Source organism: Pseudomonas sp. FW305-96 (assembly GCF_058783825.1).
On the sequence record NZ_JBYSYW010000004.1, the window covers coordinates 112,609 to 167,095 of the forward strand.

Here is a 54,487-nt window from a genome sequence, read left to right on the forward strand (position 1 = left end):
CCACACCGGCAGTTCCCAGGACAGCTTGTGCAGCAGAAACTCCGCGCTGCGCCCGCTGCGGTCGCCCTGCAAGGCGAAGAACGGCAATTGATGCACAGTGATGATCCGGCAGATCTGTTCGCGCAGCGCGAACGGCACGCCAGCGCGCCACAGCAGCAGGCGTGCATCCACCGCGCCCCGGCGCGAGTGGCCGGGTTGGCCGATACGCCCGTTCTGTGGGTCGATCACCGTGGTGTCGGGCTTGGCGATATCATGCAGCAAGGCGGCGAAGAACAGCACGAAGCGCTGCTCGGCGCTGGCGTCGCGGTAAGCGCTCTGCGCCAGCAACGCTTCGACCACCAGCCGGGTATGGACCCACACATCGCCCTCGGCGTGATAGGTCGGATCCTGCGGGGTGTCGGCCAGGCGTGCCAGGGCCGGGATAGCCGCCAGGCAGGCGGCGCAGTCCATGTCGTGCCCGGGGTCGGGCACCAGTTGTTGCAGTCGAATATCCATTTCAGGAAGGTCCACAGTCGCCGCGGCGTTCGCCGTGCCAGTCCAGGGACAGGCGCGGTGCGTAGAGATCGACGCCTGCGGCCAGTTGATTGGGTATGAACGGTTGGTTGGCATGGTGCTGGTCGGCGTCGAGGATGGCCTGGACAAAGTCCTGGCGCACCCACTTGAGCCGGCCCAGGGTCTGGCGCTCGTCTTCGAGCTTCAGGTACAGCCCCTCCATGCGGCTCGAGCGGTCGCATTGGCGCCAGGCGCGGGCCAGGTCGAGGCCTTCGCGGCGTACCACCTGCTCGAACACTTCGCGCCAACGCGCAGTCTTGGCCAGCGAGTCGCCGAGCAATGCCATCAGCTCGGCGTAGCGGCGCGGTGCCGGGCCTTCGTACAGCACCGGTACCGACAGCACCGGGCCGTCCGCGAGCAGATGTCGGCGCGCCGCGGTGGACAGGAACTGGCCTGTGGCGCGGTCCCACACGTCGAACTCGCAGAAGAAATGCGGCAGGTGGTCGTAGAACACCGAGTGCTTCTTGTGCAGCCACTCGCCATACAGCACGAAGCGGTCTTCAAGACGCTCCAGCAACCAGTGCTCGTGGGCCACGGCCCATTGCTTGAACAGGTTGAACTGGCGCTCGCGACCACCGCCGCTGAGGTAATGGCCACGCGATTGCAGGCGTAGCTCGCCGCCGTTGGTAAAGCTGATGCCGGCGTTGGCGCCGTCGAGTTTCTCTTCCACCACCAGCCATTGGCCAACCAACGAGCCATAGGCCACCTGGCCGGCATCGCTGTCGCCGTCCTGCAGACGCGATCCTTGCAGATGCGCTGTGCGGGGGTATTTGAGCAGTTCGAGGGAATGTGCGTCGGCACGAAAATCCATAGTCATGGGTTTCTCCTTGGAAACAGGGAAAAACCGACGACAGGATCAGGCAGGTACGAGAGTGAAGCGCCGCCGCGCGCAGGCACGGGCAGCCATCAGGCACGATGGACCGTCGTCGGTATCAGGCGTGTTTGATGGCGCAGGGCACTGGCTTCACCACTTTGGGGAACGGTTGCGGGGATTCGAGGGCGCATATTCAACAGCAGGTATCAGTCGTGGGTCAAGCCCTCAATAGCAGCAATGTGATAGCATCTGCGCGCCCCTGGAGGGGCAATTTTTTGATATCCCGCAAGGAATACGCTTCGTGAAAGACTTCGTCATCAGCGTCAACAACATCGTTCTCTACATCTCCCTGGCCGTTATCTGGCTGTTCGCGCTCATCACCCTGTTCACCGGCGGATTCCTGCCAGCCCTGGGTGTCTTCGTGGCCGGCAGCCTCGGATGGTGCATCGTCTCCGGCTTCTGGTTCGTCCAGTCCGCCACTTACGAAGAGCTGCGCAAGCTCAACGCCAGCAAGGACTGAAGCATCCGGGCGGCTAGGCACCTCGCCTCGCAGCGCATGGCCGCCCTCCTCCAAGCCTGGAACCGTTATCGGCCGATCAGTACCGCCTCAGCCTTTATTGCGCAGTGCCTCGACCAGTTGCGCCTTGGTCATGCTCGAACGCCCCTTGATATCTTTGCTTCGCGCCTCTTTCATGAGGCTTTCCTTGGTTTGCGTACCCAGTGACGCACCTGACTCACGCGCATGGCCCTGACGCGTTTGCGCCGCCCGCTTGGCCGAATCGGCGCGTGCTGTCTTCTTTTCGCTCGGCGATGTCTTGCTGCCCGACCCACCGGCCTTGTCACCGCCGCCGGACTGCTTGTTGACGGTAGCCCAGGCGCGAGCCTCGGCCTCGTCCTTGGACAGGCCCTTGTGCTCATAGCTTTGCTCGATGTGTTCGGCCTTGCGCTTCTGTTTCTCGGTGTACTTGCCTTTGTTTCCACGGGGCATGTCGTTCACTCCTGAGTGAGTTTGGCTGAACGGTTGAAATGATTGCCACGCCCGAAGTGCGATCGACAGGACGAATGGTCGGCCACCGCAGGTTCTATTCAACGTGATAGTCCGCACCTGCCACCGCCTTAACGAACGCACGATCGGCAAGCCGGCGCAGGTCGCGCCACTCGGTCCAGTCGATCAACCGCTGCCGATCCATCTCATCGGCCTGGCGCAACAGTTCGTCGTGGTAGGTGCTTGGACAATGCCGACGCAGGGCGTGGTTGTCGTAGGTGTCGAACCAGCGGTTGACTGCTGCCAGCCGGCATTGCGCCGGGGTCATCGGGTCGCTGAAGGCATTCATCGCGGGCCGCCCTGCTTTCTTTTACGGAAGATGGCTGCGCGCCGTACGAGGTTCCGTCCAGCCGCCTGGATGGTCACCACAACGCAATGCCACTGGTGATCTGCGCCTGAACTTTACCGCGCTCCCTGGCTTCCCCTGCATAGACCCGTCACCACAGCGCGCAGGAGATCCAACCCATGAGAGCTTTGATCTGTCGCGGTACCCGCGATGTCCGCATCGATAGGCTTCCGGACCCGGTCGACCTGGATAAGGACGGCCGTGTTTTTCGCGCTACAGCCACACGGAGGGTGCAGCCATGATCGATCCCGCCACCGGCATGAAGCCGGGAGAACGCTATGCCGTGGACAACCTCGAGCGGGTGCATCCGTTCACCGGCTTCTTCCTCGACGGCAAGTACTACCTGGGGCCGGAACTGCTGACCGCCGTGGGGTGGCTGGAGGGGCGGCGGTTCATCTATGACAACCTCGATGCCACGGGCGAGCCGGTGTTCGCGAACCGCATCGCCGGCGAGATCAAGGACCTGGTATTGACCCTGGCGGACGGCACCCCCCTGGCAGTGTCGCGCCTCAAGCATTGGCCCCCTGACGAGGGGGCCGGTGAAGTCGAACAGCCCGGACAGCGGCCATCGACACCTGAAGCCCCAGCCTTCGCAGCGGTGCAGGGGCGGCGTCTGCTGGCGGGTGTCGAGCGCCTGCAACGCCACCCCGCAGCCATCCTGGCAACCGCCTTGGCCCTGGGATTCGTGGCGGGCTGGGTGCTGGCGGCACTTGAACGCAAGCGCCAGTAGGCGGACCAGGCACGCGTGCGCCCTACCTTGGTCTGCGTCTGTCACTCACTGCCATGTGAGGCTTGAAGATCAGCGTAAAGCTGCCGGTCAGGCGCGCACGCAATTCATTGGGATGGTGTATCCGAAGTGGACAAGCCATGTAACGCGGTGGAGCGCTGGCAGGGTCAAGACGTTCCATAAACCCAGCCGTGAAAATCCGATCGACCTCTGGCCGCACCTCGACGTCCCATGAAAGGACGCTGCACATCCCCGAGGGCAACCAGGAGGCGAGCCACTCATGAATGACCGCATCATTGAACTGTTCACCGATACCACGCTATTCGGTATCTCCATCCTCAACCTGTTGCTGGCGTTGGGTGTCGCCACCCTGACCTTTGTCGCGGCGCGGGCGGCGATCAGCTTCGTGCAGCGGCGGGTGCGCCGCTGGTCCGAACACGACGGCGCGTTCAGCCAGGTGCTGGCCAAGGTGCTCGGCGGCACCAGCAATGCCCTGCTGCTGCTCGCCTCCCTGCTGGTGGGCCTGGGTATGCTCGACCTGCCTGAGCGCTGGCTGGCCCGGGTGGGCAGCCTGTGGTTCGTGGTGGCGGCGCTGCAGATCGGTCTATGGGCCAACCGCGCCATCGCCCTGGGCCTGCGCCGCTATTTCGCCCGGCACGGCAACGAGGGGCTGAACCAAGGCAGCGCGCTGGCCACCCTTTCGGCCTGGGGCGCGCGGGTACTGCTGTGGTCAGTGGTGGTGCTGGCCATGCTGTCCAACCTGGGGGTGAACATCACTGCCTTCGTCGCCAGCCTTGGCGTGGGTGGCATCGCCGTGGCGCTGGCGGTGCAGAACATCCTCGGCGACCTGTTCGCCTCGCTGTCGATCGCCGTGGACAAGCCCTTCGAGGTGGGCGACTTCATCGTCGTCGGCCCCCTGGCCGGCACGGTAGAGCATGTCGGGCTGAAGACCACGCGGATCCGCAGCCTGGGCGGCGAGCAGATTGTCATGGCCAATGCCAGCATGATCAGCAGCACCATCCAGAACTACAAGCGCTTGCAGGAGCGACGCATCGTCTTCGAGTTCGGCTTGTCCTATGACACCCCCACCGATGCCGTGAAGAAGGCACCCGGCATCATCGAGGAAGCGATCAAGGCACAGGGCCAGGCGCGCTTCGACCGCGCGCATCTGCGGGGCTTCGGCAAGGAGGCGCTGGAATTCGAGTGCGTGTATATCGTCAAGGACCCCGGCTACAACCTGTACATGGATATCCAGCAGGCCATCAATTTCCACCTGCTGGAGCGTTTCTCCAGGATCGGCGCCAAGTTTGCCGTGCCGGTGCGGGCGATCAAGGTCACCGCGTTACCCCAGGAAGACATGCTGCGCTTCAGAGAGGCCTGAATACCGTGGGCTGGAGATCAGCGCCATAGCGTCATCAGGGCGCCTTGTGCGCCGGCCACCGGATCTTGCGCTGGCCTGGACACGGCGGCAATGCGCGCCAGCGCCTGGTCGTATGCGCCGTCCTCGGGCCGTTGGATGGCGTACTTCTCCTGCCCCTGCGGATAAGCCCCCACCACCAGAAAGTCATCGCTGTGCTCGACACAGCAATGGCCGGTGCCGGCCGGCAGCACCAGGACATTGCCCGCTCTCACGGTCAACGTCTGGCCGCCCGCGCCGCCCAGTGTCACCCGCGCCTGCCCGCAGGCGACACCCAGCACCTCATGGGCATTGGGGTGGAAATGCTGGTAGTCGAAAATGCCGTCGCGCCACAGCGGCGTCCATTGGTGGGCGGCGAACAACGCCTCGAAGGCGCCCGCGTTGTCCTCGGCCGGTGCAAGGCGCAGGCGGTAGAGCAACACGGCGAAGCGGCTGTTCGGCGTCGCGCCGTCATCGGCGAAATGCAGCGTCTTCTGCGGCTGGGTGGTGCTGTCGAGGGCAAGCATGAGGGCCTCGCGATGAGGTTGGGCGATACCCTTGAGAATCCGCTGCCAGCGTCGAGGTTCCTGCCGGGCGACCAGGTGCATCCAGTGAAACTTTCCCCTTCGCGGCCCAGTCCAGACCCTATCCATCACTGACAGGGACACGACGATGACAACGACGGTAGGTGACTTCCTGGTCGAGCGTTTGTACCAGTGGGGCGTGCGGCGTATCTACGGTTATCCGGGCGACGGCATCAACGGTGTGTTCGGCGCGTTGAACCGGGCCAACGGCAAGATCGCGTTCATTCAGGCCCGCCATGAGGAAATGGCCGCGTTCATGGCCAGCGCCCACGCCAAGTTCACCGGTGAGCTGGGCGTATGTATCGCCACCTCGGGCCCCGGTGCCTCGCACCTGCTCACCGGGCTGTACGATGCACGCATGGACCACCAGCCGGTGCTGGCCATTGTCGGCCAGCAGGCACGGGCGGCGCTGGGCGGGCACTATCAGCAGGAGCTGGACTTGCTGTCGATGTTCAAGGATGTGGCCGGGGCGTTCGTGCAGCAGGCGTCCACCCCTGCCCAGGTACGCCACCTGCTCGACCGCGCGGTGCGCACGGCCGTGGGCGAGCGCCGGGTAACCGCGATCATCCTGCCCAATGACCTGCAGGACCTGCCCTATGAAGCGCCCGCCAGGGCCCATGGCACCGTGCACTCCGGCGTCGGCTACAGCAAGCCGAGGGTACTGCCCTACACGGCTGACCTGCAGCAGGCCGCCGACGTACTCAATGCTGGGCGCAAGGTGGCCATCCTGGTCGGTGCCGGCGCCCTGCAGGCGAGCGAACAGGTGGAGGCGGTGGCCGAAAAGCTTGGGGCGGGCGTGGCCAAGGCGCTGCTGGGCAAGGCCGTGCTGCCGGACACGCTGCCCTGGGTCACCGGTTCCATCGGCCTGCTTGGCACCGAGCCCAGCTACAAGCTGATGACTGAATGCGACACCTTGCTGATGATCGGATCCGGCTTTCCCTATTCCGAGTTCCTGCCCAAGGAAGGCCAGGCCCGCGGCGTGCAGATCGACCTGCAGCCCGACATGCTCGGCCTGCGCTACCCGATGGAGGTGAACCTGGTCGGTGACGCCGGCGAAACCCTGCAGGCGCTGCTGCCATTGCTCGAACACAAGCCCGACAGGCGCTGGCGCAAGAAGATCGAAGGCTGGCGCGCGCGCTGGGACAAGACCCTGGAAAAACGCGCCCTGGCCAAGGCCGACCCGATCAACCCGCAGCGGGTGGTGCACGAGCTCTCCCCGCGCCTGCCGGATGCGGCCATCATCACCAGCGACTCCGGTTCCTGCGCCAACTGGTTCGCGCGTGACCTGATGATCCGCCAAGGCATGCAGTGTTCGTTGTCCGGCGGCCTGGCATGCATGGGCGCCGCCGTACCCTATGCGATCGCCGCCAAGTTCGCCTACCCGCAACGCCCGGTGATTGCCCTGGTGGGCGACGGTGCGATGCAGATGAACAACCTGACCGAGCTGATTACCGTGGCCAAGTACTGGCAGCAATGGGAAAACCCCAAGTGGATCTGCGCGGTGTTCAACAACGAGGACCTCAACCAGGTCACCTGGGAGCAGCGGGTCATGGAAGGCGACCCGAAGTTCGAGGCCTCCCAGTCCATACCCGACGTGCCCTACCACCTGTTTGCCATTTCCATCGGCCTGCAGGGCATCTTCGTCGAGCGCGAGGAGGAAGTCGCCAGCGCCTGGGAACGGGCCTTGGCCGCTGACCGTCCGGTGCTGATCGAATTCAAGACCGACCCCAACGTGCCCCCGCTACCGCCGCACATCAAGCTGGAGCAGGCGAAGAAATTCGCCAGCACCCTGCTCAAGGGCGACCCTGACGAGGTTGGGGTGATCGTGCAGACGGCCAAGCAGGTGCTGGGCGCGGTGCTGCCTGGCAAGAGGTGATGCCAGCCTTCCGGGAATCCGCTGGAACTTCACGCCAGGCCCGAGGCCTGCCCTTTCAGACCTATCAAAAAAGGAGACACGACGATATCCCCGCCTTCAACGAGCAGTTGATCGCAGCGCTGGGGCGCTGACATTGGCCCATGGCCCCCTCGTCCCACGCCTGCATCGAGCCGGGGCCATGCTTTGGGTTGTTCACGCCAGCTGGATATACACCGAATAACTACCCAGCAGCACCCAGAACACCAGGAAGATCCACGGGGTACGCAGTGAAAAGAGCAATGACTTGCGATGCCCCGCACGTGAGGTTTCGGCCTCGCAGAACAGCGGCGACTCGTCATAGGCCAGCCCCATCAAGGGCTCGCTGCGCAACAAGTGGCTCTGCTTGAGCTGCCAGTGATCGATGATGTTGTAAGCCGCACGAATGCCTGGCCAGGCATTGAGCGAACTCAGTACCCCGAGCAAGGCAAGGAACGCAGGCACGATCAGGGTGAACATCTCGCCCCACCCCTGATTGAGGTTGCCCATGGATGAGACGAACGCGATGACCAGAAACGACTGGGCTGCCAGATAGGCGTCCGTGCGATTGGCCAGGATGCTGGTTTCGTACTGGATCTCACGCCGGTAGAAGTCCAGGCGCTCCTTGGGCGAGCCGAACATCCTGGCGTTATGTTCGGTGATTTCGTGTTCGGGGGTCGATGGGGTGATGATTCTAGGCACTCGGTTCTCCTGCGGTCAGGCTCCGGGCAAGAAGAATCGAGGAGCTCGCTGTGGTAGAACCGCTCATGCAGGGCAAAATTCAATTCTGTTTGGCGTTGACCAAATCGGCAACGCCGCCCTGCTTTCAGAGATCCAGGGCGCCCCTGAGCAAGGCGTTGAGCATCCCCGCCACATCATCCCCCTGCTCGTCCAGCACACGCAGCGGAATGCCCTGCAACACCGCTTGCGAACCCGCCACCCCGGTCAGGGCCATCGGGCAGGCAATCTCCATCTGCAATGCGCGCAGCCGCCTGGCCAGGCCGGCGTTCACCGGCCCTTGCACCGCGATCACCAGCGCTGCCGGCAGGGTTGCCGCGCACACCAGCGGAAGTTCCTCCAACGGCTGTCCGCAGCCGAGCACGTCGACGCGCTGTTGCTCGGCGCTCAGCAGCAGGCCGGTACACAGCAATGGTAGTTCGGCATGCCCCTCGGTACCGGCCAGCAGCACCCTTGGCGCATCGGCCTGGTTCATCTGCAGGCGCAGCAGCAGGCGGGCGCGCAGGAAGGTGTCGAGGAACAACCATTGGCTGCGTTCCCCGAAGGCCCTGCCTGCCGCCATTTCCTGCCACACCGGCAGCAGCACCTCACGCAGCACGGTAGCCTTGGGCAGGAGCGTGAACAGCTGGCCATGGACACCTTCCAGCGCCCGTGCATCGAATGCCATCGCCGCCCGTTTCACAGTGGCGCGCCAGTCGTGGAAGGCCGAGTCCTGCTGCACGGGCGCCTGGCGCTGGGCGGCGAGCATTTCGCCGACCTTGCTGATCGGCAGGCCGTTGGCAGTCCAGTGCAGGATGTCGCGGATGCGCTGCACGTCGCCGGGCGTGTACAGGCGATGGCCACCGTCGGTGCGCTGCGGGCGGATCAGCCCGTGGCGGCGCTCCCAGGCGCGCAAGGTCACCGGATTGATGCCGGTCAGGCTGACCACGTCGCGCATGGGCAATAAATCGGGTGAGATGGCTTCGGTCATCAGGAGGGATCGTCGGAAAGATGGCACATTCTAAACCCATACGCTCTTTCTGCGGCGAGCTCAGGTAGGCCATTATGTAGCGAATCGCGCCGGCGCTTTGTACCGTTGCGCCCGCCATACCGCTTAGGCTTTCCATGGGTGTCCCCAATGATCAACGCAAAACTCCTGCAACTGATGGTCGAGCACTCCAACGATGGCATCGTCGTCGCCGAGCAGGAGGGCCCAGAAAGCATCCTGATCTACGCCAATCCTGCCTTCGAGCGCCTCACCGGCTACTGCGCGGACGATATTCTCTACCAGGACTGCCGCTTTCTTCAGGGCCAGGATCGGCAACAGTCGGGCATCGCCGCGATCCGCGAGGCGATCCGCAAGGGCCAGCCCTGCCGCCAGGTGCTGCGCAACTATCGCCAGGACGGCAGCCTGTTCTGGAACGAATTGTCCATCACCCCGGTGCGTAACGAGGCGGACCAGCTGACTTATTACATCGGCATTCAACACGATGTCTCGGCGCAGATCGCCGCCGAGGAGCGGGTGCGCGAGCTGGAAACCGAGGTCGCCGACCTGCGTCGCCAACTGGCGGCGGCCGGTCTCTGAGCAAAATATCTGTACAAGAACGTTGACTTGTACAGATTTAAACGTAGGCTTCGTTTATACCTGTACAAAAATACCGGGTTGTACAGGATTTCCCGGAGCCGAGCATGTCAACGTACCTGCAGAATTTCGCCGAGCGCTTCGCCCAGCTCGATGGAGAGCACCTCGAAGCGCTGGAAAACCTGTACAGCGAGAACGTCACTTTCCGCGACCCGCTGCATCAGATTGATGGGCTAAGCGACCTGCGGGCCTATTTCGCCCAGCTGTACGCCAACGCCCATGACATCCGTTATGTCTTCTCTGGTGTCGACGAGGTGAAGACCGGGCAAGGGTACCTGCGTTGGACCCTGCAGTTTCGTCACCCCCGGCTGGCCGGCGGTCGCCCGGTTTCCCTGCAAGGCTGCAGCTACCTGCAATGGCATGATCGGGTGCATTTCCACCAGGATTTCTTCGACGCAGGCGCCCTGCTCTACGAGCATATTCCGCTGATGGGCGGGGCGATTCGCTGGCTCAAGGGGCGGTTGGCATGAGCCGCTGCTGGTTGACCGGTGCCAGCAGCGGCATCGGTGCGGCGCTCGCGCAGTGCCTGCTGGAGCAAGGCCATCAGGTAGCCCTGGGCGGTCGCCGGATCGAGCAACTGGTGCCTTTTGCCGAGCGCTTTCCCGGGCAGGTGCTGCTGGCCAACGGTGATCTGGACGATCCGGAGCAGGTCACGCAGATAGCAGCCCGCATTCGCCAGGCCTGGGGCGCACTGGACCTGGCAATTTTCAACGCCGGAACCTGCGAATACCTGGAGCCCGGCCGGTTCGATCCGGCGCTGGTCGAGCGCGTGATGCGCACCAACCTGCTGAGCCTCAGCCATTGCCTGGCGGCCGCCCTGCCCCTGCTGCGGGCCGGCGCACGTCCTCACCTGGTGGTGATGGGCAGCTCGGTAACCTGGCTGGCCTTGCCCCGGGCCGGTGCCTATGGCGCGTCCAAGGCCGCCGTGCGCTACCTGGTGGAGTCGCAGCGCATCGATCTGACGCAAGCCGGCATCGACGTCACGCTGGTCAACCCGGGCTTCGTCGACACGCCACTGACCCGGCGCAACGATTTCCCGATGCCGCAGCTGTGGTCGGCCCAGCGCGCCGCCCAGCACATCGCCAGACGGCTGCCGCGTCGCCCCCTGGAAATAAACTTCCCGCGCCTGTTCACCTGGGGATTGCGCCTGCTCGGAGCGCTGCCGGCGCGGGCGCGCCTGGCATTGGGCCGGCGCCTGGCACGTCAAGAAACGGACTGAGCAACCATGCGCATAGCCATCATCGGCAGCGGTATTGCGGGCCTGACCTGCGCCTACCTGCTGTCGCGCAAGCACGAAGTAACGGTATTCGAAGCCGCCGGCTGGGTCGGTGGCCACACCCACACTGTCGACGTGCTGTGGCGCGGTGAGCGCCATGCCATCGACACGGGGTTCATCGTCTTCAACGACTGGACCTATCCCCATTTCATCCGTTTGCTTGAACAGCTCGGAGTCGCTTCGCAGCCGACGCAGATGAGTTTCTCCGTGCATGATCCACTCTGCGGTCTGGAATACAACGGGCACGACCTGAACACGTTGTTTGCCCAGCGCCGCAACCTGCTGTCGCCGGGCTTCTGGGGCATGCTGCGCGATATCCTGCGCTTCAACCGGCAGGCTCTCGCCGACCTCGAGCACCAGCGTATCGACGCCACCACCACCTTGGGCGCTTATCTTCATGAACGCGGTTACGGCCCGCGTTTCATCGAGCATTACATCGTGCCCATGGGCTCGGCCATCTGGTCCATGTCCCGTGCCGATATGCTCGGCTTCCCGCTGGCGTTCTTCGTGCGCTTCTGTCGCAACCACGGTTTGCTGTCGGTGAACCAGCGCCCGCAGTGGCGTGTCGTCGCGGGCGGTTCGCGCAGTTATGTCGCCCCGCTGTGCCGCCCCTTCGCCGAACGCATCCGCCTTGACTGCAAGGTGCACCGGGTCGGCCGCGACGAAGGCGGTGTCACCCTGGTCAGCGACGCCGGCACCGAGCGCTTCGACAACGTGGTATTCGCCTGCCACAGCGACCAGGCCCTGGCGCTGCTGGAGGCGCCGAGCGTGCACGAGCGTGCCGTGCTGGGTGCCATCGGCTATGCCGACAACGACGTGGTGCTGCACACCGACACCCGCCTGCTGCCGCGCCGCCGCAACGCCTGGGCCAGCTGGAACTACCGCCTGAGCGGCCCCGAGCAGGCGCCGGCCGCGGTGACCTACAACATGAACATCCTGCAGGGCATCCAGGCACCGACGACCTTCTGCGTCAGCCTGAACCAGACCGCGCTGATCGACCCTGCGCAGATCCTCGCCCGCTTCAGCTACGCCCATCCGCAGTACAGCCTGGCGGCATCCGCCGCGCAGGCTCGGCAAACGCAACTGCAAGGCCAACAGCACAGCTATTTCTGCGGCGCCTACTGGGGCAATGGCTTCCACGAGGACGGCGTGGTCAGTGCGTTGCAGGTGGCCAGGCACTTCGGAGAGCAGCTGTGAACAGTGGCCTGTGCCTGGGCTGGCTCAGTCATCGGCGCCTGAGTCCGCGGCCCCATGCCTTCCGTTACCGGATCGGCCTGTTCTACCTGGATCTGGACGAACAAGCCTGGCTGATGGGCCTGTCTCGCTGGCTGGGGCGTTGGCGCCTGGCCCCGCTTTGCTGGCGGGAAACCGACTACCTGCCGAGCCTCACCCACCAAGGTCAGCCGCTGGCCCAGGCCGCGCGATTGCTGGTGAGCCAGGCCACGGGGCAAATGCCCGACGGGCCAGTGTGCCTGCTGACCCAGCTGCGTTGCTGGGGGCTGTCGTTCAATCCGGTGAGCTTCTATTTCTGCCATGACCGCGACGGACATCTGGCGGCGATCCTGCTGGAGGTGCGCAACACCCCGTGGCGGCAGCGTTTCCACTATGTGCTGCCGGTGCAAGGCGACCCGGCGAAAACCTTCGCCATGGCCAAGCGCTTTCATGTGTCGCCGTTCATGCCCTTGGACATGGACTATCGGGTGCGCTTTCACCTGGACCAGGCACAGATGCGCATCCACATGGAGAACTGGCAAGGCAGCCAGAAAGTGTTCGAGGCCGACCTGGCCCTGAAGCGCCGGCCGCTGAATCGCAAGGCTGTGCGCGACTACATCCTGGCCTTCCCCTGGATCAGCCTGCGCACCGTCTCGGCCATCTACTGGCAAGCCCTGCGCCTTTTCATCAAACGCACGCCCATCCACGACCACACCGCCAGCCGAGGCAACCTGGCACTCGGCCACTCCTGCGAGGACCCCGATCATGTCCAATCCGACCCTGAGCGTTAGCAAGTCCGCGGGCCTGGCGCCACTGCTCGGCGGCTTGGCGCGCAAGGCCGTGCTCGCCCAGCTGGGCAAGCTGCGTCATGGCCATCTGCGCCTACTCTGTCATGGTCGCCAGTGGACGTTCGGCGACCCCGGCAGCGCGCTGCAGGCCGAGGTGGAGATACTCGACGACACCGCCTGGAGCCTGATCGCCGGCAATGGCTCGATCGGCGCGGGCGAAGCCTATATCCATGGTTACTGGCGCAGCCCGGACCTGGCGTTGGTCACCCGCCTGTTCGTGGCCAACCTCGATGTGCTCGACGCCCTCGAGGGCGGCCTGGCACGCCTCGGCCGCCCTGCCCTGCGGCTGCTGCACCGGCTCAACCGCAACAACCGCCAAGGCGCCCGTCGCAACATCCTGGCCCATTACGACCTGGGCAATACCCTGTTCGAGCAACTGCTGGACCCGACCATGATGTATTCGGCCGCGCAGTTCGAGCACCCCGAACAATCCCTGGAGCAGGCTCAGCGGCGCAAGCTGGAGCGCATCTGCCAGAAGCTCGAGCTGAGCCCGCAGGATCACCTGCTGGAAATCGGCTGCGGCTGGGGCAGCCTGGCGATCCACGCCGCCACCCGCCACGGCTGCCGGGTGACCACCACGACCCTGTCGCACGCGCAGTACACCTATACCCTGCAACGGGTGAAGGACCTTGGGCTGGAGCAGCGGGTGACCGTGTTGTGCGACGACTACCGCGACTTGACGGGGACTTTCGACAAACTGGTCTCCATCGAGATGATCGAAGCGGTAGGCCACCGCTACTTGCCGGTGTACTTCCGTCAGTGCGCGTCACTGCTCAAGCCCGACGGGCTGATGTTGCTGCAGGCCATCACCATCCGTGACCAGCGCTACGCCCAGGCGCGGCGCTCGGTGGATTTCATCCAGCGCTACATCTTCCCCGGCGGCGCCCTGCCCTCGCTGAGCGTGCTGCTGGACACCGCCAGCCGTCGCACCGCGCTCAACCTCGTGCACCTGGAGGATTTCGGCGTCGACTACGCACTCACCCTGGTGCATTGGCGCGACAACCTGCGCCAGGCGCGCGGCACATTGGCGGCACTGGGCTACGACGAGACCTTTCAGCGCCTGTGGGAGTTCTACCTGTGCTACTGCCAAGGCGGCTTCGAGGAACGGGCCATCGGCGTGGCCCAGCTGCTGTGGGCGGCGCCCCAGGCGCGGCGGGCGCCGTTGCCCGGGCAATGACGATGCCCCGCGCCTGGCTGATCGCCAATGCGCTATGGCTGCAGGTAGGCTGGTGGGCCTGCGTGCTGGGCGCCAAGGTACCCTGGCTATTGCTCCTGGTGCCGCTGGGGCTGGCCGTGCACCTTAAACTGTGCCCGGCCCGCAGTACCGAAGTCGGCGCACTGTTACGCGTGACCTTGGCCGGTTGCATGCTGGACGGTCTGCTGGGGGCAATTGGGATTTTTCGTTTCGAGGCATGGCCACTGCCATTGTGGCTGGCGCTGCTGTGGCTGGTGCTGGCCAGCGGCTTGCGCCACAGCCTGGCCTGGGCGGGTTGGCCGTTTTGGCGCGGTGCGTCAGTCGGCGCGCTGGGTGGCCCGTTGGCGTACCTGAGCGGTGCCGGGCTGGCCGATATCGCCTTGCCCCTGGGGCCCGTGGTCACGGGCTTGCTGCTGGTGCCGGTCTGGGCCCTGGCCCTGCCCTTGCTGGTGCGACTCGCCGCGCGGCGCTGAGCGGCGGCAGCGTTCAGAACAGTAGCGCACCTGCGCCCAGCACCGCGCCCAGCGCTTGCGCCAGGTGAAAGGCCGGCCGCATGCCGCGCATACCTTGCTTGGAAGATGCTGCTTCTTCTTCATAGGTCCTGGCCGGCATCGAGCCGCGCCAGCAGCGCCTGGCCGCGTTGCCACACGCCCTCGCGACGGGCAGGCGCCATGCCGTCCAGGCTGCGATACACCAAGGCCAGACGAGGATTGCCTGAAAGCTGGGCGCGGTGGCGAATGAGAAAATGCCAGTACAACGCATTGAATGGGCAAGCGTCTTCACCGACCGCCTTGTCCACCCTGAAGCTGCAGGCCTTGCAGTGATCGGACATCCGCTGAATGTAGCGACCACTGGCGCAATAGGGCTTGGAACCCAGGTAACCGCCATCGGCGTGCATCACCATGCCCAGGGTGTTGGGCAGTTCTACCCAGTCGAACGCGTCGATGTAGACGGCCAGGTACCATTGGCAGATCGCGGCGGGCACGATTCCGGCCAGCAGGGCGAAGTTGCCGGTGACCATCAGCCGCTGGATGTGATGCGCGTAACCGAGGCGCAAGGTCTGTCCGATGGCCTGCGCCATGCAGCGCATGCGCGTCTGCCCGGTCCAGTAAAAGTCCGGCAGGTCGCGAGTGTTGCCCAGGCGGTTGAGCCTGGCGTACTCGGGCATGCGCAGCCAGTAGATACCGCGCACATACTCGCGCCAGCCAATCAACTGGCGGATGAAGCCCTCTGCGGCGTTGAGCGGCACCCGGCCCTGGCGCCAGGCGTCTTCCACGTCCTCGCACAGGCAGCGCACGTCCAGCAGCCCGATGTTCAGCGCCGCGCTGATGCGCGCATGGAACAGGTAGGGCTCGCCCTCAGCCATGGCGTCCTGATAGTCGCCAAACGCCGCCAGGCCGAAATCGAGAAAATGACGCCATAGCTGTTGAGCGTCGGCATGAGTCACGGGATAGTCGAAACCATCCAGTTCGCCGTAATGGTCGCTGAAACGCTGGCGAACCAAGGCCACCACGCCACGGGTAATGGCATCCTGTTCGAAATGCGCCGGAAACGGGCCTCGCAGACCGCGCGCCAACGGCTTGCGATTGTCGTCATCGAAATTCCATGCGCCCCCCGCCGGGCTGCCGTCGGGCTCCAGGAGCAGGCCGCAACGCTTGCGCATGCCGCGGTAGAAATGCTCCATGCGCAGCTGGGTGCGGCCCTGGGCCCAGCGTGCGAAAGCCTCTCGCGAGCACAGGAAACGGGTGTCGCGGTGCCACACCAACGGTAGCCCTGCCTCCCGTAACGTCTGTTCCAGGCGCCACTCACCGCACTCGGTCAGGTGGATCTCGCTGGCGCCCAGGGCCTGCTGCCAGCGACGCAGTTCGCCGGCAATGCTGGCACTGTTGCCGTCGGCGTCCAGTTCGACGTAGTGCACATGCCAGCCACGCGCCCTCAGCGCCTGGGCGAAATGACGCATTGCGCTGAAGATAAGCACGATCTTCTGCGGATGATGCGGCACGTAGCGCGCCTCGCCCTCCACTTCGGCCATCAGGATCGCATCGCGGGCAGGGTCCAGCGCGGCGAGACTCGCCAGCTCGAACGACAGCTGATCGCCCAGCACCAGGCCCAGGCGCATCGCCGGGGCTACCACTGCTCGTCCAGCGTCACCGGCACCCGCAGCGGCGCGACGGGGCCGTCGCCTTGCCCACACATTTCATCGTGTACCACGTGCTGGACCAGCATGCACGGCACCGGCGGCAGCCCGGCCAGCACCTGGCGCAACTGCGTGATGGAGCGAAAGCGGACGGCCTGCCCGTGATCGTCGCTCAGCGTGACCGGCCCTGCGTCGGCCATGGCCCGCAGCAGGTAGAAACCGCCTTCCAGCGACAGCAGCTCCAGCGCCCGGACCTTGCCGGCGCCGACCTGATCGAAAAGTGTATTGAGATTCATCGCGTGCCCTCCGGCAGGCGGCGGAAGAACAGGGTGACCTGGCCGATCTCCACGCCCAGCTTGCTCATGCGCGAGCGGTTGATCAGGGTGTCGTCGTCCATCAGGTACATCCAGTCGTCCAGGTCCACCTGCCAGTGCCGCCCGTCAACCGGCAGGTCCAGCTGGTAACGCCAGCGCAGCGCATTGCCAGCCACCTCGCCGCGGGCCTCGCCGATCACGTCGCCAGCGGTGCCACGCCAGCGACCGGGGCCATCGGGTACCAGCGTCCAGGTGCGCCGCTGTCGGGTACCGTCGCTGTAGAGAAACTGCTCGTCGAGGATCAACCGGTCGCCATCGCGGCGGCTGTCGATACGCACGTGAAAACGCTTCACCACCTCGCCGGAACGCTTCTGGAACATGCCCCAGGCCTGCACCGGACGCGAAAAGAAGGCCGCCAGGTCCAGCTTGGGTTGCTCGTCAGCATAGTGCTCGACGCCGACATTGCCACAGCTGCCCAGCAGCAGGCCCCCTACCAACAACAATGCTTTGTACATGTTCAGGGTCCTCGATCGTTGCCGGCCAGGCCGAGCAAGCGCTGGCGCAGTTGTGGATCCCGGGCGCGCGGATCCAGCCAGATGGCGAAGAACGCCCGGGCAAAGGCCACATCGGCCACTTCACGGCGCAGCCGGCCATCGACGTAGAAGCGGCAACCTGCTTGCGGGAGGTACACCCCCGTGATGCGCATACCGGGACGCACATCCACGAATGCCGCTTGCATTTCCCCGGTCCAGGCGTCGAGTTGCTGTGCCGTAACGCTGCCGGCGCCAAGGCGACGCATCTCCTCAATGCTGGCCTTGACCAGGGTGTCCCGGGACAACGACCGGTGGTAAGCAAGCTCCAGGGCGAACGGTCGACCCCAGTCCAGCAGCGGGCCCTCTGCCCACAAGCGGGCGCTGTACAGGCGCAGGCCGAACCAGGTGAACTCGCCTTCACCCAGTCGTTGAGCCGCCGGCAGCGTGGCTCGCCAATCCGCGCCGATCGAGGCGAGCGAGGTCAACAGCAGACAGAAGCAGGCTAATCGTAGAGCAAAGGCCATGATAAACCTGTACAGAAAACAAATTCTGTACAAGATTAGATTTTTGTACAGATAAATTCCAATGCTGTATAGAAATTAGGGCAGCTCGATCCATGCCAGGGGAGCACCTCGAATGAGCCTCATCACCAACCTCCACAGCCCCGCAAACGTGCTGGTCTGCGGCGCCAGCCAAGGCATCGGGCTTGCCCTGTGCGAACAACTGCTGGCACGCGAAGACGTGGGCCTGCTGATCGCCGTGTCGCGCCAGGCAAATTGCAGCACGCCGCTCGATGCTCTGGCCCTGACCCATGGCCGCAGGTTGATGCGCATCGACTGCGATGCTCGGAATGAACAGGCGTTGCAAGCACTGGCAGCGCAGGTCCGGGTCAGCTGTGCGCAACTGAACCTGGTCTTAAGTACCCTTGGCCTGCTCCACGCCCCCCCGGCACGCGCCGAGAAGTCGCTGGCGCAACTGGACATGGCAGGGTTGCAGGCCAGCTTCGTCACCAACTGCTTTGCCCCTGTCCTGCTGCTCAAGCACCTGCTGCCATTGCTGCGCCAGCAACCGGTCACCTTCGCCGCCCTGTCGGCCCGGGTCGGCTCGATCGGAGACAACCACCTCGGCGGGTGGTACAGCTATCGCGCGAGCAAGGCTGCGCTCAACCAGCTGTTGCGCACGGCCAGCATCGAACTCAAGCGGCTCAATCCCGCTTCAACAGTCCTTGCCCTGCACCCCGGGACTACCGATACCCCGCTATCGCGCCCCTTCCAGGGCAATGTGCCAATCGACAAACTGTTCTCGCCAGCGTTTGCCGCCCGTTGCATCCTCGAACTCGTCGGCCGGCATGGACCGTTACAGACCGGTACCTTCTGGGCCTGGGATGGCAGGCCAATTCCCTGGTGACTCGCAGGCTTTTCAGCGGTGGATCGGGTCAAGGAAGATCAGTTGCAACGGATCCGCCAACAACGCGTCAGCCTGCTCGGCAAAACGAAGAAAGTGTTCGGTGGCCAGGTGGGTGTCCAGAGCCTGTCGAGGGTCGAACGCTTCACGCATGTAAAACGTCCTGGGCTAATCGTTGCGCTAGAACAACATGTAGTTTCGGTTGCCGCCCTCGGCCCGGGTCGGTTCGCCAGGCCTCTTTAAAGTGCCGGCGGCTGGCCTGGCTTGGCCTTGCGTATGGCAGCGGTATATCCGGACCGGACAATCTTTTACAAACAAGTTCTTGAGGGTAGCGGCCAGTTAACCTCCAATACTCTAATCGGGGAGTTAGCAGTACTTCAGTACCCTCGAAACCATTGAGATCCAGAGAGCCTTTGTGAAAATATCACTCGCCACAATAACAAAGCATAACTATGAAGCCGCTTGCGAATTGGAAGTCACAGACGAGCAAGAAGACTATGTGGCCAGCAATACCTGGTCACTGGTGGAGGCTGCGTACAACCCTGAATACTCCGTACGGGCCATTTACGCCAACGATGAGCCTGTTGGCTTTTTCATGTGGGTTCAGGCGTCACCCCATAAAATATCCATCTGGCGGTTTATGGTTGACAAGAAGCACCAACAAAAATCCATCGGTAGGATAGCACTAGGCCTGGCACTTCAAGAAATCAAGCGAGCCCCTGGCCTGGAAGAAATTGAAATCTGCTACAACCCTGGTAATCCCGTGGCGAAAAGATTTTATTCCAGCTTTGGCTTCGAAGAGGTCGGCATGGCCCCAGACGGCGAAGACATGCTGGCGCTCATCAGGCTTTAATCTACCGAGACGCCGTTGTTTATCGAAAAGCGGTTCAAGCCTGCCCCGCTTCCTGCTGCCCTTGGAGGCGATAGCGAGAAAGCGAAACACCGGTTTGCCGCTTGAAGTAGCGGCACAGGTAGGAGGCATCGACAAAGTTCAGCTCGTCGGCGATCTGGCCGATCGCCAGATTGCTGTAGGAAAGCAGCGCCTTGATTTCCTGGGTCACCTGGCGATCTATCAGGCCTTTGGCGGTGTCGTTGAAAAACGCTTTGGTCAGCTGTGACAGGTAGAACGGCGTGATGCTCAGCGCGTCGGCATAGAACTTCACATCCCGGTGCCTGGTGCAGTGCTTGCCGATCAAGTCCCAAAATTGCCAACTGAGCATTTCCTTGCGGCTGAACGCCCTGCTGCCTTTGTATGTAGCTGGAAGCTGCTCGGCAATTTTCAGGAAAAGATTCTGCAGTTGGTTGCGCAGCATGACGTGCCGGTAAGTCGGGCAGCACTTCACGATATCCCGCATCTGCGCCAGCCATCCTTCTATCAACGGCCTGTCGTCACTGTCCGGGACGCAATGTGGATGTTCATGCAAGAAGATGAACAGGGGGTTGGGCAGTTGGTAGGCGACCTCCGCAGCGAAACCCTTTGGCATCAGGCAAAAAAATACCTTGAATCCGCGTGAGCGACGTTTGAGCAAGGCAATGGTGTCTTCGGCCAGCAGCAGCACATCACCGCGCCGGACCACATGTTCCTTGAAGTTGAGCGTGAAGCGGGCGCTCCCGGACAGGCAGACCAGCAGCGTCAGATAGGTGTGGCCGAAGGAGAGTGGCACTCCCAGCCCTTCGGTCAGGGTGGTATCACCCATGCGCGGTGGGTCGTCAGCAGTAAAAAGTTGCGGAATATGCTGCATAGCCTCTAGATGCCAGGACCTGAAACGGGATGAATCTTATCACCCATTGGCCATCTAGTTTCGAAAAGTACCGAAATCACCGAGGTACTGATGTATACCGAACCTGTCTTCCTCCCTACCCTGTTCCCCACCTGATCAGCCAACTGAGGACATGAGATGAGCCTGGAAACAACCCGACTGCTGCTGCGCCCTTGGCGAGACACCGACGCTGCGGATCTGTACGAATTCGCCAAGGACCAGCGAGTCGGTCCCATCGCCGGCTGGCCCCGGCACACCAGTGTGGAAAACAGTGCCGAGATCATTCGCACGGTCTTCAATCACCCTGAGGTCTATGCCGTCGAGTTGAGGGAAAATCGCCGTGCGGTAGGGTGCGTCGGTATCCTTATCGGTGGCGATAGCAACTTCGAAATCAGTGCGCAGGAAGGCGAAATCGCCTACTGGATCGGAGTACCGTACTGGGGCCAGGGCCTGATTCCCGAAGCTGTGCGGGAAGTGATGCGACACGCCTTCGAAACCCTGAAGCTCAAAGCGCTGTGGTGTGGTTACTTTGCCAACAACAGTCAGTCCTTTGTCGCGCAGTCGAAGTGTGGTTTCCGCCATCACCATACTGAAGAGAACAAGTACAACCCGTTCCTCCAGGACTACCGGACAGAACACATCAGCCGCATTACCTATGAGCAGTGGCTCGAGCATACGAAAGAAGGCACTTTTCGAGCAGGTTAATCAAACAGGCTACGGATCTCTGATACCAACGCCTGCGTTGCCTCTTCAAGGGTTCCTTCGTTACGACATAAAACCCACCCTTGATCGGCAACCACTTGCTCGAACGCTTGGGTGCACGCGACATGCTCTTCCAGTGCGTGCATCACAGTACTGCTCAAGCCGCGTGACCGCGCCGCTGCCCTCCTCCACGAAATCTCAGGGTCGGTGACAACGCCCACATGCAGGTCCGGCACCCGCACGTTGCGTTCGATGTTCAACCGCAGGATCTCGGCAAACGGCACCAGCCGGCGAAACGCCGCATCGGACGGGTACCAGCGATCGATCAGGATGATGCTGTCCGTCGGCTGCTTGGCCAGCACGTGCCGGGAAATCCAGGCACGGCTGTCCGCCAGGCGCTCACAAACCTTCATCTCCAGGTCCCGGCAGGGTTTCCTGACGAACTGGTTGACCAGGACCATGGTTTCGCCCCGGTAGGGATCGCTGTTCTTCTCGCTGATGCGGATCACCTTCCTGTTTTCCGCCCTCAGCGCTTGCGTGACGGCTTCCAGGAGCGTGGTCTTGCCGGTGCCCTTGGGGCCATCCAGGGAAATGAACAGCGAACGACTCATGCTTCACACAACGGTTGAATTCCTTCACGAACAGTCAATGAACCGGGCTCGGTCACATCAGGCAGTAGAACTCACTGACCTCTGCGACGATTTCCCGGGCGGCATTGTACAGCCTCGCCTCGGGTGTCAGGGCCATGGAGCGGGCTTCCAGGACATAGCGCTGACCAGCCTGGAAATGGGCGTATTCGAGGGTGAGGTAGCATTGGCGGACGGTGGTGCCACCCAGCATGCTCGTGCCTCCCCCACCGTTCGTTTCATAGTCGAAGCGCACGATCAGTTCGTGGCTGCCGGGGCTGACCTGGAAGAAACGGCCTTCATCCAGGCGTTGCTTGTCCAGGCGTTCGGCCAGCAGGACGCGGTCATTGGGGAATGGCAGCGACAGGTCGACCCAGGCCATCTGCGGGTTGGCGGCTGGCAGTGGGGTTTGGCAGCCTGGGATGACGGTGATCAGTAACAGCAGTAGCAGCCGGCGCATGGTGAGGTTCCTTGGGGAACTGGGTTAAGGATAGCGCTGGGGCGTTGGGTTGTTAATCACCGCGTGGGAACGTGCTGGTGCTCGTCACCTGGGAGGAGATAAAACTCAGGCCCGCCAGGTTGAACCCGGACAGGCCTGAGGAAGGGAAACTGTCGGCCGGCGGGCGGCCGTTGAAGCTACAGACTCTCGTCGAGGAACTTGACCACCGTGCCCATGCACGCCACCCGTTCTTCCACATGCGGCATGTGGCTGGAGTTCTCGAACAACGCCCAGCGGATACCGGGGATCAGGTCCAGGTACGGCTTGACCACCAGCGGCGTCGCCTCGTCGTAGCGCCCGGAGATCAGCAGGCTCGGCACGTTGATCCGCGGCAGGCGGTCGACGATGGTCCAGTCCTTGGTGCTGCCGATGATGTGAAATTCGTTGGGCCCGGTCATCGCGTGGTACACGGTCGGGTCGGCCTCCACCTGGGCGAAGGTGCGTGCCACCTCTTCCGGCCAGGGCTTGAGCCGGCACACGTGGCGGTCGTAGAACACCTGGGTGGCGGCGATGTAGTCGGCCGCGGTGTAGTCGCCCACGGCTTCGTGGCGCAACAGGGTTTCCTGGACGTCCTTGGGCAGTTCCTCGCGCAAGCGGTTGGCCTCGCGCACCCAGGTGCGCATGTCGGCCGGCGAGTTGGCGATCACCAGGCAGCGCAAGCCCCTGGGCTGACGCACCGCGTGTTCGCTGGCGAGCATGCCGCCCCAGGACTGGCCCAGCAGCGCGTAGCGCTCGCTGATGCCCAGGTGCTTGAGCAGGTTGTCGAGCTCATCCAGGAACAGCTTCACCGTCCAGAACGACGGCGGCATCTGCGGCAGGTGGGTCGAACGGCCGTTGCCCAGTTGGTCGTAGTGGATGACCGGGTAGCCACCAGCGGCGACATCTTTATAGGCATCGACATAGTCGTAGGTGCAGCCCGGGCCGCCGTGCAGGATGACCAGCGGGGTGCGGCCACAAGCCAGGTCGCCGGTGACGCGGTACCAGGTCTGGTAGTCGCCAAAGGGGGCAAAACCTTCACGCGATGGGGTGAGTTCCATTTCATCCGGCTCCATGTGAATCATGGAACACACGATAACCCTATGCGCAACGCGGCATAACTAGAGAGTTCGCTAGGTTTTCGGTTTTTTTTGCCCCTTTCACGGGTCGAGCAGGCGGTAATGCACCGCCCGGGCGACCGCCTGGACGCGGTTCTTGGCCCCGAGCTTGTGCATGGCCGAGGTCAGGTGCAGGGAAATTGTCGCCAGCGAGCGGTTGAGCTTGTCGGCGATCTCCCCCGCCGTCAGGCCCTCGGCGGCCCAGCGCAGGCACTCGGCCTCGCGACGGGTCAGGCGGATGGCGCGGGTGGCGGATTCCTTGGCCAACAAGGGATAGGCGGCTTCCTGCAGGGCATGGGCGATCAGGCTGAAATCGGCAAGGTGTTCCCGGGCGTCGTCCAGGTCGCGCTGGCTGGCCTGGGGGCGCAGGCCGGTCAGGGTCGCCAGGCCGCCGCGCGGCAGGTGGATGGGTACGGTTACCCCGCAGGTCAGTTGCGCATCGTGCAAGTAGCCGACCACCGGGGCATGGCGCCTGTCGATCAAGCGCTGCAGGACGGTCTCGCCCTTGGGCAGGTACGACCAGACGAAGGGGGCGATGGAGGACACGGCCACCTGCTGCACCGGGTCGATCTGGTAGAAGCCTTCGGAGCACCACAGGTCCTGCCAGTCCTTCGGGGTCTGGCGCAGCCTGACCACGGACGGGGTGATCAGCTCGCCGGTGTGGTCCAACGGTACCGGGCTGTAGTCATACACCAGGGCGTCGAAGCCCAGTTGCGCCGCCAGGTCGGCGACGCTGTCCATCTGTTCGTCCAGGCTGCTGCCTGACGCCAGACGCGAATTAAGTTCAGCCACCTTGGCCTGCATACCTGACACTCCCTGTGTTCCTTGTGGATTTCCAACTTGAAGTCCGGCACGTAGAATGCCACGGCTTGGCGCGGGACTGCCATACAAAACCTATAGGAAACACTAGCTTGTAGGCGACGAATTCTCCTGCGCTAGTTATAGCCCCAAGCCATGGCCAACAGGAGAGTAGCGATGTGGCGTGAGATGCAACCTGACCAGCGGTTCGATGTAGAGGTCGATGGCCACAACGTCGTGGTGTACAGCTTTGGCGAAGGGGACGAGGTGCTGCTGTGCCTCAATGGCGGGCCGGGGCTGCCCTGCGACTACCTGCGCGACGCCCATGCCTGGCTCAAGGACAAGGGTATCCGCGTGGTTGCCTTCGACCAGCTGGGCACCGGCGCCTCCGACCGCCCGGATGACGACAGCCTGTGGAACATCACCCGCTACGTGGCCGAGGTCGAACGCGTGCGCCAGGCCCTGGACCTGGGTCGCGTGCACATGCTGGGGCACTCCTGGGGCGGCTGGCTGGCAATCGAGTACGCCATTCATCACCCGCAGTCGCTGAAAAGTCTGATTCTCGAAAACACCGTCGGCGATATCCCGCACCTGATCACCGAGCTTGAACGCCTGCGCGGCGCGCTGGGCAGCGAGACCGTGGCGATGATGCAGCGCCACGAGGCCCTGGGCACCCTCGACCATCCCCAGTACCAGGCGGCCATCACCCTGCTCAACTACCGCCATGTCTGCCGCCTCGAGCAGTGGCCGGCGCCGATCCAGCGCTCGCTGGGCGACTGGAACATGGGCCCGTACAGCACCATGCAGGGCCCCAACGAGTTCCTTTATATCGGCAACCTCAAGGACTGGAACCGCCTCGAGCAGATGGGCGAGTTCCGCATGCCGGTGCTGATCACCACCGGCCAGCATGACGAATTGACCCCCGCCTGCGCCATGCGCATGAACCTGGCCCTGCACGGCCGCGCCGAGCTGCACGTGTTCCCTAATAGCAGCCACATGCCGTTCTACGAAGAACCCCAGGCCTATTTCCCGGTGTTGCTGGACTTCCTGCAGCGCAACCGGGGTTGATCGATGAACCTGGCACGTTACCGGTTCGTCCTTGTTCGCCCGTTGCAGTTGCTGCCGGTGCTGCTGGGCATCAGCATCATCACCTTCGTGCTGGTGCGCTCGATCCCCGGCGACCCGGCGCGGGTGCTGCTCGGCGCGCGCAGCACGCCGGACGCGATCGCGAAGATTCGCGCCCAGTTCGGCCTCGATGAGCCGATCTGGGTGCAGTACCTGTACTTCCTGAAGAACCTGCTCAACGGCGACCTGGGCAAGTCATTGCTGTACAAGGTCGATGCCCTGCCCCTGATCGCCGGGCGCATCGAGCCCACCTTGTTGCTGGTGCTGGGCAGCGTGCTGCTGGCGTTGCTGATCGCCGTGCCGCTGGCCACCCTCGCCGCCCGCCACAAGGGCGGCTGGGCCGACAACCTGATCCGTCTGTTCACCACCGCCGGGCTCGGCCTGCCGGCCTTCTGGCTGGGGCTGATGCTGATCCTGCTGTTCAGCGTGCACTGGGGACTGTTCCCGGTGTCCGGCTATGGCCGCACCTGGCCAGACAAACTGCACCACCTGGTGCTGCCGTGCCTGACCATCGCCCTGGCGCTCTCGGCGGTGCTGGTGCGCAACCTGCGCGCGAGCATCCTCCTTGAGCTGCAGGCCGACCACGTCACTGCCGCACGCGCCCGCGGCCTGGGCGAAGGCGCGATTCTGCGCCGACACGTTCTGCCCAACGCCATGCTGCCCACCATCAACCTGCTGGCGGTCAACATCGGCTGGCTGATCAGCGGCACCGTGGTGATCGAGAGCCTGTTCTCGCTGCCCGGCGTCGGCCAGCTGCTGGTGCGCGGCATCTTCACCCGCGACTATATGGTGGTCCAGGGCGTGGCCATGGTACTGGCCTGTGCCACGGTGGCGGTGAACTTCATCGCCGACGTGGTGACCACCGCCCTCGATCCGCGGGTGAACATCCAATGAGCCAGAGCCCCGCACTGGCGCTGCGCTGGCGCCTGGCCTGGCACTTGGGCAATGGCCGCCTGACGCTGTACTGCGGCCTGGCGATCGTCCTTGGCTGGTGCCTGCTGGCCCTGTGCGCGCCGTGGATAGCACCCTTCGACCCGCTGGCACAGGATGCAGACCTGCGGCTGGCCGCGCCCAGCCTGGCCCACCCCTTCGGCACCGACAACTTCGGTCGCGACATTCTTTCGCGAGTGATCTGGGGCGCGCGCATCGACCTGCAGATGGCGCTGATCGGGGTGATCTTCCCGTTCCTGCTCGGCACCTGCATCGGCGCGGTTTCCGGCTATGTCGGCGGTTTGCTGGACAACGTCTGCATGCGCCTGGTCGATATCGTCCTGGCCTTCCCGTTCCTGGTGCTGATGCTGGCGATCATGGCCATCCTCGGCCCGGGCCTGGGCAGCTTCTACATCGCCATGGCCCTGGTCGGCTGGGTGTCCTATGCGCGGTTGATCCGCTCGCAGATCCTGGTGCTCAAGCAAGGCGATTTCGCCCTGGCGGCCAGGAGCCTGGGGTTCAGCCACCGACGTGTGCTGTTCGGCCACCTGCTGCCCAACGCCCTGTTCGGTTCGGTGGTGTTCTGCATGTCGGACGCGGTGCTGGTGCTGCTCAATGGCGCGGCCGTCAGCTACCTGGGCCTTGGCGTGCAGCCGCCCACCCCGGAGTGGGGCACCATGGTGGCCGAGGGGCAGAGTTTCATCACCAGCGCCTGGTGGATCTGCACCTTCCCGGGCCTGGCCGTGGTGACCCTGGCCATGGGCTTCAGCCTGCTGGCCGACGGCGTCGCCGAGCTTCTGGGAGACCGCACATGAGCCCTGCCCTGCTTCAGGTTCGCGAACTGAGCGTCATCGCCCGCGCCGGCCAACGCGATATCACCCTGGTCGATCGCCTGTCCTTCGACCTCGGCGAGGGCGAGATCCTCGGCCTGGTGGGCGAAAGCGGTTCGGGCAAGACCCTGGCCTGTCGCGGCCTGATGCGCCTGCTGCCGTCGCCCAACCTGCGCCTCGAAGGCCAGGCCGTGCGCCTGGCCGGCAACGACCTGCTGCGCCTGGACGAGGCCGGCATGCGCCGTATGCGCGGTCGCGAGCTGGGCATGATCTTCCAGAACCCCAGCAGCCACCTCGACCCGCTGATGCGCATCGGCGCGCAGATCGCCGAGGGCATCCGCCTGCACCAGGGCGCCTCGCGGCGCGAAGCGCGGGCCGAGGCCATCGAGGTGCTGCGCCAGGTCGGCATCCCCGACCCGAAAACCCGCGTCGACAGCTATCCCCACGAGTTCTCCGGCGGCATGCGGCAACGGGCGATGATCGCCGTGGCCCTGGGCTGCAACCCCAAGGTGCTGATCGCCGACGAGCCGACCACGGCGCTGGACGTCACCGTGCAGGCGCAGATCCTGCGCCTGCTGCTGGAGCTGCGCGACCGCCGCGGCCTGTCGATGATCCTGATCAGCCACGACCTCGGCGTGGTCGCGCAGACCTGCGACAGTATCGCCGTGATGTATGCCGGGCGTCTGTGTGAACATGGCGCCAAGCAGGCCCTGCTCAGCCAGCCGCGCCATCCCTACAGCGCCGGGCTGCTGGCCTGCCACCCGGCGGCGCGGCGGCACGCGGGGCTGATGAACACCATTGCCGGGCAACCGCCACTGCTCGACGCCCTGCCCGCAGGGTGCCGATTCGAGCCGCGCTGCCCCCAGGCCACGCCTGACTGCCGGACACAATTACCGGAACTGCGGGTGGTCGGCCCCGGGCATCGCCTGGCCTGCCATACCCCGCTGCTGGCCGGAGGCCTGTCATGACCACGCTGTTGCAGGTCAACGACCTGCATGTGCAGTTCCCCGCCCCGGGCGGCGGCCTGTTGAACCTGCGTCCACGCAAGGTCAACGCCGTCAACGGCGCTTCACTGAGCCTCGCCGCCGGCCAGGCCCTGGGCCTGGTGGGCGAGTCGGGCTGCGGCAAGAGCACCCTGGCCCGGGCCATCCTGCAGCTGACCCCGGCCAGCAGCGGCCAGGTGCTGTTCGACGGCAGCGACATGTGCCAGGGCAACCGCCTGGATATCGAGCGTCTGCGCCGCGAGACCGCGATGATCTTCCAGGACCCGTACAGCGCGCTCAATCCACGCCAGCGCATCGGCCAGATCCTCGCCGAGGTGCTGCAGGTGCAGCGCAGAGTGCCCACCGTACAGATCCCGGCCCGGGTCGCCGAACTGCTCGGCCTGGTCGGCCTGCGCGCGGAACTCGCCGAGCGCAAGCCCGGCTCGCTCAGTGGCGGCCAGTGCCAGCGGGTCGGCATTGCCCGGGCGCTGGCCGTCGAGCCCAGGCTGATCGTCGCCGACGAGTGCGTTGCCGCGCTCGACGTGTCGATCCAGGGGCAGATCATCAACCTGCTGCTGGACCTGCGCCAGCGCATGGGCCTGGCCCTGCTGTTCATCACCCACGACCTGGGCGTGGTACGCCACCTGTGCGACCGGGTGGCGGTGATGTACCTGGGGCGGATCGTCGAGGAAGGCCCGGTGGCCGAGGTCTTCGACGACCCGCGCCATCCCTACACCGCCGCGCTGGTACAGTCCATCGCCGACATCGACCCGGCCCGGCGCCTGCCGCAGCACCCGCTGGCCGGCGAGCCGCCGAGCCCGCTGCAGCCGCCGTCCGGCTGCGCCTTTCACCCACGTTGCCGCCACGCGCTGCCCCAGTGCGGCGCAGACATTCCCCCCAGCCACGCAGAGGGCAACCGGCACCATGCCTGCGTCCACCCGCGACTGCCGTGTTGACCCACCCCACATGACCATCAAACGGAGCTTGAGCATGAAACCCACCGCATTGAAGTTACTCACCGCCGCCGTGCTGGCCGCCAGCACCCTGGCCGGCGGCATGGCTCAGGCCGCCGGCGTGCTGACCATCGGCTGCCGCGAGGAGAGCACCACGTTCGACCCGATCAAGAGCGCGCAGAACCGCGACAGCTGGGTCTTCGCCAACGTCTACGACGTGCTGGTGCGCGTCGACAACAGCGGTACCAAGCTCCTGCCGGGCCTGGCCGAAAGCTGGAAGGTCTCCGACGACGGCCTGACCTACACCTTCAAGGTCCGCGACGCCAAGTTCTCCGACGGCTCGCCGCTGACTGCCAGCGATGCGGCGTTCTCCCTGCTGCGCATCCGCGACAACCCCGGCTCGCTGTGGGCCGACTCCTACAAGATCATCGACAAGGCCGAAGCGCCCGATGACCGGACCCTGGTGGTGACCCTGAAGAACAAGTCGGTGCCGTTCCTCGCGCAACTGGCCACCGCCAACGTGTCGATCCTGTCGAAAAAGGCCATGGACGCCATCGGCGAAGAAGCCTATGCCCAGGAACCGGTGACCTCCGGCGCGTTCAAGGTCAAGGAATGGCTGCGCGGCGACCGTGTGATCCTGGAAAAGAACCCCTACTTCTGGGAAGCCGACAAGGTCAGCCTGGACGGCGTGGAATGGATCTCCATCCCCGATGACAACACGCGCATGCTCAAGGTCCAGGCCGGCGAGCTGGACTCGGCGATCTTCGTGCCATTCTCCCGCGTCGACGCGCTGCAGAAAGACAAGAGCCTGACCATCCACATCGACCCGTCGACCCGCGAGGACCACCTGCTCATCAACCATGAGAAAGGCCTGCTGGGCAAGGTCGAGGTCCGCGAGGCCATCGACCTGGCGATCGACAAGAAGGCGCTGGTGGAAACCGTGACCTTCGGCCATGGCGAGGCGGCCTACTCGTACATCCCCAAGGGTGCGCTGTACCACAATGCCAACAACCCGCAACGCCCGTTCGACCCGGCCAAGGCCCGTGAACTGCTGAAGAAGGCTGGTGCCGAGGGGCTCAAAGTCAACTACGTGGTCAACGCCGGCAACGAGGCCGACGAGCAGATCGCCGTGCTGGTGCAAAAGCAGCTGGCCGATGTCGGCATTACCGCCAACCTGCAGAAAGTAGACCCGACCCAGAGCTGGCAGATGCTGGTCGACGGCGACTACGACCTGTCGGTGATGTACTGGACCAACGACGTGCTCGACCCGGACCAGAAGACCACCTTCGTGCTTGGCCACGACACCAACCAGAACTACATGACCCGCTACCACAACGACAAGGTCAAGGAGCTGGTGGCCGCGGCCCGGGTGGAAACCGACCCGGTCAAGCGCAAGCAGATGTACCAGGACCTGCAGAAGCTGGCCAAGCAGGACGTGCACTGGATCGACCTGTACTACAGCCCTTACATCAATATTTCGCGCAGCAATATCCAGAATTTCCTGCAGAACCCGTTGGGCCGTTTCACGCTTGAGGAAACGGTGAAGCAGGATGCAGGGGTGAAGACTGCACAGAAGTGAAGGTCAGGGGGCGGCTGATGGCCGCCCCCTTTTCGTTTCACACCTTGGCCCTGCGCCGCCGCAACCACATCCAGGCAACCCCCGCCAATACCACCACCCCCACCGGTAGCACCTGCGCCTTGTACGGCCGCAATGCCGCCCGCGCGGCATCCAGCTTCTCTGCCACGTAGCGTTTGTTGGCCTGGTCGAAGCGGGGCGCTTCGCACTGGTTGCCGAAATCCTCTGCCCACTGCACAAACGGCCCCTGCTGGACGTAACGCTTGTACAGCGCGCTTTCCTGTTCGGTGCCCGGCACCCAGCCCGCCGCCGTGCACAGCACCGCGGCGAAGGCCTGGCTGCTGCGCGGCAACTGGTCCGCAGCCTGGTTGGCCAGGTCGGCGGCGACATAACGATAGTGGTAGCGTTGGTCTGGTTTGGCCTCGGTCGCCAACTGGCGCTGCACCTCGCCGGCACCGATGAACGGCCCGGGCTGCAGGGTGGCACTGCCCAGGCTGAAGCTGCCGCCCAGCCAGGCATAGTCCGGCGCCATTTCGTAGCCGAGGATCTCCATGCCGGCGCCGCGTGCCAAGGTGGCCGCGGCAAACAGCGCCTCGGCGCGGCCCGTGGGCGTCCAGCGCGAGACGGCCTCCTGGCGGTGCTGGCCGTAGGCCTTGGCGTCGGCCTGCAACTGGGCCGTGGCGAAGTAACCGGGCGCCTCATCGTAACGGCCTTCGCGCAGCAGGCGGCGGCCCAGCAACTCACGCAGCTGCGTCGCCACCGGCCGCGGTGCATAGCCGCCCTCTTCCACCTTGGACGCTGGTGGCGCCGGCACATGGGCGTCGACATAGCCCTTGAGCTCGTCCAGGGTCAGCACGCGGTCGGCCACGTTGGCCGTATCCTGCCAATAGATGTCCTGGCTGCGGTACAGCAAGTCGAAGGCCTGCAGGTAGTCGCCGCGCTCCAGTGCCAGTATCGCGCCCTCGCCTTCGACCCGGCAGCCGGGCTTCACGCTTTCGTAGTCCCAGTCGGGCGTCTGTCTCGAGCCCCACGACTCTTCGCGGGGGAACGCGGCGGCGGCCTTGGCATAGGCAGCGGCGGCCTGGGCCTTGTCACCGTCGCGCAAGGCCAGCTTGGCGCGCAGCCACCAGGCAAGGCCGGTATCGCCAGCCTGCTGCAGATAGCTCCTGGTCGCGGCATAGTTGCCTTGCTGATAGGTCAACGCAGCCAAGCGGTCGGCGTCTTCCAGCTGGTCGCCGACACTGGCCTGCAGCAACGCGGGCAGGCGCCGGGCCTGGGTTGTCGGCTGGCCGTCGTAGTCCCAACCGACATGGCTGAGCAGATAGGCGGTGAGCAGCTTGCGTGGCATCGGTTGTGCCAACTGCGTCTTCAGCTGTTCATCCGGCAGGCTCACCAGTTCGTTGGCAAGCTGCCTGAGCGAGCTGTAGCCGCTGCCCGAGCCCAGACGGCTCTGGCTGGCATACAAGCGGATGGCGCTGTTCCAGTCGCCAGCGAGCTTGGCCAGGCGGGCCTCCTCGCCAAGGCTGGCAACCCCCAGTTCCAATGGGTCGCTGAAGCCTTCGGCGCTGAGCGCGCGGGCCTGGTGGAAAGCCTCGCGCGCCTGGGCTTGCAGGGCCTGCGGGGTCTGTTGCGGATCATCACTGGCCTCGAAGCTCCGGGCCATCAAGGCCCGCCCCAGCGAGTAGGCCGCCCAGGTGCTGCGCAGCTTGCGTTGTTCAGCTGGCAGGGCCAGCACCTTGGCGAAATAATCCGCCGCCAGGGCGTGGTCGCCTGTGTCGAAAGCCACTGCGCCGGCAATGTACAGACGCAGTTCATCCGGCAGTTCGGCGCCCTGCTCCAGCACTTGTTGCGGATCTGGCAGGGCCCGCAGTTGCGCGACCTTCTCGCGCAGCGATTGCGGTAGCTCGATTGCCTCGATACGGCTGCGCTGCTCACGGTAAGGTCGGTCGTTGTCGTCACTGTCCCAATAAGGCGTCAGGGTCGCATCGGTGGCGGGCTTGAGGCCTGCGATCTGCTCGCCGAGGCGATTCACCTCGAAGCCGAAATTGCCCTCCGGCAACTCGGCCAGGGTGTGCGCTCGGTCGCCGAGCAACTGCATCGGGAAGTCCGGGCCACAGGCCAGCGCCGGAACGGCCGGCACGCTCAGGGACAGGCACAGCAGGCGCCGGGGCCAGTTACGGGTAGACATTCCATGCTCCTTGATCGATTCCATGGCAGCGCGCCCAGCCGAGGACGCGCCGGCCGCCAGCGGCGAGACGCGCGCTGGACTGGCGGTTAAAAGTGATGTGTCGCGGGGATTGCTGAAAGCGGTAGCCGTTGAGCCCGTCGGCAGCATCACAGGATGCGACGTTCAGCTCCACCCGTGCAGGCATCGGCAGGTCGAGATTGCCGACGTTGACCAGCGTGATGTCGCGCAGCCCCGCCTGCCCGGACAGCTCGACCCGCCATTGGCTGGCGAGCGCATCGCCCCGCGCCACCGCGCTCAAGGTGGTCAGGCTCCAGGCGCGGCGGTCGCCGGGCAACGGCAGGCGGAACCAGATCAGCCCGGCCAGGTGCGCAGGTGGCTGGTTGCGCAATTGTCTGCCCAGGTCCGCCAATTGCTGTGGATCGGCCAACAGTTCGCGGCGTTCGCCACCACGGTTCAAGGGCGTTTCGCTTTCTACAACGGGCGCACCGCCGGTGTCGGGCAGCAACGCGACGCCGTAGGCTGGCAAGGCCAGGTAGAACGGTTTGTCGCCGACGCGACTCCAGCGTTCGGCCCATTGCCTGGCCTGCGCCGGATCGAACAGGCCGCGACGCGGGTCGCTCACTGCGTGCACCTGCAACACACTGCTGTCCACCGCCTGCAACAGCGCCGGCAGCTGCGGGCTATCGAGCCAGGCGGGCAACGCGGTGATGCTCAGCTTCAGGCCCGGCGGCAGTTGGGCGCGCAGTTTCAGAAGAAATTCGCCATAGCCCGCAAGGCGCGCGCTGCCACTGTCATGGTCGATCTCCAGCCCCTCCAGGGGCACACCCGCGGCCTGCCAGTCCGCCAGCAGGCGCGCCATCTGTGGGCCTGCCTCCTGCAGGTCGAGCGCCGGCAACTGGCCATCCAGGCGCACCACCGCGATCACCGGCCGGCCATCGGCCTTGAGCCGTGGCAGGTCGACCAGCGCCCTGCTCCACCCGGCCTTGGGCTGCGCTTGCAAGGCCAGCACGCGCAAGGTCGAAAAGTCGGCGCGGCTGTCCGCCAGGGCCTGCTCGTGGGCGGGTTGCCATTGGCGTTGCCAGATATAGAGCTGCTGGTCGAGGGGCGGCGTGGGCTCAGGCCGGCAGCCGGCGAGCGCAGCGAGCACGACACAGAAAAACAGCAGGGACAGGTTGGCGGGCATGCAATCCTTTGTCTGGCGCGTTGGGCTGCCGTTGGCGAGGGGGCGATATTACCTCAATCCGGCACGCTATCACGCTCCAATCCTGTCGGCAGATACCTGGCGGCCTCTCCACTTCCCGGTCAGGCCGCCAGGCCCCTTTCACTGCGCAGGCGCCACCGCCGGCGGTGGCTCGTTGGTCACCCGCAGGATCCCCCACAGCCCCGAGGCATTGCCATACGCCGCATAGTCGCGGAACAGGTAATCCCCCGGCACCGCGTTGGCGCCCCCGGCACTGGGCAGCATGAAGCTGAAGTGCGCCGCCGGCAGCACGCTTTCCTGCGCGCCCACGTACATCGCCATCGGGTTGTAGCCGTAGCGCACCGAGCCGATCCCCGGCAGGCCCATCGGGTAGCCGCTCACGTCGCTCTTCTCGGCCTGGTAGTTGTGCAGTGGCCACAGGTGCCCGTCGAGCTGGTAGGTGATGCCACGGCTACCACCGCTGGGCATCAGTACGTGGCTGCGCGCCGGCTGGCCGGGCTTGGCCCAGAGCACCGGGGTCTGCGGATCGCCGCCGACCAGGGCATTGCTGTAGGCCATGTGGGCATTGGGCACATCGGCGAAGCCGAAGCCATCGGCATGGCCGAACGGCGCGTCCGGCGCCAGGCCGAAGCGCAGCCACAGCGGCTCGGTCTTGTAGTTCATCGCCATGTTGCCGTTGTCCTTCGGATCGCCCGGCACGCCGTTACCCTCGGTGGCGATGCCCTCCACCGGCCGGCCATCGGCCCAGCGCATGTTCAGCGAGCGCTGCCACACGGTGACGAAGTCGCGGTAGTCGGGCTGGCCGCTGACCTTCACCGTGGCCTGGGCGCGGCTGGCGGTGTCCTCGGTCCAGGTCGCGCTTTGCGGCAGCACGCTCATGGCGCCCACCAGGCCTTTCTGCGGCTGCTTGATGACATCCGCCGGGGTCAGGTTGAGGCCGCCGAACTCGATGGCCGTGGTGTTGATGTTGTCCACGGTGCGGCCCAGTTGCAGCACCGGTTTGCCTTCACGCTCCAGGTGCCCGGCGTAGTACTGGTACACCCGGTTCGGGTAGGCGCCGCTGCTGCCGTTGCGCGGCGGCACGGTCTGCACCGGGTTGAGGCCGACGTTGACGCCGTCCGACTTGGTGATGTCGTAGGCCAGCAGCTGCGCATGCAGGCCGACGTGGCTGGACGGGCGCATCAGGTTGTTGTTGAACGCCGTGGAGCCCTCGCCGCCGGCGCGGTCGCGCTTGACCACGTTCTGCATCACCGCGCTGCTGGGCAGGTCGGGCATCATCAGCGGCAGGCGGTTTTCCAGGGTGATGCTGATGCAGTCGCCGGCGTTGGCGCGCAGCACCAGTGGCTCGACCGGCACGCCGGCCTTGAGCTTGCCGGTACTTGTGTCAAGGTCGGCCTTGCGCACGTAGAGCACCGCGGTCGGGTCATGCAAAGGCGAACTGTGCCCGCCCACAGTGAAGGTCGCGCCGTCCTCCTCGTCGGTGACGGTGGCCATGGGAATATCGACCTTGCGGCTGTTGAACACAAGAGTGCCGCCATTGGCCTTGAGCGCGCCACCGACGTGCTGGCCGATACCGGCCGGGTCATTGATGCTGACCCCGTGGCGGTTCTCGAGAATATCATTGGCCAGGGCCGCGACGATCTCGTAGCTGCGCTTGACCGTCGGCCGGGTACCGATGCCGTTGGCGTTGGCCGTGGTCTTCGGACAGATGCCGTCGAAATTGACGGTATTGCGCATGGCCACCGGCTGCGGATTGTTCGGCAGGGCGAACAGGTCGGCGCGTTGCGCGGTGTAGTTGCGCATGATGCCCCAGATGCCGTTCCAGTAGCCTTCCAGCGCCGCGTCAAGCGAGTACAGGTAATCGCCGTTGGTGGCGGCGGAGCTGGAAATCATCGACACCGGTGCCATGAACCCGAGCTGCTCGGAGATGCCCACCATCTGCGACGACTTCCACCCCGAGTTGGAGCTGTTGCCGAAGCCCGAGCCGTTCTGCAACCACTTCACGCCGTGCAGGGTAACGTTGTGTTCCTCTTCGTGGCCGCCGGCGTGCATGCGCAGGCGCACGTTGTCACCGGAATAGGTGCGCAGCAGCGGTGTGAACGGGTCACCCGGCTCGCTGCCCTTGTTGACGTGCGGCGGGAACAGCGTGGTGCCGCCAGTGGGGCCGGTGGCCTGGGTGATCGCCGAAGGCGCCAGGTTCATCGCCGGGATGGCGCGGTCGGTGCGGCTCTGCATGGCGTAGGCCAGGTCGCCGCCGAGGCCGTCGGCCTGCATGCCACGCTTGCCGTCCGGGCCGACCTTGTTCGGGTCGAACACGCGCAGGGCCAGCGGTTCGTTGCGGTAGTTGACGACGAACATACCCGGGTCATCCACCGAGATCGCCTGCGGGCACGGCCGGGTCGGGCAGCCCGGGCTCAGCCCGCCACGGGATTCGACCACCGACTCGAGCAGCGTCGAGGCCTTTTGCCGCACGGGCGGGTTGATGGCGTAGCGGAAGCTGTCGGCGGTGGCCGGATAGGCCTGGCCATCCGGTACGCCATTGGGCCCGGCGCCCACATACACGCCGGCTTCATAGGCGTGCTGGAAGTCGCTGTATTCGAGGAAGAACTCCCGGTAGCTGTCGTTCTTGCCATCGCCGTCGTGGTCGCCGGTCTGGATCACCGCCTGCCACGAGGTCGGGCCGCCATCCTGGCGGGTCGCCGGGTTGTACAGCTGTTCGCCGGTTTCGGCGTGGTACCAGGTAGAGCCTGCGGGCTCGGCCAGCACGGTCGCATACAGCCCGAGCTGTTGGTGGGTCGATGGGCCGAGATGGTCATGGGTGAAGATGGTGCCCAGGCCACGGTCGACGTTGTGCACGTTCACCAGGGGGTCGGCGAACCAGCGTTGCATCGCACTGCGCGCGCCGAGCCAGTCGGCCCGGCCAAAGCGCCCGAAGTACGGATGCTGCTTGGCTTTCGGGCAGGCGGCGGTGCCGTCGCGGGTATCGCCTTCGGTGCAGTTGTTGAAGTTGCGGATGGCATGGACGCGCTCGACCACGCTGCCGGGCGAAAGGATGCCGTCCTCGTAGTTCCAGCCGTTGGCCGAACCGTCCGCGGCGGTCAGGTCCCATTTGGGCAAGTGGATATGCTGGCCGATCACGTCGGTCGGGGTACGTACCTGGTAGTCGTCCATCTCGTAGAACGACGGGATCAGGTTGGTATGCACGTACTGGGTACAGTCGAAGGTGTTCATGCGCATCACCAAAGGCTCTGGCGGGCGCTGCTTGGTGATCACCGGCCAGGCGTCTTCCCACAGGGCGAGGATGCGCGCCTGCGGGAAGTGGTAGCCGACCTTGTTGTACACCGCGTCGAACTGGATGTTGGCCGCCTTGTACATACGCGGCCGGTCGGCGGTGAAGGTGGACGAACCGCGGAAACTCATGCCGGTGAGGTTTTCGCCGCTGAAGAACTCGCCGACGCCCGAAGACTGGGTCAGGCGCTTGCCGCGGTCGTCCATGCACGGTTCGTAGAACGGCGCGCCGGCGGTGGGCAAGGCGCCGTTGGTGCGGAAGGCCTTGGCCACCGGCGCGCTGCCGGGGATCAGGGCGAAGCTTGGGTGCTCGGCCTTGGCGTGGAACTGCATGGCCGCCTGTTCGACCTCGGTGCCCTCTTCGGGCAGGTAGATCGGCTTGGCCTTGTGCACCACCTTGGAGAAGTCCAGCTTGGTGGTGGTGGTCACGGCGTCGCCACCGGCTGACACACCGTCGAGGGTGTGCCGGCCAAGGCCGCCATCCCAGCCATCGACCTGGTTGGGGTCGAGGTTGGCCCACAGCGCCTTGCCGCTGTCCTTGAGCTGCCGGGCCAGCGTCGGGTCAAGCATGTCCAGTGGCGGGGTTGGCGGACGCTGGCCGACGCTGCTTTCCATGCCGCCGATCCAGAACGGGTAGCCGGGGTTTTTCAGGCTGCCGTCGGCGTTGCGATTGGTCTCGCTGCGGTCGACCAACGCGAGGGAGCCAACCGCACGCGGCGTGGCGGGGTCGCCGGAGTGATCGCCGCCCTCCTCTTCTCCGTCATCGTCATGTTCGGCGACCAGGGTCTCGGCCAGCTTGGGCACCACCGTGACCTTGCCCGGCATCGGCGCCATGGCCTTGCCGGGTAGCGGCACGATGGCCGGGATCGGCGTGCCGGCGATGATCTCGCCGTCGGGCAGCGCCCGGGCACCCGGGGCCGGCTTGCCATTGCGCAGGGCGAACGGCGTGGTGTGGAAGCCGTTCTCGCCCTCGCCGCTGACCGCCAGGCGGGTGCCTGGCTCGAACACATCATGTACCCGCCACATGGCCCACATGCCCTGGGCGAAGTGCGGATAGAAATGGCAATGGTAGATGGCGTCGCCCGCTACCCGGTTGCGGTTGCCGGAGCCGCCGTTGGCGATTTCGTAGGTGTAGCCCACGCCCGGGCCGATGCCTTGGGCGTCGATATAGTCGGAGTTGTCATCGTTGGGGTTGAACAGCCACTGGTGCCCGTGCAAGTGGAAGATGTGCTGCTCGTGGCCATTGTGGGTGTTGCGGAACTTGGTGAAGTCACCGATGTAGCTGTGGTGCACGTTGGCCGGTTCCGCCGGGTACAGAGCCATGGTCGCCTTGACCCCGGTGGCGCTGGCCGGCGGCGTTTCGCCCGGACGGATGTTCTCCAGCCCGACGTTGGCCGGGATATCCACCAGGGTGCCGATATCACCGACAGTGTGGGCACTGAGGAAGAATTCTTCGTAGGCGCACGACAGGCAGTCATGCATCGGCCCAACGCCCAGGCGGTTGGCCACCACCTCGGCGCCCATGCCGCCGGAGCCGTAGTTGATCATGAACGAGTCGCGGGTCGGCTCCAGCACGTGGCCCATGACCGGGTCAGCCCAGTAACCGGGGAAGGCCTGGGTGGCGGCGACTTCGTCGGCGAACTGCGAGGCGAAGTCGCGGAAGGCTTCCAGGCGATTGGGCAGCGCCGGGTTGCGCTTGCCGACGCTTTCCAGCGGATAGGTGTTGGCAGGGAAGCTGCCGTCGGGGTTGGGGCCCATGACGATGGCGTCGGTCTCGCTGCTCTGGATCTCGTTGCCGTCGACCATGGCAATGATCGGCTTGCCGGCCTTGCCCTCGGCGATCCACGGCTCGACGTTGGGGTAGCGTGCCTGGTAGTCGATCACAGGCTGACCGGTGGCCGTGCGGCCGGTGGTGGCCAGGCGCATCTCTTCCTCGGTCAGGGTGTTGCGGTAGGTGCGCCCGGCTTTGGGCACCACCACCACCTGGCCGAACAGGCCGTTGGCGACGTTGCCGCCGCCGCCCTGCCCGCCGAAGGTCGCGCCTTGGCTGGTAACGGCGAAGGCGCCTTCGCGCTCCGCGTACAGGGTGTAGCTGCGGGTGCCGCCCGGGGCGACCAGGAAGTTACCGTTGCGCCCGGTGTTGGCGGCGATGTCGCCGATGCTGTTGACCGCCTGCAGGCCATTGACCTGGAAGCCCACAAGGCGATCGGTGACCTGCTCGTCGGCGACGAAGTGCTCGTTGCCCTCGTTCTCGACCTCGGCGCCCTCTTCTTCCTCGCCTTCGACTTCGTTCTCGTCGTGATCGATGCCGTGCTTGTTGGGGTTGGCCTGGTAGGCCAGCAGGTTGCTCAGGTTGACCGTCAAGCAGTCCCCCGCCGCCACCCGCAGCACGATCGGCCGCGGGCGCTTGTCCGGGCGCAGGGTGACCTTGCCCGGCACCGCCGCACCGCCCTTGCTCAGGGGCACACGGTGCTCGTCCACCACGTCCTGGCGCAGGGCGAACATCATGCCGTTGGCGTTCTGCGCGCCGAGGCGGTTGAACATCAGGGGCTGGTCCAGCGCCACCACATTGGCCACCAGCGTGCGCTGGCACTGCACGGCGGCCTCGCTGGATACCTGCCAGCCCAGCAGGGCCAGCAGAAAGGTGGACAGGACCGGGCCTTTGCGAGGGGTCGACATGGGGCACCTCCGGGGACACAGGGATACTGCGGGGAGGTGAGCAAGTGGCGTGCCATATGATTAACTGATTAATTTCAATTAGTTAAGCCATAAAAAATGGGGCCACTGGGGAAAATCCCCGATGGGTATGCCCCGAATCCGGGGCGGCTACGCAGCCCTCAAGCCAAGCGCCGACCCTGTGGGACCTGGCTTGCCAGCGATGGGGCCAGTAGAGGTACACAATTACTGCAATAGCATTTAGTGATTGAACGCCAACGCGAAGGTGCAGTAAGCTCGGTCCCAATCACTGGAGAGCAACATGTCGAAACAAACCCGCAACCACGCCAACCACACCGGTCGCTCCGCGCACCGCGTGCTGGCCGTTGCCGGTCGTAACGCCGTTGCCAGCTTTTATTTTGGGTATTGGTTTAGCCACTAGGCGCCGATTACCCATCCGGCGCCCACCTTCGAGGGGCCGCCGAACATGAGAATACTCAAACCCCCGGTCGGCTCCCCGACCGGGGGTTTTGCTTTTCCGGGCCCACGAAACATACCGATTACCTTGAGGACAACGTCATGAACCACACCACCTACTACCGCACCTATGCATGGCGATTTAGCCAGTTCCGTCCGGGCCAGCCTGCCGCCTCCGTTCGGTCGATTTCCGGTGGCAATGCCGCACAGACACCCCATTTGACGATCAGTCGAACACCTCGATAGGGCCGACCGCGCGGGCCAGAACCCGCCGTCCGCCCAAGGAACAAACGCCATGCAAGCCTCGAACCTCGCCCTGCCCCTGACCCAGCCACACGCTGCCAACACCACCGTCAGCCAGCGCCTGCCCAGCCCGCACCTGCTAAAACAGCAGATGCCGCTGTCCAGCGAACTCACCCAGCAAGTCCATGCCCAGCGCCAGGCGATCCGCGCCATTCTCGAAGGCCGCGACGAACGCCTGCTGGTGGTGGTCGGCCCCTGTTCGATCCATGACCCGCGCTCTGCCCTCGAGTACGCTGACCGCCTGGCCGCGCTCAGCCGCGAGGTCGACGACAAGCTGCTGCTGGTGATGCGCGCCTACGTGGAAAAACCGCGCACCACCGTGGGCTGGAAAGGCCTGGCCTACGATCCGCACCTCGACGGCAGCGATGACATGCACGCCGGCATCGCCCTGTCCCGTGGCCTGATGCTGGGCATGCTCGAACGCGGCCTGCCGATCGCCACCGAGCTGCTGCAGCCGATGGCTGCCGGCTACTTCGACGACCTGCTGGGCTGGGCCGCCATCGGCGCGCGCACCACCGAGTCGCAGATTCACCGCGAGATGGTCAGTGGCCTGGCGCTGCCGGTCGGCTTCAAGAACGGTACCGACGGCGGTATCGGCATCGCCTGCGACGCCATGCGCAGCGCCGCCCACCCGCACCGTCACTTCGGCATGGACACGCAGGGGCATCCGGCGATCATCGAGACCCTGGGCAACCTCGACACCCACCTGGTGCTGCGCGGCGGGCACAAGGGCTCGAACTACGACGCCCAGAGCGTCGCCTTGGCGCGCCAGGGCCTGGCCAAGGCCGGCCTGGCGCCACGCATCATGGTCGACTGCAGCCACGCCAACAGCGGCAAGGACCCGGCGCGCCAGCCGGCGGTGTTCGAGGACGTGCTGGCCCAGCGCCTGGGCGGTGACCGCTCGCTGGTCGGGGTGATGCTCGAGGGCCACCTGTTCGACGGCTGCCAGGCCCTGGGCAAGGGCGCGCTGAAGTACGGCGTGTCGATCACCGACGGCTGCCTGGGCTGGGACGCGACCGAGGCGCTGCTACGCGACGCCGCCGCGCGCCTGTGAGGCTCTGCGGCAAGCCTGGCGAGACAGGGCACGAACAAGTGCGCTAGGCTTGCCTTTTCGAACCCAAGGAGCAGTACCCATGGCCCGAGCCACCGCCCGCCACATCCTGGTTGCCAGCGAAGACAAGTGCAACGAACTCAAAGCGCAGATCGAAGCTGGCGCCGACTTCGCCGAAGTCGCCAAGGCCAACTCCACCTGCCCATCCAGCCGCCAGGGCGGCGACCTGGGCTCGTTCGGCCCGGGCCAGATGGTCAAGGAATTCGATACCGTGGTCTTCAGCGCGCCGCTGAACGTCGTCCAGGGCCCGGTGAAGACCCAGTTCGGCTACCACCTGCTGGAAGTGACCAGCCGCCAGGACTGATCCGGCATTGCCGTGCTCGTTCCTGTAGGAGCGAACGTTGTGGGGGCGGGCTTGCCCCGCTCCCACAAAAGCCGTTTCGACATGATCATGCGCTGTGTGGTTGCAAGTTGCGTGTGCCTGATCCTGCCGTTTTCACTACAGGCCGCCCCCACCCACGCCCTCACCGTCTACGGTGAAGCCCCCCGCTATCCCGCGAACTTCCACCACTTCGACTACGTCAACCCTGGCGCCCCCAAGGGCGGCAGCCTGCGCCGCTCGGCCATCGAGATCGGCCAGTTCGACCATATCCTGCCCTATATCGACAAAGGCATCGGCGTCAGCCAGGTCGATGGCTGGCTGTACGCGCCACTGGCCGTGCGCTCGCTCGACGAGCCCTACACCGTCTACGGCCTGATCGCCCAGCGTTTGGAGCGCGGCCCCGACGACGCCTGGTTGCGCGTCTACCTCGACCCGCGCGCCACCTTCGCCGACGGCAAGCCGGTGCGCGCCGAGGATGTTCGCTTTACCTACGACCTGCTGATGAGCCAGGGCAGCCTCAAGTTCCGCACCCAGTTTGCCGATGTCACCGGGGTTACCGTCGAAGGCCCGCGCCAGGTGCGCTTCGACTTCAAGCAACCCCATGGCCGCACCCTGCCGCTTGAGCTGGCCGGCCTGCCGGTGCTGCCCGAGCATGACTGGCGCCAGCGCGACTTCGCCAACGGCGCCGGCTTCGACAAGCCCGTGGGCAGCGGCCCCTATCGCATCGGCAGGATCGACAACGGCCGCAGCATCACCTTCGAGCGCGATGTGAACTGGTGGGCGCGGGACCTGCCGGTCGCCCGCGGGCTATACAACTTCGCCCGCATTGGCGTCGAATTCTTCGGCGACACCGAAGTGGCCCGCCAGGTACTCAAGGGCGGTGGCTACGACTACAACCGCGAGTACTCCGCCACCGCCTACACCCTCGGCTACAACGGCGCGGCACTGGATGACGGGCGCCTGCGCCGCGCCCACCTGGGCCCGGCCAAGCCGCAGATCGCCCAGGGCTTCGTGTTCAACCTGGACCAGCCGCAGTTCAAGGACCGCCGCGTGCGCCAGGCCCTGGCCATGCTCTGGGATTTCGAGTGGAGCAACCGGCAGATGATGCGCAACCTGTACATCCGCCAGCAGAGCCTGTACGCCAACACGCCACTGGCTGCCCGCGCCCTGCCCGACACCGGGGAGCTCAAGCTGCTCGAGCCGCTGCGCGGCCAGGTGCCGGATGAAGTGTTCAGTCAGGTGTTCAGTGCACCGGTCACCGACGGCTCCGGCATCATCCGCCAGCAGCAGCTGCAGGCCCTGGCCTTGCTGCAGGACGCCGGCTGGCATCCCCAGGGCGATCGGCTGGTCAATGCCCAGGGCCAGCCGCTGAGCTTCACCTTCCTCAATGGCCAGTCGGGCATGGAGCGCCTGCTGCTACCGTGGAAGCGCAACCTGGCGCAGATCGGTGTCGAGCTGAACATCCGCAACGTCGACGCCGCCCAGTACGTCAACCGCGTGATGGCCCGCGACTACGACATGATCGTCACCGGCTATCCGGTGACCCTGTCGCCGGGCAGCGAGCAGTACAACTACTTCGGCTCCGCGGCGGCCAACGATCCGGGCTCGAACAACCTGATGGTGCTCAAGGACCCGGCGGTGGACCGCCTGCTCGACGGCCTGGTGCGCGCCAACAGCCAGGCCGACATGCTGCGCCACGCCCGCGCCCTGGACCGGGTGCTGCAATGGAACTACTACTGGATCCCCAACTACTACCCGCCTGGCAGCTCGACGGTGTGGTGGAACCGCTTCGGCCTGCCCAAGGTGCAGGCGGCCTATGACGAAGGCCTGGACACCTGGTGGGAAGTCAGCCCACGGGCACTGACCACCCAGCAGATGGCCGAGCGCCTGGGGAACGCGCCATGACCACCTACATCCTGCGCCGCCTGCTGCTGATCATTCCCACCCTGCTGGCGATCCTGCTGGTGAACTTCGCCATCGTCCAGGCCGCGCCCGGCGGGCCGGTGGAACAGGCCGTGGCGCGCCTGCAGGGTATCGGCGGCGGCGCGCCTGGTGCACGGGTCGAGGCGGTGCAGGGCGAATCCCGCGCCACCCGTGGCCTGGACCCCAAGCTGATCGAGGAAATCAAGCGCCAGTACGGCTTCGACAAGTCCGCCCCGGAACGGCTATGGCTGATGCTTGGCCAATATGCGCGGCTGGACTTCGGCCAGAGCTTCTTCCGCGGCGCCAAGGTCACCGAGCTGATCGTGGAGAAACTGCCGGTGACCCTGTCGCTGGGCTTCTGGGCCACGTTGATTACCTACCTGGTGTCTATCCCCCTGGGCATCCGCAAGGCGGTGCGCCATGGCAGCCGCTTCGATGCCTGGAGCAGCGCGCTGATCGTGATAGGCTACGCCCTGCCCTCGTTCCTGTTCGCCCTGCTGCTGATCGTGCTGTTCGCCGGCGGCACCTCGCTCAACTGGTTCCCGGTGCGCGGCCTGGTCTCCGACGATTTCGACCAGCTCAGCTTGCTGGGCAAGGTCGCCGACTACTTCTGGCACCTGGTGCTGCCGGTCGGCGCCCTGGTGATCGGTGGCTTCGCCACCCTGACCCTGCTGACCAAGAATGCCTTCCTCGACGAGATCGCCCGCCAGTACGTGGTCACCGCCCGGGCCAAGGGCCTGAGCGAACGGCGCGTGTTGTACGGCCATGTGCTGCGCAACGCCATGTTGCTGGTGGTGGCCGGGCTGCCCCAGGCGCTGATCACGGTGTTCTTCGCCGGCTCCCTGCTGATCGAGGTGATCTTCTCCCTCGATGGCCTCGGGCGCATGAGCTACGAGGCGGCGGTGTCGCGGGACTACCCGGTGGTGTTCGGCACCCTGTTCATCTTTACCCTGGCCGGGCTGCTGATCCGCCTGCTGGGCGACCTGTGCTACACGGTGCTCGACCCGCGCATCGACTTCGACGCGAGGGGCCACTGATGTTCTCGCCCATCGCCCGGCGCCGGCTGCGACGCTTTCGTGACAACCGCCGCGGCTGGATTTCGCTGTGGCTGTTCGCCGGGCTGTTGCTGCTGAGCCTGGGCGCGGAGCTGGTGGCCAATGACAAGCCCTTGCTGCTCGGCTACCAGGGCGAGCTGTACACCCCGGCGCTCAAGCGTTACACCGAGCAGCAGTTCGGCGGGCAACTGCCGTTCCAACCCGACTACCGCAGCCAGTACGTGCGCCAGCTGATCGAGGGCCAGGGCGGCTGGATGCTCTTCGCGCCGATCCCGTTCAGCGCCGACACCCCCAACTACGACCTGCAGGTGCCCACCCCCAGCCCGCCCAGCACAAGCAACTGGCTGGGCACCGACGACCAGGGCCGCGACGTGCTGGCGCGGGTGCTGTACGGCACGCGGGTCTCGCTGTTGTTCGCCTTCGCCCTGACCTTGCTCAGCGTGCTGATCGGCGTCACGGCCGGCGCCTTGCAGGGTTACCACGGCGGCTGGGTCGACCTGCTCGGCCAGCGCCTGCTGGAGGTATGGTCAGGGCTGCCGGTACTGTACCTGCTGATCATCCTGTCGGGGTTCGTCGAGCCGGATTTCTGGTGGTTGCTGGGGATCATGGCGCTGTTCTCCTGGCTGACCCTGGTGGATGTGGTGCGCGCCGAGTTCCTTCGTGGGCGCAATCTGGAATACGTCAAGGCCGCCCGCGCACTGGGGCTGTCCGATACCCAGGTGATGCTGCGGCATATCCTGCCCAACGCCCTCAACGCGACCCTGACCTACGTGCCGTTCATGCTCACCGGGGCGATCACCACCCTGACCGCGCTGGACTTCCTCGGCTTCGGCATGCCCGCCGGGAGTGCCTCGCTGGGCGAGCTGGTGACTCAGGGCAAGCAGCACCTCGAGGCGCCGTGGCTGGGCTTCACCGCATTCTTTGCCCTGGCGCTGATCCTGTCGTTGCTGGTATTCATCGGCGATGCGCTGCGCGAGGCATTTGATCCTCGCAGGTGATCGCCTGTAGCGCCCTCACATCCAACCGCTGGACCAATGCATGCACGACAACCTCAAGGACTACCCCCAGGTCCGCCAACTGGCCATCCGCTCGCTGTTCGAGATCATCGAGCAATCCAGCGAAGGCACGGTGATCGTCGACCGCCAGGCGCGCATCGTCTGGATGAACGAGCGCTATGCCCGCCGCTTCGGCCTGGAGGACGCCGCCAGCGCCATCGGCAAACCGTGCGAGGCGGTGATCCCCGGCAGCCTCATGCGTGAGGTGGTGAGCAACGGCAAGCCGATCCTGCTGGATATGCTCGACACACCGAACGAACCGCTGGTGGTGATGCGCCTGCCGATCCACGACGACCAGGGCGCGCTGATCGGCGCCATTGGCTTCGCCCTGTTCGACGAGCTGCGCAGCCTGTCGCCGCTGCTCAAGCGCTTCGCCAGCATGCAGCAGGAACTGGCCTCGACCCGCTCGCAACTGCGCGCGCGCCAGGCCCGCTACAGCTTTGCCCAGTTCGTCGGCAGCAGCCCCGCCTGCCTCGAGGCCAAGCGCCGCGCCCGGCGTGGGGCCGGCAGCGACTCGCCGGTGCTATTGCTGGGCGAGACCGGCACCGGCAAGGAACTGCTGGCCCACGCCATTCATGCCGCCTCGGCCCGCGCGCACAAAGCCTTCGTCAGCATCAACAGCGCGGCGATCCCCGAGGCACTGCTCGAAGCCGAGTTCTTCGGCACCGCCCCGGGCGCCTTCACCGGCGCCGACCGCAAGGGACGCAGCGGCAAGCTGCAACTGGCCGAGGGCGGCACGCTGTTCCTCGACGAGATCGGCGACATGCCGCTGACCCTGCAAAGCAAACTGCTGCGCGTGCTGCAGGAAAAGGAATACGAGCCGGTGGGCAGCAACCAGATGCTGCGCAGCGACGTGCGGATCATCGCCGCCACCTCCATCGACCTGCAGGCGGCCATGGCCAGGGGGGCGTTCCGCGCCGACCTGTACTACCGGCTGAACGTGCTGCCGGTGCAGGTGCCACCGCTGCGCGAACGCCTGGAGGACCTGCCGGCGCTGTGCGAGGCGATCCTCGTCGAGTTGGGCAGCCAGTACGAGCTGGAGGCCGAGGCCCAGGCGTTGTTGGGGCGCCATGCCTGGCCGGGGAATATCCGTGAGTTGCGCAACGTACTGGAGCGGGCGACCCTGCTGGCGGACCAGCCGCGACTGGGCGTGCATGACCTGGCGAACGCGCTGGGGCCGTTGAGCCCGGTAGCATTGGCCGCACCAGCGCTGGATTACCGCCAGGCATGCGCCCAGTTCGAGCGCGGATTGATTGTCGATGCCTTGGCGCGCAGCGCCGGAAATGTGCCGGAGGCGGCGCAGGCATTGGGCCTGGGACGGTCGACGCTGTACAAGAAGATGGCGGCGCTGGAAATCGAGTCTCATTAATGAGACGTTCATCTCTTTTATGAGATGGCCACCATGGCTTCGCCCTCGATCGCCGGAAAGCGGGCCCTACAGGGGCATACCGCGATCAACTGTGGGAGCCGGCTTGCCGGCGATGGGCCGCGGCGCGGCCCCACTTTCTCAAATCAGAGACACTGAAATTCAGGAAAACAAGAAAGACCCATAATTTCAATGACTTAAGAACTTGGCACGATTTCCGCTATCTGCATTCCAACCATAAAAACAACAGTTGGAGATCCCCTTAGGATGACCGTGCTCATCGCCCTGGCCGCCCTGGCCCTGCTGATGCTCGCTGCCTACCGCGGCTACAGCGTGATCCTCTTCGCCCCCATTGCCGCCCTTGGCGCGGTGCTGCTCACCGACCCCGCCGCCGTGGCCCCGGCCTTCACCGGGGTGTTCATGGAGAAAATGGTCGGCTTCATCAAGCTCTACTTCCCGGTGTTCCTGCTCGGCGCGGTGTTCGGCAAGCTGATCGAGCTGTCGGGCTTCTCGCGCTCGATCGTCGCCGCCGCCATCCGCCTGCTCGGCACTCGCCAGGCGATGCTGGTGATCGTGCTGGTCTGCGCCCTGCTCACCTACGGCGGCGTGTCGCTGTTCGTGGTGGTGTTCGCGGTGTACCCGTTCGCCGCCGAGATGTTCCGCCAGAGCGACATCCCCAAGCGGCTGATCCCGGCGACCATCGCCCTGGGCGCGTTCTCCTTCACCATGGACGCCCTGCCCGGCACCCCGCAGATCCAGAACATCATCCCCAGCACTTTCTTCAACACCACCGCGTGGGCCGCGCCCTGGCTGGGCCTGATCGGCACGTTGTTCGTGTTCTGCACCGGCATGCTCTACCTGCAACGCCAGCGCAACAAGGCCCAGCGCAAGGGCGAAGGCTATGGCAGCAACCTGCGCAACGAACCGGAGACCGCCGACGACATCGCCCTGCCCAATCCCTGGCTCGCCCTGGCGCCGCTGCTTCTGGTAGGCGTGATGAACCTGCTGTTCACCCACTGGATCCCGCAGTGGTACGGCACCAGCCACACCCTGCAACTGCCGGGCATGGCCGCGCCGGTGCAGAGCGACGTGGCCAAGCTGACGGCAATCTGGGCAGTGCAGGCGGCGTTGCTGGTGGGCATCCTGATGGTGCTGGCCTGCGCCTTCGGCACTATTCGCCAACGCCTGGCCGAAGGCACCAAAAGCGCGGTGAGCGGCGCCCTGCTGGCGGCGATGAACACGGCCTCTGAATACGGCTTCGGCGCCGTGATCGCCTCGCTGCCTGGCTTTCTGGTGCTGGCCGACGCCCTGCGCGGCATCCCCAACCCGCTGGTCAACGAAGCCATCACCGTCACCCTGCTGGCCGGCATCACCGGCTCTGCCTCCGGCGGCATGAGCATCGCCCTGGCAGCCATGAGCGACAGTTTCATCGCCGCCGCCAACGCCGCCAACATCCCGCTGGAGGTGCTGCACCGGGTCGCCGCCATGGCCAGCGGCGGTATGGACACCCTGCCGCACAATGGCGCGGTGATCACCTTGCTGGCGGTCACCGGGCTGACCCACCGCGAAGCCTACAAGGACATTTTCGGTATTACCCTGATCAAGACCCTGGCCGTGTTCGTGGTCATCGCCACGTTCTACGCCACCGGCATCGTATGAAGGAGAAAGGCATGACGCTCAAAGGCAAGACCGCACTGGTCACCGGTTCCACCAGTGGCATCGGCTTGGGAATAGCCCAGGTGCTGGCCGAGGCCGGCGCCGACATCCTGCTCAACGGTTTCGGCGACCCGGCCGCGGCCATCGCCGAGATCAGGCGGTTCGGGGTCAAGGTCGCCCATCATCCCGCCGACCTGTCCGACGTCGCACAGATCGAGCAGATGTTCGCCCTGGCCGAGCACGAGTTCGGCGCGATCGACATCCTCGTCAACAATGCCGGCATCCAGCATGTGGCGCCGGTCGAGCAGTTTCCGGTGGAGGCCTGGGACAAGATCATCGCGCTGAACCTCTCGGCGGTATTCCATGGCAGCCGCCTGGTGTTGCCGGGCATGCGCGCGCGCGGCTGGGGGCGGATCGTCAATATCGCCTCGGTGCACGGCCTGGTGGGCTCCACCGGCAAGGCCGCCTACGTGGCCGCCAAGCATGGCGTGGTCGGCCTGACCAAGGTGATCGGCCTGGAAACCGCCACCAGCAACGTCACCTGCAACGCCATCTGTCCGGGGTGGGTACTGACGCCGCTGGTGCAGAAGCAGATCGATGACCGAGCCGCCAGCGGTGGCGATGCACAGCAGGCGCAACACGACCTGCTGGCCGAGAAGCAGCCCTCCCTGGCCTTCGTCACGCCCCGGCACCTGGGCGAACTGGTGCTGTTCCTGTGCAGCGAGGCCGGTAGCCAGGTCCGTGGCGCCGCCTGGAACGTCGATGGCGGCTGGCTCGCCCAGTAAAGACTAGAGTGGAACAAGACAAACCCGCTCCTGTACAGGAGCGGGCTCGCACCGCGATAAGACGCTCATCCCTGACCGAGACTCCCGGCATGAACGACGTACTCTGGCGCCCCACCACCACCCAGATCGAAGCCAGCCGGATGGATGCCTTCCGTCGTCGCGTCAACCGGCGCCTCAACCTTCAGCTCGACGACTACGCCGCCCTGCACCGCTGGAGCGTCGAGCAGCGCCCGCAGTTCTGGCAGACCCTCGCCGAGTACTTCCATGTGCAGTGGCACACACCGCCTTCGAGCATCCTCGAGGAAGGCGAACACATGGCCGACGCGCGCTGGTTCCGCGGCGCCACCCTGAACTTCGCCGAACACCTGCTGCAGCGCCGCGACGACCGCCCGGCCGTGGTGGCCGTGCGCGAGGACGGCAGCCGCCACAGCCTCACCCACAATCAACTGGCCGCGCAGGTCGCCGGCTTGCAGCAGGCTTTTCGCCAGGCCGGGATCGCGCCGGGTGATCGAGTCGCCGCAGTCATGCCCAACACCTGGGAAACCCTGGTGGCCATGCTCGCCGCCACCAGCCTCGGCGCAGTCTGGTCCAGTTGCTCGCCGGAGTTCGGCAGCCACGGCATCATCGATCGCTTCGGCCAGATCGCGCCCCGGCTGCTGCTGGCCTGCGCCGGTTATCAATATGACGGGAAGGTCATCGACCAGGTGGAGAAGATCAACCAGGTCGTGGCCCAGCTACCGAGCGTCGAGCAGTTGCTGGTTGTGCCGCATACCCGGCCGCAGACCCGCGCCGATGAGTTCACCGGCAAGCCGACGACCCTGTGGGCCGACTTCTTCACGCCCGGCGGGACGCCGACCTTCGCCGCGCTGCCCTTCGATCACCCGCTCTATATCCTGTATTCCAGCGGCACCACCGGCGTGCCCAAGTGCATCGTCCACCGCGCTGGCGGCGTGCTGTTGCAGCACCTCAAGGAACACGGCCTGCACAACGACCTCCAGGCCGACGATGTGCTGTTCTACTACACCACCTGTGGCTGGATGATGTGGAACTGGCTGGCCAGCGGGCTGGCGGTCGGCGCCACCCTGGTGCTGTATGACGGTTCGCCGTTTCACCCAGGGCCCGAGCGTTTGCTCGACCTGATCGACGCAGAAGGCATCCGCGCCTTCGGCACCAGCCCCAAGTACCTCGCCGCCCTGGAGCAGGCCGCTGTGGAGCCTGCGAAATCCCATGGCCTGGGCAGCCTGCGCCTGATCCTTTGCACCGGCTCGCCGCTGTCGCCCCACAGCTACGACTATGTCTACGCCAAGGTAAAGGCCGACGTATGCCTGGCCTCGATGTCCGGTGGCACCGATATCGTCGCCTGCTTCGTGGCCGGCAACCCGCTGCTGCCGGTGCGCCGTGGCGAGATTGCCGGCAAGGGCCTGGGCATGGCGGTGGAAGTCTGGGACGAAAGGCGCCAGCCGATCAGCGGCGCGAAAGGCGAGTTGGTCTGCGTGCATCCCTTCCCCTCCATGCCGCTCGGTTTCTGGGGCGACGCTGACGGTCAGCGCTACCACGACGCGTACTTCAGCCAGTTCGAAGGTGTCTGGTGCCAGGGCGACTACGCCGAGCAGGTGCCTGGCGGCGGGCTGATCATCCATGGCCGCTCCGACGCCGTGCTCAATCCCGGCGGCGTGCGTATCGGCACCGCCGAGATCTACCGCCAGGTGGAAAAGGTCGGGGAGGTACTGGAAAGCGTGGCCATCGGCCAGGACTGGCATGACGATGTGCGCGTGGTGCTGTTCGTGCGCCTGCGCGACGGTCTGCAGCTCGACGAAGCGCTCAGCCTGCGTATCCGCCAGGTGATTCGCCAGTACGCCACGCCGCGTCATGTGCCGGCGGTGATCGTCCAGGTCAGCGACATCCCGCGCACCCTCAGCGGCAAGCTGGTGGAGCTGGCGATCCGCGACGTGGTGCATGGCCGGCCGGTGAAGAACACCGACGCCCTGGCCAACCCCGAGGCGCTGCAGCAGTTCCGTGACCGCCCGGAGTTACGCTGATGGCGACATCAGGCATAATGTCGCCCTTTTGCCCCGAAGCACAGGTAACCCCATGAAAGCCCAAGCCCGCCACATCCTGGTCAAGACCGCTGACGAAGCCGAAAAGCTCAAGCAGCGCATCGCCAACGGCGAGGCTTTCGACGTGCTGGCGAAGAAATTCTCCACCTGCCCGTCCGGCAAGCGCGGCGGCGACCTGGGTGAAATACGTCCGGGACAGATGGTCGGCGCCATCGACCAGGTGATCTTCAAGAAGCCCCTGCGCGTGGTCCACGGACCGATCAAGAGCAAGTTCGGCTATCACCTTGTGCAGACTTTCTATCGCGACTGAGCCTCGCTCTCGCGCCGTCTCTGCAACAACGAAGGCGATTGCTCGCCACTGGCGACCACGCGCTCCAAACCCTCCTGCACGGCAAGGCTGGCACTCTCCATCTCGGCCACCGCTTTGAGCATCGCTGTCGTATCGCCGCTGGCATGGGCATCGATGGCGTCGAATGCGCAGCGGTGCACGGCGGCATGGGGCGCGTCGATCTCCTTGTACCCGGCAAGATGCGCATAGTGCAGGGCCCCGTCCCCCTCGCGATACCACTTGCCCAGGCGGCAGTGGGTATGGTCGGTAAAGTCCGAGCCGCGCTCCTGCGAGACCCCGAACAGCACCTTGTAGACGCGGAACTTGTAGATCAGGTGGTCGAGCTTGGCCAGCTCGCAGAAGCTGCGCAGCGCCGACACCGCTGCCGATCCTTCGGCCACCGTCGACATGTCGAGCAACTGGCGCATGGTACTGGCCGCGGACTGGCCGACACCGCTGTATGACGACGAATGCTCGGCCAGGCAGGCGATATGTCCTCGGCTTTGCGCGCTGTCGGCACGAATGGCCGAGACCAGCGTGCCGATCTCGGCGGTGGCGTCGGCGGTGCGCCTGGCCAGGGTCCTGACCTCATCGGCCACCACGGCAAAGCCGCGCCCGGCATCTCCCACCCGCGCCGCCTCGATGGCCGCGTTCAACGCGAGCAAATTGGTCTGGTCCGCTACCTCGCGGATGATCTCCAGCACACCGCCGACCTGCTGGGCCTGATGATCGAGCCTGCCGACCTTCTCCGACGCCTCGCCGGAGGCATCGGCGAGTTGCTCGAGATTGGTCGCGATCGCGTCGATACTGGCCTGGTTGCTGCTGGCGATACCCTGGATGCGGATGGCGTACTGCCGTTCCTGCTCCATGCTGTGGGCGAGGCTGGCGAACGAGGTCTGGGTCATTTCCAGGGAATGCGAGAACGCCGAGAGGTTGCCGGCCAGGTGAGCGAGCACCTGGTTCTCTCGCGCCAGTTCCTCAGCCCTCGATTCCGCCTCGCGGACGCGCTGCTCCGACGCCGCCAACTGTGAACGGGAATGCTCCAGGGCGACGTTCAGCTCCTTGATCTGCGGGTCTTGCCGACCTGCCTTGCTCCACCACTTCACACCACGCTCCCGGGATAGACCCACCGCTTGTCACCCGGCGAAAGAGCTCCGGGCAGAAACGTGGAAAGGTCTCAGCAAGCGCAAAGCGCGGCAATACTCAGCTGCGATGGAAAACAGCGGATCAGCGACGGGCCGCCAGCAAGCCAAGCCCCGCGCACCCCAGCAGCGAGGCGCTGACCCGGTTGAACATGCGCCGTGGCCCGGGCCGCTCGAACCAGCGCTGCAGGTACGCGCCAAGCCCGGCATAGATGGCGATGGCCGCCCACTCCAGCAACAGGAACAGCACGCCCAACCTTAGGAACTGTTCGCTGACCGGGGTGGCGCTGCCCACGGTGACGAACTGCGGCAGGAACGCGGTGAAGATGAGTATTGCCTTCGGATTGCCCGCCGCCACCCAGAACTCCTGGCGCGCCAGCTTCCAGGTGCCGCGAGGCTGCTCGCCAGCCACCGCCGCCTCGTCGACCGGTGCCCGCCACAACTGCCAGGCGATATAGAACAGGTACCCCGCGCCCAGCACCTTGATCGCCAGGAACAGGTACTCGCTGGTGTGCAGCACCACGGCCAGGCCCATCGCGGCCAGGGCGATCATGCCGCTGAAGGCGAGCAGGCGCCCGGCACCGGCCACACAGGCGGTGCGCAGGCCATAGCGGCTGGCATTGTGCAGGGATAGCAGGTTGTTGGGGCCCGGCGCCATGTTCAGGGCGAAACAGGCGGGGATGAACAGCAGCAGGCTCGACAGGTCCATTCTTGTTCTCCGGCAGGGACCGGCGCAGCTTCGCGCCTGGCGGGCAGGCCCGTCAAGCACAGTGGCGCGGCAAATGGCCGGAACAGCTGCCAGGCGCTAGACTGGCGCCCTCCGTACGTCTCAAGGCACCTCGCCATGACCCGCCCGAGCAGCGAAATCTGGTACGAACCGGCCATGCCGTACGTCGAGAGCCGGCGCGCCTGCCATAGCCGCGCCTGCTACAAGGCCCATAGCCACCCCAGCTTTTCCATCGGCGCAGTGGATGCCGGCAGCAGCCGCTTCACCGGCGCCGCCCGCGGTGAGGAGCGCTTGACGCCGGGTACCCTGGTGTTCGTGCCGGCGCAGCGGGTGCATGCC

The 54,487-nt window shown here is 65.3% G+C and carries 51 protein-coding genes and 4 pseudogenes (2 of these 55 running past the window's edge); 31 read left to right on the top strand and 24 right to left on the bottom strand.

Annotated features, from left to right (window positions below; genetic code table 11):
- Window positions 1-495, bottom strand: partial view of an AAA family ATPase gene (locus AC3WL2_RS04590; RefSeq protein ID WP_102681976.1) — the beginning only. 648 nt of this gene lie to the left of the window's left edge; 495 of the gene's 1,143 nt are visible here — the first part of the coding sequence; its start codon is at window positions 493-495; its stop codon lies off the left edge, out of view.
- Between the two features lies 1 nt (window position 496).
- The gene (locus tag AC3WL2_RS04595) at window positions 497-1,369 is read right to left on the bottom strand and encodes an RNA ligase family protein (protein ID WP_102681975.1); all 873 of its coding nucleotides are present in this window, start codon (window positions 1,367-1,369) and stop codon (window positions 497-499) included.
- 298 nt (window positions 1,370-1,667) lie between these two features.
- Between AC3WL2_RS04595 and AC3WL2_RS04600 the strand changes: the two genes are divergently transcribed.
- Window positions 1,668-1,886 carry a hypothetical protein gene (locus AC3WL2_RS04600; RefSeq protein ID WP_050705559.1) on the top strand — a complete coding sequence of 73 codons (219 nt, stop codon included), beginning with the start codon at window positions 1,668-1,670 and terminating at the stop codon, window positions 1,884-1,886.
- Window positions 1,887-1,973: 87 nt separating this feature from the next.
- On the opposite strand, the gene AC3WL2_RS04605 is transcribed toward AC3WL2_RS04600, so the two are convergent.
- A complete protein-coding gene (locus tag AC3WL2_RS04605; protein ID WP_102681974.1) occupies window positions 1,974-2,354 on the bottom strand; it encodes a termination factor Rho in 381 nt (126 codons plus the stop codon).
- Window positions 2,355-2,448: 94 nt separating this feature from the next.
- Window positions 2,449-2,700: a hypothetical protein gene (locus AC3WL2_RS04610; RefSeq protein WP_102681973.1), complete on the bottom strand. Its 252-nt coding sequence runs from the start codon at window positions 2,698-2,700 to the stop codon at window positions 2,449-2,451.
- A 295-nt stretch (window positions 2,701-2,995) separates the two neighbouring features.
- Between AC3WL2_RS04610 and AC3WL2_RS04615 the strand changes: the two are divergent.
- Together AC3WL2_RS04615 and AC3WL2_RS04620 are read left to right on the top strand one after the other, a co-directional pair.
- Window positions 2,996-3,266: pseudogene (locus AC3WL2_RS04615) on the top strand (short chain dehydrogenase); the annotation flags it as partial.
- Between the two features lie 498 nt (window positions 3,267-3,764).
- Window positions 3,765-4,865, top strand: a complete 1,101-nt coding sequence (locus AC3WL2_RS04620) for a mechanosensitive ion channel family protein (RefSeq protein WP_102681971.1) — start codon at window positions 3,765-3,767, stop codon at window positions 4,863-4,865.
- Between the two features lie 17 nt (window positions 4,866-4,882).
- Here the strand turns inward: AC3WL2_RS04620 and AC3WL2_RS04625 are convergent, their stop codons facing one another.
- Complete coding sequence (locus tag AC3WL2_RS04625; protein ID WP_102682060.1) at window positions 4,883-5,407, bottom strand: cupin domain-containing protein; 525 nt, start codon at window positions 5,405-5,407, stop codon at window positions 4,883-4,885.
- Between the two features lie 145 nt (window positions 5,408-5,552).
- On the opposite strand from AC3WL2_RS04625, the gene AC3WL2_RS04630 reads away from it, so the two are divergent.
- The gene (locus AC3WL2_RS04630) at window positions 5,553-7,340 is read left to right on the top strand and encodes a thiamine pyrophosphate-requiring protein (protein ID WP_102681970.1); all 1,788 of its coding nucleotides are present in this window, start codon (window positions 5,553-5,555) and stop codon (window positions 7,338-7,340) included.
- Window positions 7,341-7,532: 192 nt separating this feature from the next.
- Here AC3WL2_RS04630 and AC3WL2_RS04635 read toward each other — a convergent pair whose 3' ends face one another.
- Window positions 7,533-8,057 carry a hypothetical protein gene (locus AC3WL2_RS04635; protein ID WP_023630687.1) on the bottom strand — a complete coding sequence of 175 codons (525 nt, stop codon included), beginning with the start codon at window positions 8,055-8,057 and terminating at the stop codon, window positions 7,533-7,535.
- Between the two features lie 124 nt (window positions 8,058-8,181).
- Entirely contained in the window at window positions 8,182-9,063 is an 882-nt protein-coding gene (locus AC3WL2_RS04640; protein ID WP_102681969.1) for a MerR family transcriptional regulator, read from the bottom strand.
- A gap of 147 nt (window positions 9,064-9,210) precedes the next feature.
- On the opposite strand from AC3WL2_RS04640, the gene AC3WL2_RS04645 reads away from it, so the two are divergent.
- From AC3WL2_RS04645 to AC3WL2_RS04675, 7 genes are all read left to right on the top strand, one after another.
- The gene (locus tag AC3WL2_RS04645) at window positions 9,211-9,657 is read left to right on the top strand and encodes a PAS domain-containing protein (protein WP_102681968.1); all 447 of its coding nucleotides are present in this window, start codon (window positions 9,211-9,213) and stop codon (window positions 9,655-9,657) included.
- A gap of 104 nt (window positions 9,658-9,761) precedes the next feature.
- Complete coding sequence (locus AC3WL2_RS04650) at window positions 9,762-10,184, top strand: nuclear transport factor 2 family protein (protein WP_102681967.1); 423 nt, start codon at window positions 9,762-9,764, stop codon at window positions 10,182-10,184.
- Complete coding sequence (locus tag AC3WL2_RS04655) at window positions 10,181-10,933, top strand: SDR family NAD(P)-dependent oxidoreductase (protein WP_102681966.1); 753 nt, start codon at window positions 10,181-10,183, stop codon at window positions 10,931-10,933. Before AC3WL2_RS04650 ends, AC3WL2_RS04655 begins: the two co-directional genes overlap by 4 nt.
- 6 nt (window positions 10,934-10,939) lie before the next feature.
- Entirely contained in the window at window positions 10,940-12,187 is a 1,248-nt protein-coding gene (locus AC3WL2_RS04660) for an NAD(P)/FAD-dependent oxidoreductase (RefSeq protein WP_102681965.1), read from the top strand.
- A complete protein-coding gene (locus tag AC3WL2_RS04665; protein WP_102681964.1) occupies window positions 12,184-12,993 on the top strand; it encodes a DUF1365 domain-containing protein in 810 nt (269 codons plus the stop codon). The genes AC3WL2_RS04660 and AC3WL2_RS04665 overlap by 4 nt, the downstream gene beginning before the upstream one ends.
- Entirely contained in the window at window positions 12,968-14,227 is a 1,260-nt protein-coding gene (locus tag AC3WL2_RS04670) for an SAM-dependent methyltransferase (protein WP_102681963.1), read from the top strand. The genes AC3WL2_RS04665 and AC3WL2_RS04670 overlap by 26 nt, the downstream gene beginning before the upstream one ends.
- A gap of 2 nt (window positions 14,228-14,229) precedes the next feature.
- Window positions 14,230-14,718 carry a DUF2878 domain-containing protein gene (locus AC3WL2_RS04675; protein ID WP_102681962.1) on the top strand — a complete coding sequence of 163 codons (489 nt, stop codon included), beginning with the start codon at window positions 14,230-14,232 and terminating at the stop codon, window positions 14,716-14,718.
- Between the two features lie 12 nt (window positions 14,719-14,730).
- Here the strand turns inward: AC3WL2_RS04675 and AC3WL2_RS04680 are convergent.
- The 5 genes and pseudogenes from AC3WL2_RS04680 to AC3WL2_RS04700 form a co-directional block, all read right to left on the bottom strand.
- A pseudogene (locus AC3WL2_RS04680) lies at window positions 14,731-14,841 on the bottom strand (DUF2256 domain-containing protein); the annotation flags it as partial.
- Window positions 14,838-16,364: a cryptochrome/photolyase family protein gene (locus tag AC3WL2_RS04685; RefSeq protein ID WP_102681961.1), complete on the bottom strand. Its 1,527-nt coding sequence runs from the start codon at window positions 16,362-16,364 to the stop codon at window positions 14,838-14,840. The gene AC3WL2_RS04685 and the pseudogene AC3WL2_RS04680, both read right to left, overlap by 4 nt.
- Before the next feature lie 8 nt (window positions 16,365-16,372).
- A complete protein-coding gene (locus tag AC3WL2_RS04690) occupies window positions 16,373-16,678 on the bottom strand; it encodes a DUF6482 family protein (RefSeq protein ID WP_102681960.1) in 306 nt (101 codons plus the stop codon).
- Window positions 16,675-17,211, bottom strand: a complete 537-nt coding sequence (locus AC3WL2_RS04695; RefSeq protein ID WP_102681959.1) for a DUF3833 domain-containing protein — start codon at window positions 17,209-17,211, stop codon at window positions 16,675-16,677. Before AC3WL2_RS04695 ends, AC3WL2_RS04690 begins: the two co-directional genes overlap by 4 nt.
- Window positions 17,212-17,213: 2 nt before the next feature.
- Complete coding sequence (locus tag AC3WL2_RS04700; protein WP_102681958.1) at window positions 17,214-17,753, bottom strand: chalcone isomerase family protein; 540 nt, start codon at window positions 17,751-17,753, stop codon at window positions 17,214-17,216.
- Between the two features lie 112 nt (window positions 17,754-17,865).
- Here AC3WL2_RS04700 and AC3WL2_RS04705 point away from each other — a divergent pair, with 112 nt between their 5' ends.
- Complete coding sequence (locus AC3WL2_RS04705; RefSeq protein ID WP_102681957.1) at window positions 17,866-18,636, top strand: SDR family NAD(P)-dependent oxidoreductase; 771 nt, start codon at window positions 17,866-17,868, stop codon at window positions 18,634-18,636.
- 12 nt (window positions 18,637-18,648) lie between these two features.
- Here AC3WL2_RS04705 and AC3WL2_RS04710 read toward each other — a convergent pair.
- Window positions 18,649-18,911, bottom strand: a pseudogene (locus tag AC3WL2_RS04710) (putative quinol monooxygenase).
- Window positions 18,912-19,048: 137 nt separating this feature from the next.
- Here AC3WL2_RS04710 and AC3WL2_RS04715 point away from each other — a divergent pair.
- On the top strand, window positions 19,049-19,486 hold the full coding sequence (locus tag AC3WL2_RS04715) for a GNAT family N-acetyltransferase (protein ID WP_102681956.1): 438 nt from the start codon (window positions 19,049-19,051) through the stop codon (window positions 19,484-19,486).
- Between the two features lie 34 nt (window positions 19,487-19,520).
- On the opposite strand, the gene AC3WL2_RS04720 is transcribed toward AC3WL2_RS04715, so the two are convergent.
- Window positions 19,521-20,375, bottom strand: coding sequence for a helix-turn-helix transcriptional regulator (locus tag AC3WL2_RS04720; protein ID WP_102681955.1), 855 nt, complete (start codon window positions 20,373-20,375; stop codon window positions 19,521-19,523).
- A gap of 156 nt (window positions 20,376-20,531) precedes the next feature.
- On the opposite strand from AC3WL2_RS04720, the gene AC3WL2_RS04725 reads away from it, so the two are divergent.
- Window positions 20,532-21,098, top strand: coding sequence for a GNAT family N-acetyltransferase (locus tag AC3WL2_RS04725; RefSeq protein WP_102681954.1), 567 nt, complete (start codon window positions 20,532-20,534; stop codon window positions 21,096-21,098).
- Here the strand turns inward: AC3WL2_RS04725 and AC3WL2_RS04730 are convergent.
- From AC3WL2_RS04730 to AC3WL2_RS04745, 4 genes are all read right to left on the bottom strand, one after another.
- Window positions 21,095-21,706, bottom strand: a complete 612-nt coding sequence (locus AC3WL2_RS04730; RefSeq protein WP_102681953.1) for a dTMP kinase — start codon at window positions 21,704-21,706, stop codon at window positions 21,095-21,097. The two genes, AC3WL2_RS04725 and AC3WL2_RS04730, sit on opposite strands and share 4 nt — an antisense overlap.
- Before the next feature lie 52 nt (window positions 21,707-21,758).
- Entirely contained in the window at window positions 21,759-22,181 is a 423-nt protein-coding gene (locus AC3WL2_RS04735; RefSeq protein WP_102681952.1) for a PA0061/PA0062 family lipoprotein, read from the bottom strand.
- Between the two features lie 176 nt (window positions 22,182-22,357).
- The gene (locus AC3WL2_RS04740) at window positions 22,358-23,257 is read right to left on the bottom strand and encodes a proline iminopeptidase-family hydrolase (RefSeq protein ID WP_102681951.1); all 900 of its coding nucleotides are present in this window, start codon (window positions 23,255-23,257) and stop codon (window positions 22,358-22,360) included.
- 99 nt (window positions 23,258-23,356) lie between these two features.
- Window positions 23,357-24,118: a LuxR family transcriptional regulator gene (locus tag AC3WL2_RS04745; protein WP_102681950.1), complete on the bottom strand. Its 762-nt coding sequence runs from the start codon at window positions 24,116-24,118 to the stop codon at window positions 23,357-23,359.
- A 171-nt stretch (window positions 24,119-24,289) separates the two neighbouring features.
- Between AC3WL2_RS04745 and AC3WL2_RS04750 the strand changes: the two genes are divergently transcribed.
- The 6 genes from AC3WL2_RS04750 to AC3WL2_RS04775 are packed head-to-tail and all read left to right on the top strand — an operon-like array spanning window position 24,290 to window position 30,512.
- Window positions 24,290-25,180: a proline iminopeptidase-family hydrolase gene (locus tag AC3WL2_RS04750; RefSeq protein WP_023631947.1), complete on the top strand. Its 891-nt coding sequence runs from the start codon at window positions 24,290-24,292 to the stop codon at window positions 25,178-25,180.
- Window positions 25,181-25,183: 3 nt separating this feature from the next.
- Window positions 25,184-26,131, top strand: coding sequence for an ABC transporter permease (locus tag AC3WL2_RS04755; protein ID WP_102681949.1), 948 nt, complete (start codon window positions 25,184-25,186; stop codon window positions 26,129-26,131).
- Entirely contained in the window at window positions 26,128-26,982 is an 855-nt protein-coding gene (locus AC3WL2_RS04760; protein ID WP_102681948.1) for an ABC transporter permease, read from the top strand. The genes AC3WL2_RS04755 and AC3WL2_RS04760 overlap by 4 nt, the downstream gene beginning before the upstream one ends.
- Window positions 26,979-27,965 carry an ABC transporter ATP-binding protein gene (locus AC3WL2_RS04765; RefSeq protein WP_102681947.1) on the top strand — a complete coding sequence of 329 codons (987 nt, stop codon included), beginning with the start codon at window positions 26,979-26,981 and terminating at the stop codon, window positions 27,963-27,965. The genes AC3WL2_RS04760 and AC3WL2_RS04765 overlap by 4 nt, the downstream gene beginning before the upstream one ends.
- Entirely contained in the window at window positions 27,962-28,936 is a 975-nt protein-coding gene (locus AC3WL2_RS04770) for an ABC transporter ATP-binding protein (protein ID WP_102681946.1), read from the top strand. Before AC3WL2_RS04765 ends, AC3WL2_RS04770 begins: the two co-directional genes overlap by 4 nt.
- Before the next feature lie 34 nt (window positions 28,937-28,970).
- Entirely contained in the window at window positions 28,971-30,512 is a 1,542-nt protein-coding gene (locus AC3WL2_RS04775; protein WP_102681945.1) for an ABC transporter substrate-binding protein, read from the top strand.
- A 37-nt stretch (window positions 30,513-30,549) separates the two neighbouring features.
- Here AC3WL2_RS04775 and AC3WL2_RS04780 read toward each other — a convergent pair whose 3' ends face one another.
- The 3 genes from AC3WL2_RS04780 to mnxG form a co-directional block, all read right to left on the bottom strand.
- Window positions 30,550-32,697: a hypothetical protein gene (locus AC3WL2_RS04780; protein WP_102681944.1), complete on the bottom strand. Its 2,148-nt coding sequence runs from the start codon at window positions 32,695-32,697 to the stop codon at window positions 30,550-30,552.
- Window positions 32,684-33,880 carry a DUF3142 domain-containing protein gene (locus AC3WL2_RS04785; RefSeq protein WP_102681943.1) on the bottom strand — a complete coding sequence of 399 codons (1,197 nt, stop codon included), beginning with the start codon at window positions 33,878-33,880 and terminating at the stop codon, window positions 32,684-32,686. The genes AC3WL2_RS04780 and AC3WL2_RS04785 overlap by 14 nt, the downstream gene beginning before the upstream one ends.
- A 138-nt stretch (window positions 33,881-34,018) precedes the next feature.
- Window positions 34,019-39,865 (bottom strand): manganese-oxidizing multicopper oxidase MnxG, encoded by a 5,847-nt coding sequence (mnxG, locus tag AC3WL2_RS04790; protein ID WP_102681942.1) that lies wholly within the window; start codon window positions 39,863-39,865, stop codon window positions 34,019-34,021.
- A 748-nt stretch (window positions 39,866-40,613) separates the two neighbouring features.
- Between mnxG and AC3WL2_RS04795 the strand changes: the two genes are divergently transcribed.
- The 10 genes from AC3WL2_RS04795 (at window position 40,614) to AC3WL2_RS04840 (ending at window position 52,261) form a co-directional block, all read left to right on the top strand.
- Window positions 40,614-41,675: a 3-deoxy-7-phosphoheptulonate synthase gene (locus AC3WL2_RS04795; protein ID WP_102681941.1), complete on the top strand. Its 1,062-nt coding sequence runs from the start codon at window positions 40,614-40,616 to the stop codon at window positions 41,673-41,675.
- Between the two features lie 79 nt (window positions 41,676-41,754).
- Entirely contained in the window at window positions 41,755-42,036 is a 282-nt protein-coding gene (locus tag AC3WL2_RS04800) for a peptidylprolyl isomerase (protein WP_023632916.1), read from the top strand.
- 81 nt (window positions 42,037-42,117) lie between these two features.
- Window positions 42,118-43,959 carry an extracellular solute-binding protein gene (locus AC3WL2_RS04805; protein WP_102682059.1) on the top strand — a complete coding sequence of 614 codons (1,842 nt, stop codon included), beginning with the start codon at window positions 42,118-42,120 and terminating at the stop codon, window positions 43,957-43,959.
- Window positions 43,956-45,014, top strand: a complete 1,059-nt coding sequence (locus AC3WL2_RS04810) for a microcin C ABC transporter permease YejB (protein ID WP_102681940.1) — start codon at window positions 43,956-43,958, stop codon at window positions 45,012-45,014. Before AC3WL2_RS04805 ends, AC3WL2_RS04810 begins: the two co-directional genes overlap by 4 nt.
- Complete coding sequence (locus tag AC3WL2_RS04815; RefSeq protein WP_094009978.1) at window positions 45,014-46,030, top strand: ABC transporter permease; 1,017 nt, start codon at window positions 45,014-45,016, stop codon at window positions 46,028-46,030. The genes AC3WL2_RS04810 and AC3WL2_RS04815 overlap by 1 nt, the downstream gene beginning before the upstream one ends.
- A 40-nt stretch (window positions 46,031-46,070) precedes the next feature.
- Window positions 46,071-47,456: a sigma-54 interaction domain-containing protein gene (locus AC3WL2_RS04820; RefSeq protein WP_102684278.1), complete on the top strand. Its 1,386-nt coding sequence runs from the start codon at window positions 46,071-46,073 to the stop codon at window positions 47,454-47,456.
- Window positions 47,457-47,720: 264 nt separating this feature from the next.
- Complete coding sequence (locus tag AC3WL2_RS04825) at window positions 47,721-49,112, top strand: GntP family permease (protein WP_102684277.1); 1,392 nt, start codon at window positions 47,721-47,723, stop codon at window positions 49,110-49,112.
- 11 nt (window positions 49,113-49,123) lie between these two features.
- Entirely contained in the window at window positions 49,124-49,894 is a 771-nt protein-coding gene (hbdH, locus tag AC3WL2_RS04830) for a 3-hydroxybutyrate dehydrogenase (RefSeq protein ID WP_102684276.1), read from the top strand.
- A gap of 89 nt (window positions 49,895-49,983) precedes the next feature.
- The gene (locus AC3WL2_RS04835; protein ID WP_102684275.1) at window positions 49,984-51,933 is read left to right on the top strand and encodes an acetoacetate--CoA ligase; all 1,950 of its coding nucleotides are present in this window, start codon (window positions 49,984-49,986) and stop codon (window positions 51,931-51,933) included.
- Window positions 51,934-51,985: 52 nt separating this feature from the next.
- Complete coding sequence (locus tag AC3WL2_RS04840) at window positions 51,986-52,261, top strand: peptidylprolyl isomerase (protein WP_013972552.1); 276 nt, start codon at window positions 51,986-51,988, stop codon at window positions 52,259-52,261.
- Here the strand turns inward: AC3WL2_RS04840 and AC3WL2_RS04845 are convergent.
- The 3 genes and pseudogenes from AC3WL2_RS04845 to AC3WL2_RS04855 all read right to left on the bottom strand — a co-directional run bounded on the left by AC3WL2_RS04845 (window position 52,249) and on the right by AC3WL2_RS04855 (window position 54,130).
- Window positions 52,249-52,707 carry a CZB domain-containing protein gene (locus tag AC3WL2_RS04845; protein WP_371918095.1) on the bottom strand — a complete coding sequence of 153 codons (459 nt, stop codon included), beginning with the start codon at window positions 52,705-52,707 and terminating at the stop codon, window positions 52,249-52,251. The two genes, AC3WL2_RS04840 and AC3WL2_RS04845, sit on opposite strands and share 13 nt — an antisense overlap.
- A gap of 36 nt (window positions 52,708-52,743) precedes the next feature.
- Window positions 52,744-52,983 (bottom strand): annotated as a pseudogene (locus AC3WL2_RS04850) (methyl-accepting chemotaxis protein); the annotation flags it as partial.
- A 523-nt stretch (window positions 52,984-53,506) separates the two neighbouring features.
- Window positions 53,507-54,130 (bottom strand): LysE family translocator, encoded by a 624-nt coding sequence (locus tag AC3WL2_RS04855; protein WP_102684273.1) that lies wholly within the window; start codon window positions 54,128-54,130, stop codon window positions 53,507-53,509.
- Between the two features lie 135 nt (window positions 54,131-54,265).
- Here AC3WL2_RS04855 and AC3WL2_RS04860 point away from each other — a divergent pair, with 135 nt between their 5' ends.
- Window positions 54,266-54,487 carry the beginning of an AraC family transcriptional regulator gene (locus AC3WL2_RS04860; RefSeq protein ID WP_102684272.1) on the top strand. It continues 597 nt past the right edge of the window, so only the first 222 of its 819 coding nucleotides appear in the window; the start codon lies at window positions 54,266-54,268; the stop codon falls past the right edge of the window.

Coding starts and splice junctions, on each gene's coding strand:
- AC3WL2_RS04800 (WP_023632916.1), top strand. CDS start 41,755: ATGGCCCGAGCCACCGCCCGCCACATCCTGGTTGCCAGCGAAGACAAG.
- AC3WL2_RS04795 (WP_102681941.1), top strand. CDS start 40,614: ATGCAAGCCTCGAACCTCGCCCTGCCCCTGACCCAGCCACACGCTGCC.
- AC3WL2_RS04660 (WP_102681965.1), top strand. CDS start 10,940: ATGCGCATAGCCATCATCGGCAGCGGTATTGCGGGCCTGACCTGCGCC.
- AC3WL2_RS04645 (WP_102681968.1), top strand. CDS start 9,211: ATGATCAACGCAAAACTCCTGCAACTGATGGTCGAGCACTCCAACGAT.
- AC3WL2_RS04650 (WP_102681967.1), top strand. CDS start 9,762: ATGTCAACGTACCTGCAGAATTTCGCCGAGCGCTTCGCCCAGCTCGAT.
- AC3WL2_RS04725 (WP_102681954.1), top strand. CDS start 20,532: ATGAGCCTGGAAACAACCCGACTGCTGCTGCGCCCTTGGCGAGACACC.
- AC3WL2_RS04845 (WP_371918095.1), bottom strand. CDS start 52,707: ATGCGCCAGTTGCTCGACATGTCGACGGTGGCCGAAGGATCGGCAGCG.
- AC3WL2_RS04625 (WP_102682060.1), bottom strand. CDS start 5,407: ATGCTTGCCCTCGACAGCACCACCCAGCCGCAGAAGACGCTGCATTTC.
- AC3WL2_RS04740 (WP_102681951.1), bottom strand. CDS start 23,257: ATGGAACTCACCCCATCGCGTGAAGGTTTTGCCCCCTTTGGCGACTAC.
- AC3WL2_RS04605 (WP_102681974.1), bottom strand. CDS start 2,354: ATGCCCCGTGGAAACAAAGGCAAGTACACCGAGAAACAGAAGCGCAAG.
- AC3WL2_RS04705 (WP_102681957.1), top strand. CDS start 17,866: ATGAGCCTCATCACCAACCTCCACAGCCCCGCAAACGTGCTGGTCTGC.
- mnxG (WP_102681942.1), bottom strand. CDS start 39,865: ATGTCGACCCCTCGCAAAGGCCCGGTCCTGTCCACCTTTCTGCTGGCC.
- AC3WL2_RS04730 (WP_102681953.1), bottom strand. CDS start 21,706: ATGAGTCGTTCGCTGTTCATTTCCCTGGATGGCCCCAAGGGCACCGGC.
- AC3WL2_RS04785 (WP_102681943.1), bottom strand. CDS start 33,880: ATGCCCGCCAACCTGTCCCTGCTGTTTTTCTGTGTCGTGCTCGCTGCG.
- AC3WL2_RS04655 (WP_102681966.1), top strand. CDS start 10,181: ATGAGCCGCTGCTGGTTGACCGGTGCCAGCAGCGGCATCGGTGCGGCG.
- AC3WL2_RS04805 (WP_102682059.1), top strand. CDS start 42,118: ATGATCATGCGCTGTGTGGTTGCAAGTTGCGTGTGCCTGATCCTGCCG.
- AC3WL2_RS04835 (WP_102684275.1), top strand. CDS start 49,984: ATGAACGACGTACTCTGGCGCCCCACCACCACCCAGATCGAAGCCAGC.
- AC3WL2_RS04595 (WP_102681975.1), bottom strand. CDS start 1,369: ATGACTATGGATTTTCGTGCCGACGCACATTCCCTCGAACTGCTCAAA.
- AC3WL2_RS04780 (WP_102681944.1), bottom strand. CDS start 32,697: ATGTCTACCCGTAACTGGCCCCGGCGCCTGCTGTGCCTGTCCCTGAGC.
- AC3WL2_RS04815 (WP_094009978.1), top strand. CDS start 45,014: ATGTTCTCGCCCATCGCCCGGCGCCGGCTGCGACGCTTTCGTGACAAC.
- AC3WL2_RS04620 (WP_102681971.1), top strand. CDS start 3,765: ATGAATGACCGCATCATTGAACTGTTCACCGATACCACGCTATTCGGT.
- AC3WL2_RS04685 (WP_102681961.1), bottom strand. CDS start 16,364: ATGCGCCTGGGCCTGGTGCTGGGCGATCAGCTGTCGTTCGAGCTGGCG.
- AC3WL2_RS04755 (WP_102681949.1), top strand. CDS start 25,184: ATGAACCTGGCACGTTACCGGTTCGTCCTTGTTCGCCCGTTGCAGTTG.
- AC3WL2_RS04675 (WP_102681962.1), top strand. CDS start 14,230: ATGCCCCGCGCCTGGCTGATCGCCAATGCGCTATGGCTGCAGGTAGGC.
- AC3WL2_RS04745 (WP_102681950.1), bottom strand. CDS start 24,118: ATGCAGGCCAAGGTGGCTGAACTTAATTCGCGTCTGGCGTCAGGCAGC.
- AC3WL2_RS04630 (WP_102681970.1), top strand. CDS start 5,553: ATGACAACGACGGTAGGTGACTTCCTGGTCGAGCGTTTGTACCAGTGG.
- AC3WL2_RS04825 (WP_102684277.1), top strand. CDS start 47,721: ATGACCGTGCTCATCGCCCTGGCCGCCCTGGCCCTGCTGATGCTCGCT.
- AC3WL2_RS04640 (WP_102681969.1), bottom strand. CDS start 9,063: ATGACCGAAGCCATCTCACCCGATTTATTGCCCATGCGCGACGTGGTC.
- AC3WL2_RS04770 (WP_102681946.1), top strand. CDS start 27,962: ATGACCACGCTGTTGCAGGTCAACGACCTGCATGTGCAGTTCCCCGCC.
- AC3WL2_RS04750 (WP_023631947.1), top strand. CDS start 24,290: ATGTGGCGTGAGATGCAACCTGACCAGCGGTTCGATGTAGAGGTCGAT.
- AC3WL2_RS04775 (WP_102681945.1), top strand. CDS start 28,971: ATGAAACCCACCGCATTGAAGTTACTCACCGCCGCCGTGCTGGCCGCC.
- AC3WL2_RS04700 (WP_102681958.1), bottom strand. CDS start 17,753: ATGGCCTTTGCTCTACGATTAGCCTGCTTCTGTCTGCTGTTGACCTCG.
- AC3WL2_RS04720 (WP_102681955.1), bottom strand. CDS start 20,375: ATGCAGCATATTCCGCAACTTTTTACTGCTGACGACCCACCGCGCATG.
- AC3WL2_RS04760 (WP_102681948.1), top strand. CDS start 26,128: ATGAGCCAGAGCCCCGCACTGGCGCTGCGCTGGCGCCTGGCCTGGCAC.
- hbdH (WP_102684276.1), top strand. CDS start 49,124: ATGACGCTCAAAGGCAAGACCGCACTGGTCACCGGTTCCACCAGTGGC.
- AC3WL2_RS04690 (WP_102681960.1), bottom strand. CDS start 16,678: ATGAATCTCAATACACTTTTCGATCAGGTCGGCGCCGGCAAGGTCCGG.
- AC3WL2_RS04855 (WP_102684273.1), bottom strand. CDS start 54,130: ATGGACCTGTCGAGCCTGCTGCTGTTCATCCCCGCCTGTTTCGCCCTG.
- AC3WL2_RS04735 (WP_102681952.1), bottom strand. CDS start 22,181: ATGCGCCGGCTGCTACTGCTGTTACTGATCACCGTCATCCCAGGCTGC.
- AC3WL2_RS04820 (WP_102684278.1), top strand. CDS start 46,071: ATGCACGACAACCTCAAGGACTACCCCCAGGTCCGCCAACTGGCCATC.
- AC3WL2_RS04840 (WP_013972552.1), top strand. CDS start 51,986: ATGAAAGCCCAAGCCCGCCACATCCTGGTCAAGACCGCTGACGAAGCC.
- AC3WL2_RS04610 (WP_102681973.1), bottom strand. CDS start 2,700: ATGAATGCCTTCAGCGACCCGATGACCCCGGCGCAATGCCGGCTGGCA.
- AC3WL2_RS04670 (WP_102681963.1), top strand. CDS start 12,968: ATGTCCAATCCGACCCTGAGCGTTAGCAAGTCCGCGGGCCTGGCGCCA.
- AC3WL2_RS04810 (WP_102681940.1), top strand. CDS start 43,956: ATGACCACCTACATCCTGCGCCGCCTGCTGCTGATCATTCCCACCCTG.
- AC3WL2_RS04695 (WP_102681959.1), bottom strand. CDS start 17,211: ATGTACAAAGCATTGTTGTTGGTAGGGGGCCTGCTGCTGGGCAGCTGT.
- AC3WL2_RS04765 (WP_102681947.1), top strand. CDS start 26,979: ATGAGCCCTGCCCTGCTTCAGGTTCGCGAACTGAGCGTCATCGCCCGC.